The organism is Pseudomonas sp. FME51 (assembly GCF_014897305.1).
This window is the reverse complement of record NZ_JABUYN010000007.1, coordinates 1-55964: the sequence shown is the minus strand read 5'-3', so window position 1 is coordinate 55964 and position 55964 is coordinate 1. Positions and strand designations below refer to the sequence as shown.

Sequence of the window (55964 nt, the reverse complement as noted above, 5' to 3'; positions counted from 1 at the left end):
TCGGTACATAATATTAATATGTCCCGCTTTGGCTGGTTCGGCGTCATTGATCGGCAGCCACTGACACCCTTTGACACCTCAGGAGATTATATGGAAATCGCGTCCTACAGCAATAACTGGAGCTACCCCACCAATGTTCGTGTTGGTGCCGGCCGGCTGCGCGAACTCGCCAAGTGCTGCATGCAGCTGGGCATGAAGGCGCCGCTGCTGATCACCGATCCGGGTCTGGCGGCATTGCCGATCGTCGAGCAGGCCATGCAGGTCTGTCGTGACGCCGGATTGGACGTTGGCTTGTTCAGTGCGGTCAAGGGCAATCCCACCGGCAACAATGTGGCGGATGGCGTTGCGGCGCTCAAGGCAGGTAACCATGATGGTGTAATCGCCTTTGGTGGTGGTTCGGCAATTGATGCGGCCAAGGCTGTTGCGCTGGTTGCCAACCAGAGTTGTTCATTGTGGGAAGCGCGTAATCCGGCCAACGTGGATGCGAGCAAGATGCTGCCGGTTGTGGCAGTGCCGACAACGGCGGGTACCGGTTCCGAGGTGGGGCAGGCGTCGGTCATCACCGATGAGGAAAATCACACCAAGCGCATTATCTTCCATCCCAATATGATGCCGGCGATCGTGATTCTCGATCCGGAACTGACCCTGGGATTGCCGCCGAAGCTGACCGCTGCCACCGGGATGGATGCGCTGGCGCACAACCTCGAGGCGTTTCTGGCGCCGACTTTCCATCCAATGGCCGAAGGCATAGCGCTGGAAGGTATGCGGTTGGTCAAGGAATACCTGCCACGCGCGGTACGGAATGGCAATGATGTGGAAGCCCGCTTACAGATGCTGGTGGCCTCCAGCATGGGCGCAACAGCTTTCCAGCGCGGTCTGGGAGCGATTCATGCGGTATCCCACAGCATCGGTGCCTTGTATGACTCGCATCATGGTCTGCTCAACGCCATCATGATGCCTTACGTCATGCAGGCCAACCGTTCGGTGATCGAGCCGGAAATGGCCCGCGCGGCGCGTTATCTGGGTCTGGCCCACGCGGACTTCAACGGCATGCTGGATTGGGTGCTGGATCTCCGTGCGGAACTGGAATTGCCGCATACCCTGGCGGAGATCGGCGTGGATGATTCCAAAGCCGCGCTGATCGGTGAGATGTCGACCAAGGACGTGACTGCTCGTACCAACGCGCGTCAGCTGGATGCCGCGGAGTACCAACAGCTATTCCTCAATGCGTTGACCGGCAAGCTCTGATCTCGTCTGTTGTAAGGTGCCGGTAGCGTATTCGTTCGCTCCGGCGCCCATGGCTGGGTTTTTGCCATTACCCTGGGGTAAGCTGTGGCGATAACCGACAGAGAGAATCCCATGGCGAGTGTGTCCGTCCTGGTTGTGGATGACGCGCCGTTTATCCGTGACCTGATCAAGAAAGCGTTGCGCAGTCATTTCCCGGGTCTGCAAATTGAAGAGGCGGTGAATGGCAACAAGGCGCGACAGTTGCTTGGTCGAACTTCTTTCGATCTGATTCTGTGCGATTGGGAAATGCCCGAGCTGAGCGGCCTTGAATTGCTGCAATGGTTCCGTGAACAGCCCGATCAGGAAAAGACGCCTTTCATCATGGTTACCAGCCGCGGCGACCGTGACAATGTGGTGGAAGCCATCCAGGCGGGTGTCAGTGACTATGTCGGTAAACCCTTCAGCAATGAGCAGTTGATATCCAAGGTCAGCAAGGCGCTGCAGCGCGCCGGCAAATTGCAGCAGCTGCGTGGCCGCACAGTGCAGACCAGCCAAAGTCATGCCCAGGAATCGGTTGCCAGTCTGCTCGGTAGCCGCCAGGCGAAATCCCCCTTTGCGGCGATGACGAAGGTGGCGCCAAAGCAAGGCGTTGCAACGGAATCCGATCATCGTTCGTCAGCCCGTTCCGCTGCCCGTGCGCAGTTGCGGGTGGCGGGGCAGCAGTTTGCCTGTGTCATCCGTAGTTTGAGCCTGCGGGATGCGCGCATGGTGGTGCGTCGTGGCGAGCATCTGCCGGGGGTGTTTGATAGCGCAGTTCTGGATCTGGAACAAGAAGGCGACAAGGATGTGGCGCGTATCAATGGCTACGTGCACACCGTGGCTGCGCTGGAAGATCGAATGGACTGCGAGTGGGTACTGGTAACGCTGAAATTCGTCGACCAGGATCCGGCGAAGCTGGAATGGCTGTCGCGGCTGATTGCCGAGGGCGGCCACTAGAGCGCCGCCTCCGGTAAGCGGCTTAGATCAGCCGCTCCGGTGGGAAAACGCATGTGAAGGTGCTGCCCTTGCCAACCGCGCTGGTGATCTGTAATTCACCTTGGTGGCGCATCAGCACGTGCTTGACGATAGCCAATCCGAGTCCAGTGCCGCCGGTGGTGCTGTTGCGGCTGGAGTCGACGCGGTAGAAGCGTTCGGTAAGCCGATGCAGATGCTCTTGAGAGATCCCCGGGCCATTATCCCTTACGCTCAATCTCGCGCCGCGGTCATCCTGTGACCAGCTGATCTGAATGCTGCCGCCATCCTGAGTGTATTTCACCGCGTTGTAGACCAGATTGGAAATGGCACTGCGCAGTTCTGTCTCCAGTCCCATGAGCCGTGCCTGGGCGGTGTTTTGAATGATGATCTCATGCTGCCGCTCACCGGAAAGCGCCAAGGCGTCCTTGCGAATGCCGGGCAGCATCAGAGCAATATCCACGGGTTTCTCTTCGGCGGTGGCTTCGGTGGTCTCCAGGCGCGACAGCATAAGCAGGTCATTCAGCAGACTCTGCATGCGGCGCGCCTGTTGTTGCATCTGGTGCAACGGGCGCTGCCAGCGCGAGTTGCTGCCATCGTCACTGTCGATCATGGTTTCCAGATAGCCGACCACCACGGTCAGCGGCGTGCGCAACTCATGGGAGACGTTGGCAACGAAGTCCTTGCGCATCTGTTCGAGGTTATGCAACCGCGTGACATCCCGTATCAGCAGCAGGCGCTCACCGTCGCCATAGCGGGTGATGTTGTACTGCAGCCAGGTATTGATACTTGCCGGCGAGGGTATGTTCAGCGGCTCGCGGTAATGACCCTGGTCAAAATAGTCGATAAAGCGCGGGTCGCGGAGCAAGTTGTGTACGTGTTGCCCGCTGTCATCCGGCGCGCGTAGGCCTAGCAGACCCTCGGCAGCATGGTTCCACCATTCCAGATGACCGTCCTTGTCGACCATGACGACGCCGTCACTCAGAGCGGCCGTTGACGACTGGATGCGCTCGATGACGGATTGCATGCGCGCGCGCAGGCGTTTGTCGCGGCGCTGCATACGGTAGATGCCATCGAAGATTTCGCCCCAGAGGCCCGGGGCTTCCGGGGGCGGATCGCCAGGGTGAACCCGTAGCCAATACTGGAAGCGGCGCAGTTGGAGCAACATCCACATCATGCAACCGCCCAGCCCGATGACCAGGGCCCAGGCGGGCTGCCCGACGGCAAAACCTATCAGAAGGCAGATCAGCAGCAGCCAGAACAGCTTGCTGGTGATCGCCCGGAACCAGTTTTTTTCCACCCGAATTATCCTGGATCTGTTGAGTGGGCGCTGCATTGCTGCAGCGCGTCAGCCTTTTGTGGAAAAGCGGTAGCCGGTGCCGCGCACGGTCTGCACCAGTCCATCGTAGTTGGACCCCAATGCCTTGCGCAGGCGACGAATATGCACGTCTACAGTGCGCTCCTCTACATACACATTGCCGCCCCAGACCTGATCCAGCAGCTGGCCTCGAGTATAGGCACGTTCCTGATGAGTCATGAAGAATTGCAGCAAGCGATATTCGGTCGGGCCGATTTCGGCCGGTGTGCCGTCAATGGTGACACGGTGGCTGACCGGATCAAGGTGCAGGCCGTTCACCTCGATGGATGCTTCTTCGTCTACCGGGCCGGCGCGGCGCAGTACGGCCTTGAGTCGAGCGACCAGTTCCCTGGGCGAGAAGGGCTTGGTGATGTAATCATCTGCGCCGACTTCCAGACCCTGGATCTTGTTGTCCTCTTCACCTTTGGCGGTGAGCATGATGATCGGAATGTCACTGGTCAACTCGTCGCGCTTGAGGCGGCGGGCCAATTCGATGCCGGTGGTGCCCGGCAGCATCCAGTCCAGCAAAATCAGATCCGGCTTGGCATCGATGATGGCGGCATGTGCCTGCTGGGTATTTTCTGCTTCAAGGCAGCGGTATCCAGCCATCTCCAACGCAACGGCAATCATTTCCCGAATGGGGGCTTCGTCGTCTACGATCAGTATGGTCTTGTCTGCCATGGTACTCCGTCCAGTTGCAGTTGCTGACATACGCCGATTAGATAACACTTTTATTGCAGTTGTATGACTCCGCCGCTTTCAACCGAAGCGGTAAGCCAACACCAGGCCGGCAAACAACCACAACCCACTCCAGTGATTGGATAGAAACGCTGCCAGACAGGCTTGCGGCTCGCGCTCTCGGATCAGCCAGTGTTGCCAGCCAAAACTCAGCAGCATCGCCATCAACCCCACGTAATAAAACACACCCAGCTCGAAGCGGCTGCCGACCAATACCAGACACAGCAGGGTCAGCCCCTGCAGCAGTGCGATGATCAATTTGTCGGACTCGCCGAACAGTATGGCGGTGGATTTGACGCCAATGACCAGATCATCAGGGCGGTCGCACATGGCGTATTCGGTGTCGTAGGCAACAGTCCACAGCAGGTTGGCGATATACAGGAGCCAGAGCGCTACAGGCAACTCCCCGGTCTGTGCGGCAAAGGCCATCGGGATGGCCATGGAGTAAGCCGCGCCCAATACCACCTGAGGGTAGAAGGTGAACCGCTTGCAGAATGGATAGACTGTTGCCAGCGCCACGGCTACCAGCGATAGCTGAAAGGTGAGGAGGTTGGTGAATAACAATAGCGATGCACTGAGTGCTACCAGAATGGCGAATACCACCAGCGTTTCCCGGGCGGTGACTTTGCCGGTGGCAAGGGGCCGGTTGCGGGTGCGGCTGACATGGCCATCAACCTTGCGGTCAGCAAAGTCGTTGATCGCGCAGCCGGCGGCGCGCATCAGCACCACGCCAGCGATGAACACTGCCAGCAGCACCGGGTCCGGAAAGCCGCCTGCCGCCAGCCACAATGCACAGAGTGTCGGCCACAACAACAGATATGCGCCAATGGGGCGATCCAGTCGCACCAATTGAATGAAATCGATGGCGCGGGGGTGAATGCGGGATAGGGGTTTGATCAGCAAGCCGGACACGGTGATCTCCGAAGCAGTGAATGGGTCAGGCGGCCGGAGGCCAGCCGGGAAGAAACACTTCGCAGACCAGCAATTGCAATCGGTCGCTGACAAACAGAGAGCGCCGTGCCCAGCAGCCGTCGTGTTGACGGTCGGCGGGTAGCCACTGCGCCGGATAGCGGCTGATCTCGATAGGCTTGCGGTGAATTCGTGGGTCGTTGAACAGCAGCTCTCCGAGACTGCGACTGCCCAGGTTCTCCAGATGCACACCGGCGGCGTTGAAAGCCTGCAGATCGGCGACTGTGCGGGCAAATACCCGGGGCGCACCGGCGGTATGCAGCAGCACCTCGCGAATCCATACCGGTTGTCCTTCGGTCAATCCAAGCGCTGCGGCCTCGTCGGCACGTGCCGACTGCTGTTGCTCGTCCAGTACTTCCACCCGAAAATCATCGCAGCCCGCCGCCTTCAGTCGTTGGGTCAACGAGCCGGTGCCACGGAGCCAGTCGAGCAACACGATGTCGGAAATATCGGAGGACGCTGTAGCGGGGTGCCAATCGGGAATACTCACGGGTCTCTCTGTCGCTGTCTGAATGTGTCGAAGTGCAAAGGGTAGCATGACTGAATGGCTTTTATTGCCTGTGCTGCGTGCCGGTATGCTTGCAGTTGGCCGCAGAAACAGCTTTCCGGTACGCTCAGACGTAGATCTTTTTCCATTTGTGACGCACTTATCAGGAACAACCGATGAAGAAGTGGCAATGCATTGTATGTGGGTTTATCTATGACGAAGCTGAGGGGTGGCCGGATGACGGTATCCCGGCCGGTACTCGCTGGGAAGACGTACCGGCCGATTGGCAATGTCCTGATTGTGGGGTCGGCAAGGAAGACTTTGAAATGATTTCCATCGGTTGAGACATGACCGGGCGGAATGAGACAGTTTTGTCTTTTCTCATTAAATCGGCGATAACTGTGTTTGACAGCCCGGTTTTTGGCTGGCGCTTGCTTTCAAGTCGTGCCATGCTGAGCAGGCTTTGACAGTCTTGGGGCCAGGTAAGGCGGGCTATCATGGAGCGTCGTTGCGGTAAGCAGCGAAAAACAAAAACAACACATAGTGAGGCTTTATATGCGTAAACCGGAACTCGCAGCGGCTATTGCCGACAAGGCTGATTTGAGCAAGGACCAAGCCAGCCGCGCGCTCAACGCGATTCTTGATGAAATCACTCAGGCTCTGAGCCGTAAGGATACGGTTACCCTCGTTGGGTTCGGTACCTTTTTGCAGCGGCATCGTGGGGCCCGGACCGGCAAAAACCCGCAAACCGGTGAGCCTGTTCAGATCAAGGCCAGCAATACCGTCTCCTTCAAGCCCGGCAAGGGATTGAAAGACTCTGTCAATTGAACCGACCAGCCGGGGGCGATCAGCCCCCGGCAGCCATGCTCAGCGATCCCAGCCGAGCTGATATTCGTTCACCAGCTTACGCAGCGCATCCCGCGCATTCAGTACTTTGTCTACCGCCTGCTCCGCCGCTTCGCGGGTCAACCCCAGACGTTCCAGAAGATCATCAGCGATCACCATTGGCGGCCCATCGCCCAGATCCCGTTCCCGCAGTAACGCCAGGCTGAGATAGGTCAGGTTGGCATACAGATGATGTTCGCCTACATAGTGCGGGTCGTGCTGATGGCGGATGGCGCTGGATATTTCCGTCGGCATGTCCCAATAGCGCATCAACCAGCTACCGATCTGATCCCGATTCACCCCAAGCAAATGTTGATCCACCAGATGCGCCGGGACATGCGGGTTGGCTTCCATGTGGCGGCAGATCAGCTTGAAATAGGGCGGAAAGATATACGCCAGCAGCAGATAACCGAAGTTGTGCAGCAGCCCGGCCAGGTAATTCAGACCCAATTCCGGTCGCCGGTCGCGCGGCATCACCTTGGCCAACCCTTCGATGGTCGCGGCCGTATAGATGGCCTGCTCCCAATAAGAGGTGGTGTGTTCGGGAGCATCCTTGGGCAAGCTGAAGGTCTTGCCCAGTGACAGCCCCACCGCGAGATTGATCACCAGATCGAAGCCCAGTACCCGGGTAATGGCGTCCTCCACCGAGCGGATCTTTCCGGGCGCAGCGTAGAATGAGGAGGAAGCCCAGCTGACGACCTGTGCCGCCAGACTGGGGTCGGTCTCGACGACGTCGGTCAGCTGTTCGACGGTGGAGTCCGGATTGACTCGCAGTTTCATGATTCGCTGCGCGGTATTGGGCAGCGGTGGAACCTCGATGGTTTCCTCCAGCCGCTGGCGCATGCGCAAAGCGGTGAAATTCTGCACCGCAGTGTTGATATCCTGGCGGTCCTGCTCGGCACCTTCGGCAGTGCAGTCAATGTTGCTCAGGGGCATGGCAAAGGCGCTGACGGTGGCTGTTTCTGCCAGCTTGACCAGCGCATCCTGTTCCAGCTCCAGACGCCAGCCGGGCAGGCCGCTGGGCATCCATACACGGGGGTGAGACAGCAATTGCTGCTCGATCAGGCAAAGCGCGTCCACCAGTACCGGCAGACCGGGCAGGTGACTCAATTGATAGCGGCCGAGGAGTTCTTGCAGTTGCTGATCGCGTACCGGTTGCAGCTCTCGGCCGGTGATCCGGGCCAGTTCTTTCAGATCCAGCAGATGATCGGCGGGGATCAATGTCAGCAACATACCTTCGCCATCATTCAGCAGGCAGACCTGTACTTGCTGCGCAAGCTGGCCGCAGGCACTCTGAGGGCGTAGCTGATAGGCAATCTCATTTTGCTGCAGCTGCGTTTCCAGTAGGTCAGGCAGGCTGGGGCTGGCTGACGGCGTTGCCGCTTGATCGGGCATCAGAGGGGTTCCTTGTCCGGGCATAAAAACAGTGCAATTGAGACGATCTTAGCATGGGCGTTTGGGGGTTGCTCGGGCTCATACCTGAGCGAATTGCTGCCCTTCTGCCAGCCAGCGATCGATTATCTGACCGACCCGTTGCGGGTGTTGTCGGGCAAAGACGGCTGCGGCTTCCTGCACTTGCGGCAGCAGGTCGGCATCCCGTACCAGGTCGGCTACGCGAAACTGCACCAGCCCGGTCTGCCGGGTACCCAGCACCTCACCGGGACCGCGCAATTCCAGATCCTTTTCGGCAATGACGAAGCCATCCGAGCTTTCCCGCATGATGCCCAGCCGTTCGCGTCCGAGCGCCGACAAGGGCGCGTGATACAGCAACACGCAGTGACTGGCGGTGCTGCCCCGGCCGACCCGGCCGCGTAATTGGTGCAGCTGCGCCAGACCGAGACGTTCGGGGTTCTCGATGATCATCAGGCTGGCATTGGGCACATCCACGCCAACCTCGATTACCGTGGTAGCGACCAGCAGGTGCAGATCACCTCCCTTGAATGCCGCCATGATCTCGGCCTTTTCGGTGGCCTTCATGCGTCCGTGGATCAAGCCGATGGACAGCTCCGGTAGATATTCGCAGAGCGTCTGCCAGGTGACTTCGGCGGCCTGTGCCTGCAACTGCTCGGATTCTTCGATCAAGGTGCACACCCAGTACGCCTGGCGCCCTTCGGCGCACCCGGCACGGACTCGTTCGATCACTTCATCGCGGCGGCTGTCGGATACCAGTACGGTATTGATCGGCGTGCGGCCAGGCGGCAGTTCATCCAGTACCGAGGTATCCAGGTCGGCGTAGGCGCTCATCGCCAGGGTGCGCGGAATCGGGGTGGCTGTCATGATCAGCTGGTGCGGTGAAAACTGCCCGGCGGCACCTTTATCGCGCAGAGCCAGCCGCTGTTGCACACCGAAGCGGTGCTGCTCATCAATGATCGCCAGGCCGAGATTGTGAAACTGCACCTCGGGTTGAAACAAGGCATGGGTGCCGACCACCATGGCGGCCTCGCCCGTGGCGATCATCTGCAACTGATTGGCACGGGTCTTACCCTTGAGCTTGCCAGCCATCCAGGCGACGGAAATGCCCAGTGGCGTGAACCAGCGCTGGAAGTTGTTGAAATGCTGTTCGGCAAGAATTTCGGTCGGGGCCATCAATGCCACCTGCCAACCGGCCTCCAGTGCCTGGAGTGCGGCCAATGCCGCGACGACTGTCTTGCCGGCACCCACATCGCCCTGCACCAGTCGCAGCATGGGTCTGGGCTGCTGCAGGTCGACGCGGATCTCGTCTGCCACCCGTTGTTGCGCCCCAGTGAGAGGGAAGCCCAGCTGCTGGACGTAGGTGTGAGCCAGCTCACCGGAAGCCTGCATCACAGGCGCACGGTGCGCTCGTACCTGTGCACGCAGCCTGAGCATGGTCAGCTGGTGCGCCAGCAGCTCCTCGAACGCGAGTCGATGCTGTGCCCAGTGGCGGCCATCTTCCAGTGCCTGCAGATCGACGTCGGGTGGTGGACGGTGCAGGGTGCGAATGGCTTCACGCAGCGATGGCAGTTGGTATTGTTCGGTGAGTTCCGGCGCCAGCAGGTCCGGCAGGCTGTTGCCCTGGTCCAGCCAGGTCAGCGCGGCTTCGCTAAGGCTGCGCAGCCGTTGCTGCGACAACCCTTCCGTCGCCGGATAGATTGGCGTCAGCGTAGTAGCGACTGACGCCGCCTGTTGAGTATCGAGGTTCTGCATTTCCGGGTGATAGATTTCCAGTCCGGAAGCGCCGGACCTGACCTCGCCGTAGCAGCGCCAGTGGCTGCCACGTTGCAGGTTGGCCTTCAACGCCGCAGAGAAATAGTAGAAGCGCAGGCTGAGGGTGCCGCTGCCATCCTGAATACGGCACAGCAGACTGCGTCGCCGGCCCATGACCACATCCGCACCCAGCATCACGCCTTCGATAACTGCATCCATTCCTGGGCGCAACGCGCCGATGGGTGTGATGCGGGTGCGGTCCTGATAGCGCGACGGCAGATGGAAGAGCACATCCTGCACGCTGTTCAAGCCGAGGCGGCCGAGCTTGTCTGCCACCGCCGGGCCAACGCCCTTGAATACCGTCAACGGCGTGCGCTCAAGCTGAAGTGGCATGCCCAGAACCTAGCGCTTGCCGGCGGAGTCGCCGACCGAACACAAACGAATCGAGTCGCTGAGAATTTCCACCGCGCGCGGCCGTGGGAAACTGGCGCGCCAGGCAATGGCCACGGTGCGGAAGGGCACCGGCGATTCGAACTGCTTGGTCAGCAGCAGATCGGAGCTGTAATAGCGATCATCCGCGGCGGACATCGGCAGCACCGTCATGCCCATGCCGGAGGCAACCATGTGCCGGATGGTTTCCAGGGAGCTGGACTCGATGGTGGTATGTTTGGCTGGTTCGGCGTTGCGCCGGGTGGTGGGGCATGCCTCCAGTACCTGATCGCGGAAGCAGTGGCCTTCGCCGAGCAGCAGCAGGCGGTCGTCATCCAGATCCTCGAGACTGACGGTGGTACGCTCGGCCCAGGCATGGTCTGCCGGGATCAACAAGCTGAATGGTTCATCGTACAGCGGCTTGGTCAGTACATCCGGCTCGCTGAAAGGCAATGCGATGATGATGGCATCCAGTTCGCCGTTGCGCAGCTTGTCGCGCAGGATATGGGTGTAGTTCTCTTCGATATACAGCGGCATCTCCGGAGCGACCCGGTGCAGCTGAGGGATAAGGTGCGGAAACAGGTACGGCCCGATGGTATAGATGGCGCCGACCTTGAGCGGAGCGGACAGCTGGTTCTTGCCAGCGCTGGCCAGTTCACGGATGGTCATGGCTTCTTCCAGCACCCGCTGGGCCTGGGCAACAATCTTCTCGCCAACCGGGGTGACCCGCACGGCGCTCTTGGTACGCTCGAAGAGCATGATACCCAGCTCTTCCTCAAGCTTCTTCACGCCGACACTGAGGGTAGGCTGGGAAACGTGACAACGTTCGGCGGCATGGCCGAAGTGTTGTTCCTGGGCCAGGGTGACGATGTAACGGAGTTCGGTGAGGGTCATGTCGTATACTGCTCGCAGAGATTTTCAGCAAGCATAGCGGGTTGATCGATAGAGGAAAACAATCAGCATGAAACATGTAGTTATTGCCGGCTGCGGCGACGTAGGAAGAGCGCTTGCCGAGCGTTTATTGCAGCGCGGTTGGCAGGTCAGCGGCCTGCGCCGGGATCCATCCACCCTGCCGGAAGGCATTGGCCGCATCGCTGCCGATCTGACTGACCCCCAAAAGCCGGCGGACTGGCCGGACAAGGTAGATTATCTGGTGTATTGCCCTGCTGCCGGCCGTCGCGATCCTGAGCTGTACCAGAGCCTCTATGTCGAAGGTTTGCAGCATGTGCTGAACTGGTTGAAAGACAGCCGTCACAGGTTGCGTCATCTGCTGCAGGTATCCAGCACCGCCGTCTACGCTCAGAGCGCAGGCGAGTGGGTGACCGAGAACAGTGCGGCGCTGGCAGCGTCAGCAACGGCGCCGTTATTGATCCAGGCAGAAGACGTGGCGCTGCGCAGTGGCGTACCGGCATCGGTAGTGCGCTTGGGTGGTATTTACGGTCCGGGGCGCAATCGCCTGATAGAACAGGTTCGCAACGGTCTGCATGTGCCGGACATTCCGGTGCAATACACCAACCGCATCCATCGGGATGACGCTGCCAGCCTCTTGGAATTTCTGTTGCTGGAAGCGGATCAGGGAGAACTGCTGGCGCCCTGTTACCTGGGCGTGGACGACGAGCCGGCACCCCTGCGTGAAGTGGCAGGTTGGTTGGCAGAACAGCTGGGAGTGGAGTTGCTGGGAGAAGGGCCGACCGCCAATCGGGTTGGCAGCAAGCGTTGCAGCAATGAGCTGGCGCGCGAAATGGGTTGGGAGCCGCAATATCCGAGTTATCGGGAAGGCTACTCAAGCATGCTTGAGTAGCTGCGGTAGGTATCTGCCTGAAAAGCCTCGCGGCCAAGGCCGTCCCCGCAGAAAAGCCGTGTGTCGATGGCTTTCTGCAGGGGCGGCCTCTGCCGCGATGGGCGTTGGCTTAGCCGACGACCAGAATACCGTCCATTTCCACCGGCACACCCTTGGGCAGGGCGGCGACGCCGATGGCGGCACGGGCGGGATAAGGCTGCTCGAAATAGCGGCCCATGATTTCGTTGACGGTGGCAAAGTTGTTCAGGTCGGTCAGGAAGATGTTCAACTTGACGATGTCCTGCAGCTTGCCACCGGCCGCTTCGGCGACCAGTGCCAGGTTGTCGAATACACGGCAAACCTGAGCTTCAAAGCCTTCAACCACGTCCATGGTCTTGGGGTCCAGTGGGATCTGGCCTGACAGGTACACGGTATTGCCGACCTTGATCGCCTGGGAGTAAGGACCGATGGCGGCCGGCGCGTGTTCGCTGGTGATGACTTGCTTGTTCATGAATGTCTCCATTGGGGTCAATTTTTGAGGCGCGTTATCCGCATAACACCTTGCAGTACACGGATACGCTTGATCAATTGGGAAAGGTGCAGTCGGCCGCGCACGCGCAGCACCAACTGCACTACGCTAACCCGGCCGTCGCGTTCATCCACACTGATCTTGTCGATACTGGCGTCAGCCACGGTGATACTGGTGGCCAGCTGGGCAATGATGCCGCGCTGATGTTCCAGTTCCACACGTAGCTCCACGGTAAACTCGCCAGCGACGTCCTTGTCCCAGGTTAATTGCAGGATATTTTCATTATTGTCGTGGTGTTCCGCCAGGTTTTTGCAGTTTTCCTGGTGAATGACCATGCCCTTGCCGGTGGTGAGGAAGCCGACAATGGGATCGCCCGGAATAGGGTTGCAGCAACGTGCAAAGCTGACCACCAGCCCTTCGGTACCGCGAATGGCCAGGGGTTTCTCTTCACTGCTGGGCTGTTGGATAACCGCATCGCTGCGGGTTGCCTCGGCCGTAGTATCGCCCGCCAGCAGGCGGCGCGCGGTGACATAGGCCATGCGATTACCCAGCCCGATATCCGCCAGCAGGTCTTCCAGCGTCTCCATGCGGCAATCGGCCAGAACGCGCTTGATCTGCCGCTCGGGGATCTGCTCCAGACTGCTGTCGAAGCTGACCAGAACCTTGTCCAGTAGACGCTCGCCGAGGGCGATGGATTCGGAGTGGCGTTGATGTTTGAGCAGGTGGCGGATATTGCTGCGCGCCTTGCCGGTTATCACGAAGTTCAGCCATGCGGGGTTCGGGCGGGCGCCGGGAGCGGTGATGATTTCCACGGTCTGACCGCTTTCCAGTGGCTCGGACAGCGGCGCCAACCGGCGATTGATGCGGCAGGCGATGCAGCTGTTGCCCACGTCGGTGTGTACCGCATAGGCGAAATCCACGGGTGTGGAGCCCTTGGCGAGCTCCATGATGCGGCCTTTCGGGGTGAAAATGTAGACTTCATCGGGAAACAGGTCGATCTTGACGTTCTCGATGAACTCCAGCGAGTTGCCAGCCCGTTGTTGCAACTCGAGTACACCCTTGAGCCACTGGCGGGTGCGCGCATGATTGCCGTTGATTACCTCGTCCTTGGACTTGTACACCCAATGCGCAGCGATACCGTTGTTGGCCAGCTCTTCCATTTCCTGCGTGCGAATCTGAATCTCGATCGGTACGCCATGCATGCCGAACAGCGTGGTATGCAGGGATTGGTAGCCGTTGGCTTTGGGGATCGCGATATAGTCCTTGAACCGCCCGGGAAAGGGCTTGTACAGGCTGTGCACGGCGCCCAGCACGCGATAGCAGGTGTCGGCCTTGTCGACGATGATACGGAACGCATAGACGTCCATGATCTCGTTGAATGCCTTGCGCTTTTCGCGCATTTTCTCGTAGATGCCATACAGGTGCTTTTCGCGGCCCAGCACCTTGCCCGGCAACCCTTCACGTTCGAGACAGGCTTCCAGTGATTCGAGAATCCGGTTCAGCAGCTCCTTGCGATTGCCGCGGGCATCACGCACAGCCTGGGCAATCATCCGCGAGCGCATCGGATACATGGCTTGAAAGCCCAGATCCTCGAACTCGGTGCTCAGGCTATGCATACCCAGACGATTGGCGATGGGGGCGTAGATTTCCAGGGTTTCGCGGGCGATACGTCGGCGTTTTTCCGGCTTCAATGCGCCCAGAGTGCGCATGTTGTGCAGGCGGTCGGCAAGCTTGACCAGGATTACCCGGATATCCCGGGCCATGGCCAGAGCCATTTTCTGAAAGTTCTCGGCCTGCGCCTCGGCCTTGGTTTCGAAGGTCATCTGGGTCAGTTTGCTGACCCCGTCGACCAGGTCCGCCACTGTGTCGCCAAACTGGGTGACCAAGGCTTCCTTGGGGATGCCGGTATCCTCGATCACGTCATGCAGCATGGCGGCCATCAGGCTCTGATGGTCCATGTGCATGTCGGCAAGGATATTGGCTACCGCCAGCGGGTGAGTGACGTAGGGTTCGCCGCTGCGGCGGGTCTGGCCGTCATGGGCCTGCTCCGCGTAGAAGTAGGCACGCCGTACCAGATTGACCTGATCGGGCTCGAGATAGTTATCCAGCCGATCGGCAAAAACCTCTATTCCGGACATGCAAACCTCCTGCACCCTGATGTATGGGCAGTTTGGACGAGGTTGCATGGCCATCGCAATGGCTTATTCCGGCAGTTCGGTTTCCAGCGAGTACAGCGGTTCCTGCTGATCTTGCAGGGCTTCTTCCGCCATGATCTCGTAGGAGATCAAGCCTTCAGCGATTTCGCGCAGGGCGACGACGGTGGGCTTGTCGTTTTCCCATGCAACTTTAGGTTCCTTGCCGCCAGTGGCAATCTGACGCGAACGTTTGGTGGCCAACATGACCAGCTCAAAGCGGTTGTCTACATTTTCCAGGCAGTCTTCAACAGTGACGCGGGCCATGGTGTACTCCGAACGGCAGATAAAATGGGTAAAAACGCAGGACCGAACAGTTTACCTGTTAGCGACTCACTCTGACAACAGCGCGGTGAGCAGCTGCGTATTGAGATTCTGCTGATGTGCCAGGGTCAGACGACCGCAGCGCAGTATGGATTTCATGTCATCCAGAGCCGTATGGAAGTCGTCATTGATGACAATGTAGTCGTATTCCACGTAATGGCTCATTTCATCGATGGCCTGGGTCATGCGTCCGGCAATGACTTCGTCGCTGTCCTGTCCGCGGTTGCTCAGGCGGTCCTGCAGTGCCGCGCTGCTTGGCGGAAGGATGAAGATGGAGCGGGCCTGGGGCAGGGCGCGGCGCACCTGTTGGGCACCTTGCCAGTCGATCTCCAGAATCAGGTCATGGCCTGCCGCCAGGGTGCGTTCCACGGTGCTCTGGGAAGTGCCGTAGAGATTGCCGAAGACTTCCGCATGCTCGAGGAAATCGCCTTTGCCGACCTGTTCGAGGAAGTCTTCGCGGCGGGTGAAATGGTAGTTGACCCCGTCCGTCTCGCCGGGGCGCATCGCCCGCGTGGTGTGGGATACCGACACCCGCAGCGTATCGATCTGCTCGATCAGCGCCTTGACCAGGCTGGTCTTGCCCGCACCGGACGGGGCGGAAACGATATAAAGAGTACCGGTGGCTTGGGTCATGGGTGATATTCCTGATGGGGTCGTCGGCGTGGCGGGATTATAAAGACATTGGGCGGCGGCGTCATTTCATCGGGTGTCCGGCTGGCGCTCGGGCGATGCGTCCTCGAAGCGGTCAACCTGACGCAGCGGACGGAATGCAGCGGTCCAGCCGGCCACGACGCCCAGGGTACAGAGTGCGCCAATCAGCGCCGCAGGTACCGCACCGAACCAGGCCGCGCTGGTGCCTGCGCGGAAATTGCCCAGTTCATTCGAGGAGCCGATAAACAGCATGTTGACCGCATTGACCCGGCCGCGCATGGAATCCGGCGTGGAAAACTGGATCAGTGCCGAGCGGATGTACACGCTGACCATATCGGCGGCACCGGCAACCAGCAGCGCCGCAAAGGACAGCCAGAACAGCGTCGACAGCGCGAATACCAGATTGGCCACGCCGAATATCGCTACAGCGATGAACATGGTGCTGCCGACATTGCGGTTGAATGGTTTGGTGCTCAGGTACAAGCCAACGCAGATTTCCCCGACCGCCATGGCGCTGCGCAGAATGCCCAGCCCTTCGGGACCGACATGCAGCACATCGCTGGCATAGATCGGCAGCAGTGCAATCACCCCGCCGAGCAACACGGCGAACAGATCCAGGGAAATGGTACCGAGAATGATCGGGCGTGAGCGGATGAAATGCAGCCCGGCGGTGAAGCGTTTCCAGCCGGAGCTCTCGGTCATCTGCATGGCTTCGGCATAAAGCACCGGCACTTGGCTGAGCAGGACCAGCCCGCCGGCAAAGCACAGCATGCAAATGGTATAGGTCAGTTCGCCGCCACCGATGGCGTAGAGCACGCCGCCCAGCACCGGGCCGAGGATGGTCGCGGTGCGCATGATGGTGCTGTTGGCAGCGATCGCCTGGGCCAGTTGGTCACGCGGCACGATCTGCGGCAATAGACTCTGCAGTGCCGGCCCGATGAACGCCCGTGAACAACCGTACAGCACCAGCGCGCCGTAGAACCAGGCAAGATTGGGCTCATCGAGCGTCGACAACCACAGCAGAATACCGCTGCACAGCGCCGCGCCCAACCATGACAGGCTGAGAATCAGCTTGCGATTGTAACGATCGATCAGGTCGCCCGCGGGCATCAGCAGGAACAGCATCGGCAGGAACTGCGCCAGCCCGACCCAGGCCAGCGATAATGGGTCGCCAGTGACTTCATAGATCTGCCAAGCCACGACGATGGCCTGGATCTGCATGGCGAACACCGCCAGCAGGCGGGCGATGACAAAGGGCATGAAGCCGGGCTGACGGTAAACGGTCAAGCGAGTAGCTGATGGAGACAAGATAGTGGCTTCAGTGCGGGGTGAATGAACCGCACATGATAACAGTCGGCACTTGCGACGTCAGGATGGGCAGGGGGCGTAGATTCCCAATCTTCTGACTTTGAGGTAGCTTGCTGGGCTGGCTTTTCGTGGGCATAGAGGGCAACACATGAGCATCAACTGGATCATGCTGATCATCGGCGGGCTGTTCGAAACCGGCTTTGCCATCAGCCTCGGCAAGGCGCAGCAGGCCAGCGGGAAGCCGCTGGCGCTCTGGCTGGTGGTGTTTGCGGTGTGCGTCACGATCAGCATGTACCTGCTATTCAAGGCCATGGGCGGTGACAAAGCCATTCCGGTGGGCACTGCCTACGCAGTCTGGGGCGCGATCGGCGCCTTCGGTACGGTGGTCGCCGGCGTTTTGCTGTTCGACGAGCCGGTGACCTTCTGGCGCCTGTTTTTTCTCACCAGTCTGGTGTTGTCGGTGGTGGGGTTGCAGATGGTGAGCAGTTCATAGCGCCAGCCGGCTATACCCGACAGCGTCACTCGATATTCTGCACCTGCTCGCGCATCTGCTCGATGTACACCTTCAGATCCACCGCCGCCTGGGTGCTGCGCGCATCGATGGCCTTGGAGCCGAGGGTGTTGGCTTCGCGGTTGAATTCCTGCATCAGGAAGTCCAGGCGGCGGCCCATGGCGACTTTGCCATTCAGCACGTGGCGGGTTTCGGTGATGTGGGTGTCGATGCGATCGAGTTCCTCGGCGACGTCGATCTTCTGCGCCAGCATCACCAGTTCCTGTTCGATGCGCGTGACGTCGAGCTCCAGTTGAGCTTCGTTGAATCGATCGATGAGTTTCTGCCGGTGAGTGGCGAGCAGAGTGGGCATCATCTCGCGCAGGGTGATGACGCGTTCGGCCATGCTGTCCAGACGCTCTGCGATCAATGCGCGCAGTTCGGCGCCCTCCCGTGCACGGTGTTGCTTGAGTTCATCCAGTGCCTGGTTGAACAGGGTGTCTGCCTGTTTCAGCAGGTCGGGCTGGTCCTGCTCACTGCCACCGAGCACGCCGGGCCAGGCCAGCAGTTCCAGTGGGTTGATCGGTGCGGGATTGTCCAGTTGGCTGCGGATTCGTCCAGCGGCCTCGATGAGCTGGTTGAGCAAGGGCTGGTTGAGGCTTAAATCCGGATGGGCGTCGGTGACGGGATTGAAGCGCAGGGTGCATTCCACCTTGCCGCGCGCCAGCTGCTTGCGCAGACGCTCACGCAGCGGGCCTTCCAGATCACGGAAGGCGTCGGGCAGGCGCAGGGTGGCCTCCAGGTAACGATGGTTGACCGAGCGCAACTCCCACGCCAGGTTGCCCTGATCGGTGCTGATTTCGCTGCGGGCAAAGGCCGTCATGCTGAATACCATGGGTCCACTCCTGATTGTTTTGCTGTTTGCCGGAGCGGCATTGTACTCCGCCAGTCGGGATGGGGGTACAGCCCGCTGTTGTACCCTTGGACAGGCCCCGTATAATCGCCGCACATACATGCAGTACAAGGAATTGGATAGATGATACGACCCAGCGGCCGCGCAGCAGACCAGATGCGTCAGGTAACCCTGACCCGCCAATACACCAAGCATGCCGAGGGTTCGGTGCTGGTCGAGTTCGGTGATACCAAGGTGATCTGTACTGCCAGTGTGGAAGGTGGCGTTCCGCGTTTTCTGCGCGGTACCGGGCAGGGTTGGATCACCGCCGAATACGGCATGCTGCCGCGGGCGACCGGTGAGCGCATGCAGCGCGAAGCCAGCAAGGGCAAGCAGGGCGGTCGTACATTGGAGATTCAGCGGCTGATCGGCCGTTCGCTGCGTGCAGCGGTGGATCTCAAGACGCTGGGCGAGAACACCATCTATATCGACTGCGATGTGATTCAGGCCGACGGCGGCACTCGTACTGCGTCCATTACAGGCGCCTGCGTGGCATTGGTCGATGCGCTGCGTTCGATGAAAAAGCGCGGTGCCATCAAGCGGGTGCCGACAGTGCAGATGATCGCAGCGATCTCGGTGGGTATCTATCAGGGCGTGCCGGTGCTGGATCTGGATTACCCGGAAGACTCCGCCGCTGACACCGACCTGAACGTGGTGATGACCGACAAGGGCGGCTTCATCGAGGTGCAGGGGACTGCCGAGGCCGCGCCGTTCTCGCCCGAAGAGCTCACCGCCATGCTGGAGCTGGCCAGAGCGGGCATCACCGATCTGTTTGCCTGCCAGCTGTCTGCGCTGGAAGACTGAGCCGGCGGACCTGCGGAGTTCGGCTATCCTGACGTTAAGCAGGTTATCCATCGATAACACAAGGAGCAGCGAACATGATTGATGAAGAGTCGCGCATTGAAGCGCTGGAGCCCGGTTCGGATGCGCGCCTGTGGGCAATGATTGCGCATCTGGCGGGTTTTCTGGGGTATTTCATTCCGGTGATCGGTAGTCTGATCGGTCCATTGATCGTCTGGCAGCTGAAGAAGGATTTGCATCCCTTTGTCGATGACCAGGGCAAGGAAGCACTCAATTTCCAGATCACCGTGGCTATCGCGGTGGCAGTATGTCTGCTGCTGATGATCGTGGCGATCGGCTTTCTGCTGATCTGGGTGGTGGGGATCGGCGCTATCGTGCTGATGATCATTGCTGCGATCAAGGCCAATGAAGGCACTGCCTACCGTTATCCGTTCTGTCTGCGTCTCATCAAGTGACGCCGGCCGGCCACCTCCCGGTGGCCGGCTTTTTTCCTTTCCCAATTCATTCTGCGTTTCGTGTCCGTGTCTGGCCAGATGATGAAAGTCGGCGATTCGAATTGACGCTGTCGTAAGTAGCGATTACCTTCTCCTATAGTTAATGTTAATGGTTCTCATTTGTAGTTGAGTGAGGGCTACAGGGGGGTGTCATGCTCTGCTTCGATGATTCATCCAATGATTCGAGCCTCGGTTCGCATCTGAGTACGGTATGCCAGCGGCAGGCTGGCCTGGCTGCGCTGGGTTGTGATGGGGAACAGCACAATTACGGGTGGCTGGCAGCCCGCGCCGCCTACATGGCTGACCAATTGACCGAGCACGGGATTCGTTCCGGAGATCGGGTGGGCGTATGTCTGGAACGTTCGGCTGAGTTGGTGGTGATGTTGCTGGCCTGCATCCGGCTCGGGGTCTGCTTCGTGCCGCTGGAACCCCGGTTGCCGTTGCCTCGCCTGCAGTCCATGGCGCGCCGAGTGAATGTCCAACTGGTGGTGATGGGCACGCCCCTGAGGGGCGCGTTCCCGGTGCCAGTGCTCGGTCTGCGTCCGGGGCTGGGGAGCGGTGACGCCTGGCCTGAACAGGATAAGCAACGGGTTGCCTGCCTGTTGCCGGCGGAGGTTACCGGGCGGGGCGATCTGCAGCTCAGTCACCAGGAATTGGCTGGCTATCTGCAGCGCATCACCGAACGCGCCCAGGCCTGTGCCGGTACCCGCTGGCTGGCTGCCAGCGAGTTGATTGATGAGGCGGCGATACTGGAGATACTCGGACCGCTGTGGGTGGGCGGTTTTATTGAAATCACGCCGACGGCGTTGCACAACCGGCCGGGTGAACTGGCCGCGCTACTGCGGCGGCGGCAGGATATCAATACGCTGCAGGGCGACGTGAGCTTCTGGGAACGGCTGCTGAAGACCGGCTGGCGTGGTCATTGCGGGTTCCAGGCGTTGTGCGCGGGTGCGGAGCTGGGCCGGCGTCGGTTGGAACGGCTGTGGTTGCCGCCGGCTCGGTCTTCCTGAGCGAGCCGGGTATGGCAGGGGTCAGCGGTTAGCGGCGACGGCGGTGGCGTTCTCTTCACTCTCCAGAATCATGGTTTCGATATCCTCGACCACCTGAAGCGCCGCCAGCGGCCCGCCGGTGGAGGTCCATACGGAGCCATCGACGGCGCTGTAATGATCGGCTTTGGTCGCTTCCAGGTGCTGGAACATGGGCGTTTGCTCCGCCTGGCGCATGGCATCCACCGCGTCGCCGGTGGTAGCCAGAGTACCGATGACCAGCCAATCTGCATCCAGCATAGCCAGTGATTCCAGGCTCAGGGACATGGAGTGGGTAGTGCCGGGCTCCTGCTGATGGGCCGGGCGTACCAGTCCCAGGTCATGGGCAACGGTGCTGGCGAAGGAATCCTTGAGCATGTAGGCCGGTCCCTTGGGATTCCAGCGGGTGATGCTGATCGTTTCGCCCTGGTGCTCGCTCAACTTTTCACGACCTTCGGCGGCGCGCGTTTTATAGCGTTCCAACAACGCCTGGCCTTCAGCTTCGCGGTTGAGGATATTGGCGACGCGCAGCGTGGCGTCCATCCAGTATTCGCCCAGCGCGTAGGACACCGCAGTCGGGGCGATTTCATTGAGAATCGCCAACTGCTCGGGCTTCTGCGGACCGGTAAGAATCAGGTCCGGCTGCAGTTCCAGCAGAGCTTCCAGATTGGGATTGTTGAGGATGCCGACCGAGCGGGTCTGCGCCGGCACGCGGCCTTCAAGGTAGCGCGGCGGTGCAGCCTGGCCGCGACCGTCGGTGGTACCCACCGGTTCAATACCGAGGGCCAGTGCGACGTCCAGATCCAGCTCACTGAGGGTCACGATGCGCTTCGGCTCGGCGGGCACGGTCAATTGGTTACCCTGAGCATCTTCGATCTGGCGGGTGTCGGCCAGCGCACCGAGGCTGGTCAGGCCTGTCAGCAGAAGCAAGATGGCATTGCGATAGATTGATTTGGTCATGGGGATCCTGTGTAAGTAGGAAGGTGGGATGATGACAACATTTATTGCTAACGATTCTCATGAGTGGGCGATTTGTCACAGGTTTGCAGCGGTATCACGGATACGCCGGCGTGGCACTATTACCGGCGCCCCGTCATCCGGCGCCGCGAGAATATCCACATTGGTGTGGTACAACCGGTCTACCAGCGCCTTGGTGATGACGTCGCGTGCTGGGCCCATGGCGGCGATACGTCCTTCATCCAACTCGTCACAGTAGCGAGCCGCCATGCCCAGATCGTGGATGACGATCAAAACTGTGCGGTCTTCGGTGGTGATCTGACGAATGGACTCCATCACCTCGGTCTGCAGGCCAATATCCAGTGCGCTGGTGGGCTCGTCGAGCAGAATCAGGCCGGTATTCTGCGCCAGTATCATCCCCAACCAGGCGCGTTGAGCCTGGCCGCCGGATAGCGAAGAGGCGATGCGCTGCCAGATCGGGCCGAGCTGCATGATGTCGCGGGCGCGCGCCACTTCACGGGCGTCTTCCGCGCTCCATTGATTGAGCCAGCCCTGATGTGGATGGCGGCCATACTGCACGAGTTGTTCGACCCGGATGCCTTCAGCCATGACCGGGCGCTGCGGCAGGAAGGCCAGTTGCCGGGCCAGTGCCTTGGTCGAGAAGCTACCCAGCGCCTGGCCATGAATATCCACCTCGCCCTGCTGAAGAGGCAACTGCCGGGCCAGAAGCTTGAGCAAGGTGGATTTGCCACTGCCGTTCGGGCCGACGATGCCGATCAGCTTGCCCCGTGGCAGGCTGAAGGAGACATCCTGCAGAACCGGTTTGTCGTGATAGCCAAATTGCAGATTGCGTGCGTGCAGAACTGTCATCAGTCGGACCATTGTCTGTCTTTGATCAGAAGGAAGAGCAACAAGAAACCGCCCAGGATGCGGGTCATGATGCCGGTCGGTATTTCATTGGGCTGGGCCAGCACCCGCACCAGGATGTCGCTGGCCAGCAGCATGACTGCTCCGCACAACGCCGCCAGCCAGATGGGCGCCAGATTGTCACGAGTCAGCCAGGACGCCAGGATCGGCGCAGTCATCGCCACGAAAATCACCGGCCCGCCGATGGCCGTGCCCAGCGAGGCCACCAGGATCGCCAGCCCGAGTATGCCCAGCTGCACCAGCGGCACATTGACGCCCAGACTGCGCGCCGTGGCATCCCCGAACCGCAGCAGCGCCAGCGGCCGATTGATCAGCGCCATCAGCGGGCAGAGGGCCAGAAGGATCAGGGTGATGGGATGGATGGTCTGGTAGCTGACATGGGCGAAGTGGCCCATGGTCCACAGGTAGATGCTACCCAGGTGGGTCAACGGCTGGGTGGACATGGCGAACTGGCCGAGGGCATTGAACAGCTCGGAAATCGCGATGCCGATGATGATGAACAGATAACCCTGCTCCCCCGGCCGACGGCACAGCACAAACAGAGCCACCGCCGCCAGCGCTGCGCCCAGCGGTGACGCCCACCACGGCCAGCTGCCGAGGGTGAGATAGATGGCGAACACGATTACCGCCAGCGAGGCGCCCTCATTGACGCCGACCATGTCCGGAGTCGCCAATCGGTTGCGCACCAGCGTCTGGATCAGGCAGCCGGCCATGCCCATGGCCAATCCCGCCACCACCACGCCGGTGACGCGCGGCAGCCGGATCTTGTACACCATGATTTCATGCAGCTTGCTGCCCTCGCCGGCGAAGGTGGCGATGACCTCGCGCATACCCATGCTGGCCGAGCCGAGACTCACCGACAGCACGAACAGCACCAGCAGGATCACCAACATCGCCAGCGTCATCAGCCAGGTGCGCCGGTGCAGCAGCAGGGTGGCGCTGCCGAGCTGCAGGCGCCAGACACCGGAAGGAATACTCGTATTCATCATCACTTCACCGTCAGCAGCGAGCGGAAGCCGCCGCGCAGCACGATGGCAATCAGCGCTGGCGCGCCGATCACCGCCAGCAGCGTACCTACCGGCATCTCGAAGGGTTGGATCGCCCAGCGAGCCAGGATGTCGGCGGCCAACAGGAACAGCATGCCGAACAGGGCGGAGAACAGCATCTGCGGCATCAGCTTCACCGGTTCTACCAACCGAGCGCAGTAGGCGGCGAGAAAGCCGACAAAACCGATCGGACCGGCCAGGGAGATGGCGCAGGCGGTGAATAGCGTGGAAGCGATCAGTACACCGATGCGTACCCGCGTGGTATGAATGCCCAGCGACTTGGCCTGAGCATCACCCATCTGCATCAGGGTCAGCTGCCGGCACAACATGACTGCCAGCGCCAGGGCGACCAGCACCACCGGGGTGATCAGGCGCACGGCATCCAGTTCCGAGGCGGACAGCGAGCCCAGGTTCCAGAAGCGGAACTGTTCCAGCGCTGTCTGGTTGGCCAGCAGCAGGTAGTTCGACAGGCCGCCAAACACTGCGCTGAGCGCGACCCCGGCGAGAATCAGTTTCAGTGGGCTGGCCTGGCCCAGCATCAGACCGATGCCCAGCACGATCAGATTGCCGAGCAGGGCGCCGGCGCTCGACCACAGCAGATAGCCCTGAGTCGATTCGATACCGAAATAGATCAGGCCGACGACCAGTCCCATCACCGCCCCGGCATTGACGCCCAGCAAACCCGGTTCGGCCAGCGGATTGCGGGTGGCGCTCTGCAGCAGGCTGGCGGCGATCGCGAGACTGGCCCCCACCACCAGGGCCGCGAGTGTGCGTGGCAGGCGCAGGGTATTGATGATCATGGCCAGCTTGTCATCGGCCAGCAGCAGCGCATCACCGCGGAAATAGCCCAGAACTTCCGACGCGCCGTAGACACCCGCGCCGGTAGCCAGCGACAACATCAGCAGCGCTGTCAAAAGCGCCGCGCCGGATGCCAGCACGGCCCATTGCTGGGCGGGGAGAGGGGGGGCGAATTTTGCTATTGCTTTGATAGGTGAATCCTCAGCTGTACCGGCGCAGCCGGCGGAGGCTGTAATACGGGTTATAACTGCGGCCGCCCATGACTCATGATTGGCTACAAATAAAAGCGGCATCTTTTCACTTGGCTGCCATAATTTTGCAGCTGTCGGTGATCACCTTTATGGTAATGGGAATCAATACCAGTCGGATAATACGCCTCTTGGCAGCGATTGTCGCCCCGCGGCGCCCGATGGCCGGGTGACAATCTGTCGCGCCCGGCTCAGGGATCAGAGGGCTCAGCGCAGGCGCAGTGGCAGATTGGCGTAGCCGCTGGAAGGATAAGTGGCGAGGATAGCGGGTCGCTCGGCGATCAATTGCAGGTTGCTGCTGCGCTGCAGCAGGCTGCGCATGATGGTCACCAATTCCATGCGTGCCAGGGGCGCCCCCGGACAGACATGCACGCCCGCGCCGTACAGGAGGTTCAGCGCAGGGTCACGCTCCAGGAAAAAGCGCTCGGGGTCGGAAAACACCTCAGGGTCGCGGTTGGCGGAGATCCAGTTGATGGTAATGCGCTGCTCGGCGTCGATCTGCTGCCCGCCCAGTTCCACCGGGCAGGTGGTGCGCCGGCGGTTATCGACCAGTGGGCCATGGATGCGCAGGATTTCATCGTTGGCCTGCCACAACAGCTCGGGGTTGGCGCGCAGGTGTTGCTGTACTGCGGGGTTGGCCGCCAGAAATTCCGCCAGGATGCCAACCGAGGCGGCGATGGTGCCCACTTCCCCGACCGTCCAGTTGCGCAGGATGCTGGCGATTTCCTGATCGCTCAGCGGCCGGCCATTGATCTGTTCCTGCATCAGCGCTGTGGTGACATCGTCCTCAGCGTTGGCGCCGGCCTGGCGGCGCGTATCCAGCTGATCCGCGATCAGCGCGTCGAACTCCTCGGCCAGCTCGGCGAGCGCGGCCCGGTCTCGGGACAGAGTCGCCTGGGCGTTCTTTGTGGTCCAGCTCAACAAGGTGTCCTGCAGGCTCAAGGGCCAGCCCATGAAAGCGCATTGGATGCGCAGGGCGAAGGGTTGCGCGAAATCAGCCATCAACTCGACACGATCGTAGTGCAAGGTGCTGGTGGCCAGATCTTCAGCTATTTCCCGGCAGATCGGCTCGAACTCGGCCATGCGCTCGGCGCTGAAGTAGGGCTCGATAATCTGTCGATAGGATGTATGTTCCGGTGGGTCCATACCGTTGGGAACGGAGATGTGCCGGGATACCTTATTGCTGAAGGTCTCATGGTCAAGCAGGACGCGGCTGACATCCGCATGACGAAACAGGTTCCATCCGCCGTATTCGCTATGGGCAACGGGGCAGCGTTTGCGCATGACGTCATAGGCGGTGCGCTGATCACGCAGAATGGTTTCGGATCGGGGGTCCCAATCCTGTGGCAGCTGTTTGGACATAGGGCGACACCAGACAAACGTGCATCCGCTTGCCAGGCGGCCACGGAATAGCGTTTGTATAAGAGAAAGTGGTAATAAGTGATGTTGAGTTTAACAGGGGGAGGGTCGATCAATAATTGATCAACATCAAAACGGAAGGCTAAAAACAGAAGAAAGAGAAAGCGGACGCGCCTGATGGCAGCGCCCGCGAGCGATCAGATGCTCAGCACCCAGTCATAATCGATGATGACCGGCGCATGCTCCGAGAAACGCACCTTGCGCGGAATGGTCGCGTGTTTTGCGAAACGGCGTAGGCCGGGCGTAAGGATCTGATAGTCCAGGCGCAGACCCAGATTGAGGTCCTGAGCTTGCTCGCTGTCCGGCCACCAGCTATAGAGGTCGGACTCGCGGGTCACTTCGCGTAGCGCGTCCACATAGCCCAAAGTACCGAAGATCTCATCCATCCAGGCCCGTTCCGGCGCCATGAAGCCAGGTTGATGCTGGCAATCGCGCCAGTTCTTCACGTCCAGCTTCAGATGGGCAGTGTGCAGCGAGCCGCAATAGATGAACTCGCGGCGTTTGCGGCGCTGCTTGGTCAGGTAGGTGGTGAAGTCATTCATGAACTTGAATTTCTGGTTCAGGCTCGCATCACCGTCGCGACCCGAAGGCAGCAGCAGGCAGCCAATGCTGACCTTGTCGAAATCCGCCTGGATATAGCGCCCGTAACGATCCGCCAACTCGAAGCCGAGTCCCATGATGATCGCTTTGGGTGCGGTCTTGGTATAAATGGCTACGCCGCCCTGGCTGGGCACTTCTGCCTCGAAACAATACTGCCAGTAACCCTCAAGCCAATAAGGATCCTGTTCCAGCTCGGGAGCGGTGACGCGTATGTCCTGAAGGCAGATAACGTCCGCATCCTGCGTGCGCAGCCAGTCAAACAGACCCCGGGCCGCCGCGGCCTCGACACCGTTGACATTAAGACTGATGATTCGCATACATGGCTCCCTCAAAATCGTGCGTGTATGATACCCGAGCTAAAGCGATTTTTGTTAATGACGAGGGTAATAGATGCACGAATATCAATGGGAATTCATTCGTTTTGCGCTGGACCGGGATGTTTTGCGCTTCGGCGAGTTCACCCTCAAGTCAGGCCGCAAGAGTCCATACTTCTTCAATGCCGGTTTATTCAATACCGGCAGCGCTCTGGCTCGCTTGGGTCGCTACTATGCACAGGCACTGATTCACAGTGGTCCGAAGGATGTCGACATGATCTTCGGGCCGGCCTACAAAGGTATTCCGCTGGCGGCGGTAACCTCCGTTTCCCTTGCTGAAAGCTTTGATATTGATCTGCCATACTGTTTTAATCGCAAGGAAGCCAAGGATCACGGCGAGGGCGGCTCTCTGGTGGGTGCGCCGTTGCAGGGTCGTGTATTGATCATTGATGATGTCATTACTGCCGGTACTGCCATCCGTGAGGTCATGCAGATCATCCGCGCCGCCGACGCTGAGCCGGCTGCCGTGATGGTGGCGCTGGATCGGCAGGAGCGCGGTAAGGGTGAGCTGTCGGCCATTCAGGAGGTCGAGCGTGATTTCGGCATCCCGGTGGTGAGTATCGTATCGCTGACCCAGATTCTGGCGTTTCTGGAGGACGATGCGCAGTTGCGCAAATACCTGCCTGCAGTGCAGGCATATCGCGAGCAATACGGCATCTGATCGCAAGGCCGTATACGAGTCAGGACAGGGTGGTCCCGTTATGCAGAGAAGGATCGGATATCAGGCATTGGCAATGCTGCTTGGTAGTGTGGCCGTTGGCGCCGAGGCGAGCGATCTGTATCGCTACATCAATGACAAGGGCATAACGGTACTCGACAGAAGTGTGCCGCCGCAGTATGTCAGTCGTGGTTATGAGGTGCTGGACGTTGATGGTCGGGTAAAGCTGGTGGTGCCGGCAGCGCCCACTCGTGAAGAGAGGGAGGCCGCGCGCGCCGCCGAGCAGGAGCAGCAGCGCCGCGTTACCGCTGACGGAACGCTGTTGCGCTTGTATTCGGGGGTCAAGGACCTGGATCGTGCCCATGAGCGGCAGATTCAGCAGATCGAAAACCTGATCGCCACTACCGAAGCGGGTCTGCTCACCTTGAAGGCCCAGCGGGATGATCTGCAGAGCCGCGCTGCCGCACAGGAACGCGCGGGTCGCAAGGTCGATCCGCAGATCCTGCGGGAGTTGTCAGAGGTTGAGGCGGAGCAGGGTCGCCTGCAGCGTTTGATCGCCAGCAACCGCAGGGAAGTCGGCGCAGTCAACGACGCCTTTGCCAGCCGTCGGCAGCGACTGCAACAGTTGCTTGCCGACTGAGGCCTGACTCTCCCCAGGCGGCAAGCGTGCTTATGCTTACAGCGTGCCGCTGATTTCCTCGAAGGTGCTGACGGCGTCACGGAAAGCCTGCCCGATGGTCTTGGGCCGCCGGGTTTCCATGTCCGCATGCACATAGACAATCTCACCGGTAACCAACAGTTCCTGCTCGCGATAGATGCCAATGGCGAACTGCATGCTGGTATTGCCCAGCCGGGCGATGCGCACATGAATATCCAATAGATCGTCGAAGCAGGCCGGAGCCTGATACTCCAGCAGGGTTCGCACGGCAAAGAAGTCGCTGCCGGTGATGCCGGTATCCGGATGAGCCGTTTTCAAGGCGCGGAAATACTCGGTGATGCCGACGTCCGCATAGGTCAGATAATGCCCATTGAAGACTATCCCCTGTGGGTCGGCCTCGGCCCAGCGCACGCGCAGTGGGCAGCTGAACCGGAAGTCGTTCGGCTGCATAGCGCTCACTCCTGAGGTTGGTTGGTGATCAGGGTGCCGACGCCGGTATCGGTGAAAATTTCCAGCAACACCGCGTTGGGTACCCGGCCATCGACGATGATGGCGCTGCCCACGCCGCCTTGTACCGCATCCAGTGCACAGCGGATCTTCGGCAGCATGCCGCCATAGATGGTGCCGTCAGCGATCAGCTCATCGACCTGTGTGGTGGTCAGGCCGGTCAGCACCTTGCCTTCCTTGTTCATCAGGCCGGCGATATTGGTCAGCAGCATCAATTTCTCGGCGCCCAGTGCTTCGGCCACCTTGCCCGCCACCAGGTCGGCGTTGATGTTGTAGGAGGTACCGTCTTCACCGACGCCGATGGGCGCGATCACCGGAATGTAGTCGTCGGAAATCAATCGGTTGATCAACTTTACGTTGACCTCGGTCACTTCGCCGACATGGCCGATATCGATGATCTCCGGCTTGTCCATGCCGGGTGTGCGGCGGGTGACTTTGAGTTTGCGGGCGCGGATCAGGTTGGCATCTTTACCGGTCAGGCCGAGGGCGCTGCCGCCGTGCTGGTTGATCAGATTGACGATGTTCTTGTTGACCTGGCCGCCGAGCACCATTTCCACCACGTCCATGGTTGCACTGTCAGTGACGCGCATGCCTTCGATGAACTCGCTGGCGATGTTCAGGCGCTTGAGCAGATCACCGATCTGCGGGCCGCCGCCATGTACCACCACCGGATTGATGCCGACGGTTTTCATCAACACGATATCCTTGGCAAAACCGGCCTGCAGCTCTTCGCTTTCCATGGCGTTACCACCGTACTTGATGACGATGGTCTTGCCGGTAAAACGTTGAATATAAGGCAGCGCTTCGGTCAGGATTTTGGATACCTGGGTAGCGGCGTCACGGCTCAGCATGATGATTTTATTCTCCTGGTCATAAATTGGTCAGATCAAGGTCGGGGGCCACGGCGGCCAGCTGGCTGCGGAACAATTGGCGAATGCGCTCCAGTGCAGCGACGGTATCGGCCTCGAAACGCAGTACCAATACCGGTGTGGTATTGGAGGCACGCACCAGACCCCAGCCATCAGGGTAGTCGACGCGGATGCCGTCAATGGTGCCGATGCGCGCCTGCTCGCCCCAATCGGCTGCGCTGGCCAGCGCTTCCATCAAGCTGAACTTGCGCTCTTCGCCCACGGTCAGGTTCAGTTCGGGCGTATTGATACCGGTTGGGTAGCGGTCGAACAGGGAATTGATCTCGTCGCGATCCTGAGTCAGCATCGAGATCAATTCCAGCAGGCGACAAGCGCTGTAGAGTCCGTCATCAAAGCCGTACCAGCGTTCCTTGAAGAACACATGGCCACTCATTTCGCCGCCGAGCAGCGCATTGGTCTGCTGCATCTTGGCCTTGATCATCGAATGGCCGGACTTCCACATCACCGGACGCCCGCCCAGGCGGCTGATCAGCTGCGGCAGCTGGCGGGTGCATTTCACATCAAATACGATGTCGGCGCCGGGGTTGCGAGTCACTATATCTTCGGCAAACAGCATCAGCAGACGGTCGGCGCAGATGATCTCACCGTTGGCGGTCACCACGCCGAGGCGGTCGGCATCGCCATCAAAGGCCAGGCCCAGATCGGCGTTGTGTTGTTTGACGATCAGCAGCAAATCCTGCAGGTTCTCGGGTTTGCCGGGGTCCGGGTGATGGTTGGGGAATGCACCATCCACCTCGCAGTACAGCGCCACCACCTCGCAGCCGAGTTTTTCCAGCAGCGTCTGGGCGATCACTCCGCCCACGCCATTGCCGCAATCCACTACTACCTTGAGCGGGCGAGCCAGCAGCACGTCATCAACGATGCGGTCGCAATAATGCTCGAGGATTTCCATCGGTGCGCAGCTGCCGTTGCCCTCATGCAGTCTGTTCTGCTCCAGGCGTTGGCGCAGGGCGCTGATGCGCTCGCCGGCCAGGGTCTGGCCGGCGATGACGACTTTCAGACCGTTGTAATCCGGTGGGTTGTGGCTGCCGGTCAGCATCACCCCCGATGTGGCCTCGGTGATATGGGTGGCGTAGTACAGCACCGGGGTCGGCACCATGCCCAGATCGATTACCTGACAACCGCTGTCGGTCAGGCCGCGTATCAATTGGCTGCTCAGCTCGGGGCCGGATAACCGGCCATCACGCGCCACTGCAACCTTGGGTTGACCGGCATCGATCGACTCGCTGCCAATCGCTCGGCCCAGCCAGTAGACATGGTCTGCGGTGAGGGTGCGCCCAACCACGCCGCGGATATCATAGGCGCGGAAGATTTCCGCCGGCAGGGGTGGCGGGCTGCCTGTGGCGAGCGTATCCGGCAGGTCATCCAGAATGTCGATATCCAGCACCTCTTCCAGCGCTGGCAGCTGCGGTTCAGTGGTGACGGGTTTGGCTGACGGCATCGCGGTTTTGGGTTTGGCTATCGGCATGGTCGGAGCCTGTGCTGCGCGGCTGGCCAGCTGCATGATGTTCTGGGCCAGTGGTTCAAGTGGACCCAGGCGCAGGCCGGCGGCCTTGTGTCCCTTGGTCAGCTGTTCCAGCGTTTCGGCATCGGTGGTCAACGCCTTGTTCCAGCGGCGCTGCAGAAGCATCAGGCTGGCCAGTGCGCCTGCCAGCACCAGCAGAACAGCCGCGAACAGGACCAGCGGGTTGGGTGCCCCGGCGCCCATGGCAGTACCGCCTTGAAACGCCAGCTTCCAGGCCGGGTTGTCGGTAGGCAGGCTGAGCACCTCGCCATGCCCGCTGCCGCTTTGGTACAGCGGCTGTGTCGGGCTGGCGGGGAATTGCTGAATCAGTGAGACCTTGCCTGCGCCGTCTGGCAGTTGCGGCAATCCAGCGGTCAGGCGCTGCAGCTCGAATACCGCCAGCAAGCTGCCACCGACCGGTGATTTGGGTGAGGCGCGCAGCGGCTTGACCATATATAGCCGCCAGTGATCGCCGACCTTGTGTGCTTCTGCCGGTACCGTCAAGCCGCGCTCGGCGCGTCGGATCATGTCCAGAGCAGCGAAGCTCAATGGCGCCTGGTCGTGGTCGATGCTGCGTGCTGCGCCGGGCAGGTGTGTATAGACCGCCAGGTTATCGGCGAACTGGTAATGCAGCAGGCGATCCAGTGTCGCGTTGCCGCCTTGCTGCAGGGTTGCCTGTAGTTGCGGGTTGGCGGCGACCCGGGTCAGGTCGGCATCAAGCTGCGCCAGAGTCTGGTTGAAAGCGCTTTGCTGTTGGCTGGCGTAGGCGCTGCTCAGGTCCTTGCGGTAGTGCTCGGCTGTCGGACCAAACAGCAGCGCCCATAACAGGACGCCTGCAGCAGCCAGGCCTGCGAGGATCAACAGCAGTGGCGCCAGGGTGCCCGGTACGGCGCTGGGTTGTCGGTTCATGGATGGTTTTTTCAGCTTCATTTCTTATTGCCTCCCTGCAAATCAAAGAAATCAGTGGCTGCCGGTATGTCCGAAGCCACCCGCGCCACGCTGGCTGTTATCGAACTCGCTGACAATCTCCAGTTGTGCCTGTACCACAGGTACCAGTACCAGTTGCGCGATACGTTCGCCCGGCTCGATGGTGAAGGTCTGTTGCCCGCGGTTCCAGCAGGAGACCATCAGCTCGCCCTGGTAATCAGAGTCGATCAGGCCGACCAGATTGCCCAGCACTATGCCATGTTTATGGCCCAGTCCCGAACGTGGCAGGATCATCGCAGCCAGGCCTGGATCGGCAATGTAAATCGCCATTCCGGTGGACAGCAGTGTGGTCTGACCCGGCTCCAGCGTCAGGGGAGCGTCGAGCATGGCGCGCAGATCCAGTCCGGCGGAGCCGTCGGTGGCGTAGGCCGGAAGGGGCCATTGCTGGCCGAGGCGGGGGTCAAGGATGCGGGCTTGCAGGGCGTGCATGGTATTTCCTCAGGCTGGGGTATTCAGGCGAGCGGCGATGAAGGCAATGAGCTGACGGGCCAGCTTGTGTTTGCTGGCGCGCGGCAGGGGGTGCTGGGTCAGGCTGCGGTCGATCAGGGTGACGGCATTGTCATCACTGTTGAAGCCGATATCCGGCTGGCTGACGTCATTGGCAATGATCAAATCGAGATTCTTGCGTGTCAGCTTGTCGCTGGCATAGGTGAGCACATCATCGGTTTCGGCGGCGAAGCCGACACAGAAAGCGGGGCGCTGATTGTGACTGGCCAACGTCGCGAGAATGTCCGGGTTGCGCACCATGGTCAGCGTCATGCCGTCGTCGCTGGCGGTATCCTTTTTCAGTTTGCCGGGTGCACAGCTGGCGGGGCGGTAATCCGCTACCGCCGCCGAGGCGATGAACAGATCCGCCGGCAGCGCAGTTTCGCAGGCCGCCAGCATGTCGGCAGCACTGATCACGTCGACGCGATTGACTCTGGGCGGGGTGGGCAGAGTCACCGGGCCGGCCACCAGGGTGACCTGAGCACCGGCCTCGGCAGCCGCTTCGGCCAGGGCAAACCCCATCTTGCCGGAGCTGTGGTTGGAAATGTAGCGCACCGGGTCGATGGCCTCGCGGGTCGGCCCGGCATTGATCAGCACATGCCGGCCACTGAGCAGGCCGCGCTCGAAGCACTCAGCGCAACGGGCAGCGATGTCCGTGGCCTCGAGCATGCGACCGGGACCGATATCGCCACAGGCCTGCTCGCCGGCAGCCGGGCCGAATACCTTGACCTCACGCTGCAGCAGCGTGGCCAGGTTGGCCTGAGTAGCCGCATCACGCCACATGGCCTGATTCATCGCCGGGGCCAGCGCTATGGGGGCATCGGTGGCCAGCACCAGCGTCGTCAGCAGGTCGTCTCCGCGGCCATTGGCCAGGCGGGCCATCAGATCGGCGGTAGCCGGCGCGATCAATACCAGATCGGCCCAGCGTGCCAGCTCGATGTGGCCCATGGCGGCCTCGGCAGCCGGATCCAGCAGGTCGCCATGCACCGGGTTGCCGGACAACGCCTGCAGGGTCAAGGGGGTGATGAATTCATGGGCCGCGCGGGTCATCACCACACGCACCTCGGCGCCGGCATCCTTCAGTCGACGCACCAGTTCGGCACTTTTATAGGCAGCGATCCCGCCGCTGATTCCGAGTACCACCTGCTTGTTCAACAACCGCTGCATCATCGACTCCAGCATGCCTGGCAAATGGCGCTAACGATACCATATGGCGACCACGTCACGCGCGCTCCATGCGCTGCTCGACCCGTGATGCGGCGCGTGCCTATACTCCAGTTTTGCCAGCACGAAAAGGGAAGTACGTGTCTGCCTGACTGCAAGGAGCACATGCCATGCCCATTACCGACTGGCCGGCGGCGGAACGCCCCCGGGAGAAACTATTGTTGCAGGGCGCTGCGGCGCTATCCGATGCCGAGCTGCTGGCGATCTTTCTGCGTACCGGCTTGCCGGGGCGTAGCGCGGTGGATCTGGCGCGCGATCTGTTGCACGGCTTCGGCAGTCTGCGCGCACTGCTGCAGGCTGATCAGGCAGACTTCTGCAGCCACGCGGGGCTGGGACCGGCCAAGTTCGCACAGTTGCAGGCGGTCATGGAAATGGGGCGGCGGCATTTGTTCGAAGATATCAAGCGTGGCGACGCGCTGACGTCACCGGGTGCGGTGCGCAACTTCCTGCGTAGCAAGCTGATGACATTGCCCCATGAAGTCTTTGCCTGCCTGTACCTGGATAACCAGCATCGGGTAATCGCCTTTGAGGAACTGTTTCGCGGCACGCTGGACAGCGCCAGCGTCTATCCGCGTGAGGTGATCAAACGCGCGCTGTCGCACAATGCTGCCGCGCTGATTCTGACCCACAACCACCCGTCGGGTGTGGCTGAGCCGAGCCAGGCCGATCTGCTGTTGACCCGGCGTCTCAAGGAGTCGCTGGCAATGGTGGATATACGGGTCCTGGATCATCTGGTGGTGGGAGATGGTGAGCCGGTTTCCTTTGCCGAACGCGGGCTTTTATGAGAGGTTTTCATGAAAAACCATTGCCTGGTCGAGCGTATTTTGATATAAAGCTCCGCTCTTCTCGGGGCTGTTCCTATAATCCGCGTTTTACAGTGAAGCGTGAGCGGTTGCCCCGACTGGACAACAGATTCTTTTTATGACTTCCAACCAGTTCGGGTTGGGCAAGTGGTTGGAGAGGGTTAACCATGTCTCGAGTATGTCAAGTGACCGGCAAGCGTCCGGTGACTGGGAACAATGTTTCCCACGCTAACAACAGAAGCAAACGTCGTTTTCTGCCTAACCTGCAGCATCACCGCTTCTGGTTAGAATCCGAAAAACGTTTTGTCCGTCTGCGCACATCCGCCAAGGGCATGCGCATCATCGACAAGCGTGGCCTTGAAGTCGTTCTGGCTGAAATGCGCGCTCGCGGCGAAAAAATCTAAGGAGAAGGTTCATGCGTGAATTGATTCGTTTGATCTCCTCTGCCGGTACTGGTCATTTCTACACTACCGACAAGAACAAGCGTACTACTCCCGACAAGATCGAAATCAAGAAATTCGATCCGGTTGTACGCAAGCACGTGATGTACAAGGAAGGCAAGATCAAATAAGATCTGCCTGACTGACAAAAAACCCGCCTAGGCGGGTTTTTTGTTGTCTGTTACAACAAAACCTGCACGCCTACCGTTCCCCACCCACCGCAAAATTGGGCATGCTGTCCACCGGCTGGGCGAACTCGAAAGGGATGGAGACGGTGTGCAGGCCGACGTTCTTCTGAACCACGAAATGCAGATGCGGCCCGGTGCTGTTGCCGGTATTGCCGGATAACGCAAGTAGACTCCCCGCCGGTACCCGCTGACCTTCGCGCACGCTCACCGAGCCGTGTTTCAGGTGCAGGTAGACGCCCATGGTGCCGTCATCATGCAGCATCCGGACAAAATTGCCGGCCGGGTTGGTGCCGCGACCGTTTTGCTGATTCTCGGTTTTGATTACCAGCCCACTGCGGGCAGCAACGATGGGCGTACCCACCGGCATCGCGATATCCACCGCATAACGCCCTTTCGGCCCGGTATGACTGTAGCGTCCGCCCGGCCCCTGGGTCATGCGGAAGGGGCCGCCGCGCCAGGGCAGCGGATAGGCTTGCGGGTTATGTTCGGCACGGGGATCGCCCAGGGCGTAGCGCAACTTGTGCTGGTAGCGTGGCGTGCCCTTGCCATCCGGAGCCAGTGTCAGCAGGCGGATATTGCCACGTGGCGGCAACACCCAGCGTACCGGTTTGGATGGTGCGCCCAATACATGTTCAGCAGAGGTGACCGCCAGTTCGATTTCGACTGGAACGTAGAGGTCATTGTTGACGATCAGGGTGTCGCCGCTGGGATGTTTACGCGTGGTGACATACACCTGACGGTCATTGTTCTCGACCATGTTGTCACGGAACAGGAACACCTTGGCGCCCTGCACACGCTGGTCGGTGTAGGTGACGACGCCATTCTCGTCGGTGTACTTGTAAATTGTGGAGCCAAGCAGGGCCGGACTGGCCATCAGCAGGGCGGCTCCCAGGAAGTAGGTACGCATCCGTTGCAACCATCAGAGTCGTGACTGAGCGCCAAGGATAAACCGTGGCGCCCACGAAAGCGACCTGCGCAAAAGGGTTGCTCGGTACGTTTGTCCGAAACCCTGATGCGCTGTCCATTACTGCGCCGGTGTTACCCGCCAGATGGTATTGGCCAGATCGTCGGCGACGATCAGCGCGCCGCGTGGATCCACGGTGACGCCAACTGGCCGGCCGCGGGTCTTGCCGTCCTCGCCACGGAAGTCATAGACGAAATCAACCGGTGGGCCCGAAGGTCTGCCATCGCTGAAAGGAACGAATATCACTTTGTAGCCAACCGGATTGGTGCGGTTCCAGCTGCCGTGTTCACCAACGAATACACCGTCGGCAAATTCAGCACCCATGGCCGGAGTGGAGAAGTCGACCCCGAGGGCGGCAACATGCGAGCCCAGGGAATAGTCTGGGGTGATTGCCGAGGCGACCTTCTCCGGATTCTCCGGTTTGACGCGAGGGTCCACATTCTGGCCCCAGTAGCTATAGGGCCAGCCATAGAACCCGCCTTCCTGAACCGAGGTCAGATAGTCCGGCACCAGATCAGGACCCAGCTCGTCGCGCTCGTTGACTACCGCCCAGAGCACGTCGGTACCGGGCTGCATGGCCAGGGCGGTGGGGTTGCGCAGGCCGGTCGCGTAGGGCTTGTGCAAGCCGGTCTCGGCATCGATCTGCCAGACTTCGGCACGGTTGACCTCCGCGTCCATACCCCGCTCGGTGATATTGCTGTTGGAGCCGATACCGACATACAGGAAGCGGCCATCCTCACTGGCGGTGAGAGCCTTGGTCCAGTGGTGATTGATTGCCGATGGCAGGTCGGTGATCTTCTCCGGCGGGCCGCTGGCCTGGGTCTGGCCTTCTTCGTAATCGAAGCGCACCAGGGCATCCTGGTTGGCGACGTACAGATTGTCATCGACCAGCGCGAGCCCGTAGGGCGCGTTCAGATCCTCGGCGAACACGGTCTGTTCTTCGTAGGTGCCATCGCCATCAGCATCCCGCAGCAGGGTCAGACGGTTGCCGCTCTTGACCTGAGTATTGCCCTGGGACTTGATGTAGCCTGCAATCACGTCCTTGGGCTTCAGTGCTTTGGCGCTCCCGCCCCGGCCTTCGGCGACCAGGATATCGCCGTTGGGCAATACCAGTGTCTGGCGCGGGATCTTGAGGTCGGTGGCGATGGCGGTAATGGTGTAGCCTTCCGGCACAGCCGGGACTCGATCGCCCCATTGCGCCGGTTTGGCGATGACCATGTCAGGAAGCAACCCACGTTGCGCCTCGGGTAATTGGTCAATGGTGCCGTAGGCTTGCTCCTCGGCACCTTCGTTACCGCCGCAGGCGCTTAGCACAACCGCTACAGCGGAGATGTAAAAGACATTGGAAAATCTCATTCCCGACCTCCTGTATTTTTGGTGGAGAGGCCGAACCAGGCGGCGACGCATGCCAGCACGGTGACTATGACCGACAGCACAGGCGCGCTGGGCATGATCGCCCAGGCGTCTTTGGCGTGAATCAGCGCATTGATGAAGCCGATGATCCAGGTGGCCACCAGTAGCAGCAGGGAAAGCAGTGCGCATCCACCACGGTGGTTGGCTCGGAACAGCCCGATCAGCCCACAGAGAACGGCCAGTCCGGTAAAGACCAGTCCGCCGGCAATCAACCAGGAAGCAAAGTTGCTCCACTGAATCTGGTAGCTGGATGAATAGGCGAAATCGCTCAGCATGGCGCCGATGAAAAGCGGAATGGGGCCAGCGAGCAAGATGGCATGAAGCGGATGCAGCGCGCTTCGACTGGGGCGTTCAGCAGTAGCCATGGGGTGGGTTCCTCTATGTGGGTCGAGCGGAGTCGGGGAGTCGGGCTGATATAGCGCGGCCTGAGTCCCGCTCTTGGAATCGGATAACGGGTCGTGCCGCCGGAGTATAGCCCACCTGGGGCACCTTGGCCGTTGCTGGTGCCTCAGAAGACTGAAGGAGCGTGGCGGAAACGGCTCAGGCAGCCGCCGGCGACGGTTGCAGCGAATAGGTGCGCAGGTGTGCAGCAAAGTCTTCCAGCGCCTTGATCCGGGTAGCTTCGGCCTGCGCGCACCAGTCGCTCAGTGCCTGCAGCATGTCATGCCCATTGCTGCTGGTGCGCGTCCAGATCTGCTGCAGGGCCAGGCGTTTTTCATAGATGATACGCAGTGACTGGCTCTGTTCCAGGATGGTCTGGATCTTTGCTTCCTGCTGCGGCGCCAGCAGGCTGGGCTCCCGTCCCAGCAGACGTTTGGCGCGGCGAAAGAGGTGGCGTACCGACTCGTCAACCCGGTGAATCTCCTGTTGTGCCAGAGGCTTGATGACCTCCTTGCGATACTGCGCCATGATCTGGAAACGGTTGTTCAGAATGGCCATGGCGGTATCCATATCCAGGGTCTGCTTGCCCTCGATGCGGTGGGCGATCGGCGTGGTGCGACGTACCTTGGCCAGGCCCAGGGCGCTGAACAGGCGAATCCACATCCAGCCCATGTCGAACTCCCATTTCTTCACCGACAGCTTGGCCGAGTTGGGATAGGTGTGGTGATTGTTATGCAGCTCTTCGCCACCGATCAGAATGCCCCAGGGCAGGATATTGGTGGCGGCGTCGCGGCATTCGAAGTTGCGATAGCCTACGGCGTGACCCAGGCCATTGACCACGCCGGCCGCCAAGAGCGGAATCCACATCATCTGTACCGCCCACACGGTCAGACCGAGCACGCCGAACAGTGCCAGATCAATCAGCAGTAAGCTGACGATGCCGGCATTGCGAAAGCGGCCGTAGAGATTGCGTTCAATCCAGTCATCCGGGCAGTTCTTGCCGTAGATACGCAGCGTATCTTCGTTCTTTGCCTCTTCCATGTAGAGCTCGGCACCCTTGCGCAGCACCGTTGACAAGCCTTTCTGTACCGGGCTGTGCGGATCATCCGGCGTCTCGCATTTGGCGTGGTGCTTGCGATGAATCGCGGTCCACTCGCGGGTATTCATGCTGGTGGTGAACCACAGCCAGAAACGGAAAAAATGTTTCAGCGCCGGATGCAACTCCAGCGAGCGGTGTGCCGAATAGCGATGCAGATAGACGGTCACACTGACGATGGTGATATGCGTCAATACCAGAATGATCGCCAGCAATTGCCAGCCGGAAGGATCAAGTAAGCCGTTGTACCACATGAACCGGAACCTCTTTGGAGACGGATGGAAAACGGGTTTCCATGGCCTGAGTATGCATGAGCTGCATCAAACTGACATGACCGCAGGGCGATTGGAAGAGGCTGGCGGGAGGGTAATTGCTACGGGATATTTTCCGCTTCGCTCGAGAGAGAACAATCCCAGCCAGCAGATATGAAACGTTGACAGTTTTTTGATCTGTCTATATGTTTGGACGCATGGAAATAATTGATGCTGTTGCCAGTTTCGCTGCGCTTTCTCAGGAAACCCGCCTGGAAGCCTTTCGGCTGCTCGTGCGCCATGAGCCGGAGGGGCTCGCGGCTGGTGAGATAGCGCGCCAACTGTCGGTGCCCCACAACACCATGTCGGCGCATCTTGCCGTCCTGTTGCGGGCAGGCTGGGTTGCTTCTCGCCGGCAGAGCCGTTCGATCATCTATCGCGCGAACCTTGCCCATATGAACGACACCGTCCAGTTCCTGGTGCGCGATTGCTGTGCAGGCCACCCGGAAGTCTGCGATCCACTCAGTACTTCACCCGTTACATGCGCCAAGAGCCAGGAGTAAATTCATGAAACCGCTGATCTATCACAACCCTGCCTGTGGAACGTCGCGCAATACACTGGCGATGATCGAGGCTTCTGGCGAAACGCCGGAAGTGATTGAATACCTCATTTCTCCGCCGACGCGGGAGCGTCTGCTGGAACTGCTGGCCTTGATGGAGCTGCCTCCACGGGAATTGCTGCGGCGCAAGGGCACACCTTACGACGAGCTCAATCTGGATGACCCTGCCCTTGGTGATGATCAACTGGTGGATGCCATGATCGCCCATCCGATTCTGATCAACCGTCCTATCGTGGTCACCGATAAAGGTGCCCGGCTATGCCGTCCTTCGGAGCGGGTACTGGATCTATTGGACAATCCGGTAGCGATCTTCATCAAGGAAGACGGCGAGACCATCCAGTATTCGGGAGCAGAGTAATGAGCGCGCCCGCTACCCTGGACGATCTACCCAATATCGATCCGGAGCACTTGCAGCTGATCGATGTGGCGGCTCTGGCCGGTCCGGATGCGCCACAGCACCCACCCCGAATCCTGATTCTGTACGGATCATTGCGCGAGCGCTCCTTTTCACGTCTGGCGTCGGAAGAGGCGGCACGACTGCTGCGCTGGTATGGCTGTGAGGTACGCACCTTCAATCCCTCCGGTTTGCCGTTGCCGGACGATGCCGATGCGGAGCATCCCAAGGTGCAGGAATTGCGCGAGTTGGCCGAATGGTCAGAAGGCATGCTCTGGGTCAGTCCGGAGCGTCATGGTGCGATGACCGGGATAATGAAGACGCAGATCGACTGGATTCCACTGGCGCTGGGCGGTGTCCGTCCTACCCAGGGCAAGACCCTGGCGGTGATGGAAGTCTCCGGCGGAAGCCAGAGTTTCAATGCTGTTAACCAGATGCGCATCCTCGGGCGCTGGATGCGGATGGTCACCATCCCCAATCAATCGTCGGTTCCCAAGGCTTTTGCCGAGTTCGATGAAGCGGGGCGCATGCGACCTTCGCCCCTGTACCTGCGGGTGGTCGATATCTGTGAAGAGCTGGTGAAATTCACCTGGCTGACCCGTGGGCGCTCCGGCTATCTCACCGATCGTTATTCGGAGCGGGTTGAGAGCGCCGAAGCGGTATCCCGACGCGTCAACCAAAATACCCACTGAACTCAAGGGCACTTGATGCTGGCACTGGCAATTTTCGTCGTCACCCTGATATTGGTGATCTGGCAGCCCAAGGGGCTGGGTATTGGATGGAGCGCATTGGGCGGTGCTTTGGTGGCGCTGCTGGTGGGGGTAGTGCACTGGTCAGATGTCGGGGTGGTGTGGGATATCGTCTGGGATGCCACCTTCACCTTCGTTGCGCTGATCATCATCTCATTGATTCTGGATGAGGCCGGCTTCTTCACCTGGGCAGCGCTGCATGTAGCCCGTTGGGGCAACGGCCGCGGGCACCTGCTGTTTCCGTTGATCGTGGTGCTCGGCGCGGTGATCGCTGCCTTCTTTGCCAATGACGGCGCGGCGCTGCTGCTGACGCCCATCGTGGTCGCCATCCTGCTGCGGCTGAACTTCTCGCCGCCGGCGGCCCTGGCCTTCATCATCGCCACCGGCTTCGTCGCCGATACCACCAGTCTGCCGTTGGTGATCTCCAACCTGGTCAATATCGTCAGTGCCAATTATTTCGGTATCAGCTTCGATCGTTATGCGGCGGTCATGGTTCCGGTCAGCATGGTCTCCCTGGCGGCAACGCTGATCGTGTTATGGGTGGTATTTGGACGCCAGATTCCGTCGCGTTATTCGGTCGCGGTGCTTGATGCGCCTCCATCGGCGATTCGAGACCTGATGGTGTTTCGCGCGGCGTTTCCTTTACTGACTTTGTTGCTCATCGCCTATTTCGTCACCGCGCCGTTTGGCGTGCCCATCGCCCTGGTAACCGGGACGGGGGCTGTCTTGCTGATGGCCATTGCCGGGCGCTGGTGGTGGCTGGGGCAGGGCGCTGTGGTCTCGGTGACAGTCGCACTCAGGGGCGCACCCTGGCAGATCGTACTGTTCTCGATCGGCATGTATCTGGTGGTCTATGGGTTGGGCAACGCTGGGCTGACCGACTACGGCGCGCGGGCGCTGGAATGGCTGGCGCAGCAGGGCGATCTCACCGCCACCATCGGCACCGGCTTCCTCTCGGCGGTGGTCGCATCGGTGATGAATAACCTGCCTTCGACCCTGGTTGGTGCGTTGGCCATCGACCAGGCCCAGGTACCTGCAGCCACCCGGGAGCTGATGATCTATGCCAACGTCATCGGCAACGATCTGGGCCCCAAATTCACCCCGATCGGCAGTCTGGCGACACTGCTTTGGCTGCATGTGCTGGCCGGCAAGGGCTACCGGATCGGCTGGGGGCAATATATGAAAATCGGTTTGTTGATCACCCCGCCGGTGCTGTTGGCTGCGTTGGTGGCATTGGCGCTGTGGTTGCCGATGTTGCCCGTTGGGCATTGATGGAGGGTAAATGCTTGCTGGACGCATCAACGCAGCGCCATAACCTCCGTGGCTTTCGTCGCGCTAGGAAAACGTTTCAGAATATGGATAATGCGTGACCATCCCGTTACAGAGTTATTGGCTGGTAATGGGGTCCAACACTAATTACAACAGCATCTATGGCATCCAAATGACTAAATACAAACTGAGCGCCATTGCACTGGCTCTGATGACCTCCGCTCCCGTACTGGCTGCCAGCCAGGCGGATTCCAATGGTTTTGTCGAAGACAGCAGTCTTGATCTGTTTTTGCGCAATGCCTATATCAGCCGTGACTACAAGAATCGCACACAGGACAAGGCCGAGTGGGGCCAGGGCGCGGTATTGACCTTCAACTCCGGCTTTACCCAAGGCACCGTAGGTTTTGGTGTGGATGCCTTCGGTATGTACGGCTATCGCCTGGATAGTGGTAATGGTCGCGCTGGCGCCGGTGGCATCGATTTCTTCGTCATCGATAATAATCAAGATGTTGAACGTGACATGGCCCATGCCGGTGCAGCGGTCAAAGCGCGTTTCTCCAAGACAGTGCTGAGCTACGGTGATCAGCGCCCGGTACTGCCGGTGCTGAGCCATGACGACAGCCGTCTGCTGCCGGAAACCTATACCGGCACCATGATCACCTCCAACGAAATCGATGGTCTGACCGTGCATGCTGGTCGTTTCCATGCGCAGCATCGCAAGAGCGATGAAGGTCGTGACAGCGGCGGTCTGAATTCCATCGAGGTGCTGGGTGGTAGCTACCAGTTCAACGATAATATCCGCACTGCTCTGTATGCCTCGGATGTTGAAGACGTGCTCAAGCGTCAGTATGCCAACCTGAACTACATTCGTCCCCTGAACGGCGGCGATACCCTGACCATGGACTTCAGCGGCTACCGCACCAAGCAGGACAAGAAATGGGATGGTACGGGTGATCGCAACAATCTGTGGAGCTTGTCCGCCAACTACGCCACCGGCCCGCACGATTTTACTCTGGCCTACCAGCGCAGCAGCGGTGACACCGGCTACAACTATGGCTTCTACCAGAATGAAGGGGCTGTAGGTGATGGCGGCACCAGCATCTGGGTAGCCAACTCCTTCTGGTCTGACTTTAATGCCAAGGATGAGCGTTCGTGGCAGGCAGCTTATGGCGTGGACTTCACCGAGTACGGCATCCCGGGTCTTAGCTACAAAGTCGCTTATGTTCGTGGCACTGATATCGACGCCGGCAATGTCAGTCGGGGTAAGGAACGTGAGCTCTTCAACCAGCTGCAGTATGTGGTCCAGAGCGGTGCGGCCAAAGATCTGAGCGTGCGCCTGCGTAGCTCGGCGCTGCGTGTCTCCAGCGATGCTCGAGGCCCTGATAGCTACAGCAGTGAAGGCAACGAAGTCCGCGTCTTCATCGACTTCCCGATGAATATCTTCTAAGCAGCTTTGCCCCTCCCGGCGCGGTACAGAGGCCAGATCGTCTCTCTATCGCGCCACCCTCTCTCAATCCAGATCAGACGCCGCTGGTGGCAGATGCTTGAACGCCGCCAATGCCCGCGCTCGGCTGTCAGCCAGGTCGATGATCGGCGCAGGGTAGCCGCATATCGCCCGGGAAATGGGCGAGGGGTCATGAATGTCACGCCGATCCAGCTCACCTAATTCCGGCAGCCAATGTTTGATAAAGCGCCGCTGCGGGTCAAAGCGCTGGGATTGAGTGATTGGGTTGAACAGGCGGAACCATGGCACCGCATCGGTTCCGGTCGACGCACTCCACTGCCAGCCGCCGTTATTTGCCGCCAGATCCCCATCAATCAGATGCTGCATGAAGAAGCGCTCACCCTGACGCCAGTCAATCAACAGATTCTTGCTGAGGAACATGGCCACTACCATGCGCAGCCGGTTATGCATCCAACCGGTAGCCAGCAGTTGGCGCATGGCGGCATCGATCAGCGGAAAGCCGGTGCGCCCTTGCTGCCAGGCAAGCAGCTCTTCCGGTGCATCGCGCCAGGGGACTGCCTCGGTATGCGGGCGGAACGCCCGGTGGCGCGATACGCGCGGATAGGCGACCAGAATATGCTTGTAGAACTCCCGCCATAGCAGCTCATTGATCCAGGTCGTTACACCGGTATTTCCGCTGTCCAGCTCGCCCTGATTGATCATCAGCGCGGCATGCAGGCATTGGCGCGGCGAGAGCACACCACTGGTCAGGTAGGGCGACAGCTGGCTGGTGCCGGGTTCGGCGGGCAGGTCGCGTTGTTTGTCATACTCATGCAGGTGATTATCGGCAAACAGCTGCAAACGTTGCCGGGCGGCTTGCTCGCCTGCCGGCCAATACGAGCGCAGTGTTTCGTCGGGGGTGACAAAACCCGCCACGCTGGAGGGTATCGGATCGCTGTGGATACCCATAGACGTTTGCGGCTGCGGCAGAGGCAGACAGCGGGGCGGCGTCATGCGCAGCCGCTGCAGGCAGGCCTTGCGAAACTGGCCGAACACCTTGAAGTAACTGCCCGAGCGCGTCAGCAGGGTGCCAGGGCGGAACAGCAACTGGTCAAGGTAGAGACTGAAACCGATATCCTGATCTGCCAGTTGTTCAGCCACGACCCGGTCCCGGTTGGCCTCGTTGACACCATATTCCTCGTTGGCATGCACGTGGCGGAGGCGATGTTCGCGGCAGACCTGGGCGAGGACGAGCGGCGCTGCACTCCAGCTGTCTGCCATGCGCACCAACAGCGGAATATTCAATTGCCGGAGTTCATCAGCCAGCGCCTGAAGGTTGCGCAGCTGAAAGTCGGTCTTGGCCGGGGCCTCATCATGGGCGCGCCACTGGGTCGGGCTGAGCAGAAACAGCGCAACGGTGGGGCCTGCTTCCAGCGCGGCGGTCAAGGCGGTGTTGTCGTGCACGCGCAGGTCGTTGCGAAACCAGATCAGTTGCATTGCGTTATTCCAGAGAAATTAGGAGCCACAGGTTCAGGTGTGAGTACGTAGATAAACCTGTTTGGACAGATAGGGATCAGGATGTTTGCTCAGGTGGTACCGGAGCAGAGGATTGCTGAATGGGTTGGGTCGCCAGAATGACAGGAGAAGCGGGGATCGACAATCCATTCACCGGTGTGCATTGTATGTTCTTCACGGAGCCTGAGCCGCAGTGCGGTGGTTCGGTTTTTCATCTATGCCGGGGGGTGGCATGTCTATCGGGGTAATCCTGTCGGTCCTGGCATCGGTGCTGTTTGGCGGGCTGTACTATTTCTCGACGCTGCTGGCACCGCTCGATGGTGAGCAGATCTTCGGTTGGCGTATGCTGCTGACCTTTCCCTTCGTCACGCTCTTCATGCTGTGGTTCGGTTACTGGCCGCTGGCGCGGGAGATTGCTGGCCGGTTGTGGCGGCGACCCACCTTGCTACCGTTGCAGTTGCTGAGTACGGCATTGATGGGGCTGCAGTTGTGGCTGTTCATGTGGGCGCCACTCAACGGGCGGGCGCTGGAGGTATCGCTGGGCTACTTTCTGATGCCGCTGAGCATGGTCCTGGTGGGCTTTCTGGTCTATCGGGAACATCCGTCGCGCTTGCAGAAGTTGGCGATCGCCTTTGCCATGTTCGGTGTTGGCCATGCGCTGATCCAGGCGGGTACCTTCGCCTGGGAAACCATGTTGGTGGCGACCGGCTATCCGCTGTATTTCATTCTGCGTCGCTCACGCGGCACCAATCACCTGGGCGGCTTCTGGTTTGACATGTTATTTCTGCTGCCCTTTGCTGGCTGGTTCGCCTGGGATGGCGGAGCGGCACCGGACACCTTCGAACAGGTGCCGCGGCTCTATCTGCTGGTGCTGTTACTGGGCCTGTTCAGCGCCGCCGCACTGATCTGTTTCATCGTCGCCAGCCGTCTGCTGACCTTCACCCTGTTTGGCCTGCTGGGCTATGTGGAACCCGTGTTGCTGGTGCTGGTGGCATTGCTGCTGGGCGAAAGCATCGCGCCTGATGAATGGCTGACCTACATCCCGATCTGGCTGGCGGTGGTGGTCTTGATGTTCGAGGGGCTGCGCCATGTGCAGCGCAACCGGACAGGGTTGACGCTGCCGGCGGAGCAGAGCGAGTCGCCGCCGGCGCCCTGATCTCCCTTGCCGCTGCGAAACCTGACCTATACTGCCTGACAAGCGCGCCTGCGCTGTCGCAGCCGCCCTACCCGGGCGGCGCTGCGGACGGTTGACCACAAGTCGGTCGTCCCCCCTTGGTCAGGAGGATAGCAATGTCTTTATCCGTGCAGATTCCCTATACCCGTTATCTTGATGATCACGGCCAGCCGTTGACTGAGTTACCCGGCTGGGTCGATGACCCGCAACTGCTCCTCGATTTTTATCGCCAGATGGCACTGGTCCGCGCCTTTGACCAGAAGTGCGTGGCCTTGCAGCGCACCGGCCAGATCGGTACCTACGCCTCCACGCTGGGTCAGGAAGCCATCGGCACTGCCCTGGGCCGGGCAATGACGGACGCCGATGTGCTGATTCCCTATTACCGCGACACTGCCGTGCAGCTGCAGCGCGGCGTCGCCATGCAGGACATTCTGCTGTACTGGGGCGGTGACGAGCGCGGCAGTGCCTGGACGGCGCCCACCGCGGCGGAGGATTTCCCCATCTGCGTGCCCATCGCCACCCAGGCCTGCCATGCCTGCGGTGTCGCTTCGGCGTTCCGCATCCGTCAGCAGCCGCGGGTGGCGGTCACCACCTGCGGTGACGGCGCCACCAGCAAGGGCGATTTTCTGGAAAGCCTGAACCTCGCCGGGGTCTGGCAACTGCCCATGGTGTTCGTGGTGAACAACAACCAGTGGGCTATCTCGGTGCCGCGCAGCCTGCAGTCTGCCGCGCCGACGCTGGCGCACAAGGCATTGGCGGCGGGTATTCCCGGTGAGCAAGTGGATGGCAATGATGTGCTGGCAGTGTACGACCGCATCAGTATCGCCATCGAGCGCGCCCGAGCGGGCAAAGGGCCGACGCTGGTGGAGTGCGTAACCTACCGGCTGGGCGACCACACCACCTCGGACGATGCCAGCCGCTACCGCGATGCCGATGAACTGAGCGAGGCCTGGAAGCATGAGCCGATCGGGCGCTTGCAGCGGTTTCTGCATGGCCAGGGTCTGTGGGACGAGGAGAAGGAACAGCAATTGCAGCGTGAACTCGGCGAGCGGATCAATACTGCAGTGGAGCAGTTCCGCAGTCTGCCCGAGGCCGACCCGGGCGCCGCTTTCGACCACCTGTTTGCCGAGCTGCCGGCCGGCTACCAGCAGCAGCGGAATGAGTTGCTGATCCGGGCGGCAGCCCAGGGAGGGTCGGGCCATGACTGAACGAAAAACCATCTGCATGGTGGAGGCCATCAATCTGGCGCTGCACCGGGCCATGGCCGATGACCCGGACGTGGTGGTACTGGGTGAAGACGTCGGCCCCAATGGGGGCGTGTTCCGCGCCACGGTTGGTCTGCATGAGCGCTTCGGCTTTCGTCGGGTGATGGACACGCCGCTGGCCGAGACGCTGATCACCGGGATCGCCGTGGGCATGGCCGCTCAGGGCCTGAAGCCGGTGGCGGAAATCCAGTTCATGGGTTTCATCTATGCCGGCATGGAGCATCTGATCTCTCACGCCAGTCGCCTGCGCAGCCGTACCCGCGGCCGGCTGAGCTGCCCCATGGTCATGCGCACGCCCCATGGCGGCGGCATCCACGCGCCGGAACACCACGGCGAAAGCACCGAGGCTCTGCTGGCGCACATACCCGGTCTGCGGGTGGTGGTGCCATCCTCCCCCCGGCGCGCCTATGGGCTGCTGCTGGCGGCCATCGCCGATCCTGATCCGGTGATTTTTCTCGAACCGTCGCGGTTGTACCGCTCGGTGCAGCAGCAGGTCGAGGATGATGGTCAGCCATTGCCATTGGATACCTGCTTTACCCTGCGCGAGGGCGCCGACCTGACGCTGGTCAGCTGGGGCGCGGCATTGAAGGAGACCCTGGAAACCGCCAACCGGCTGGCCGAGGAGGGCATCAGCTGCGAGGTCATCGATGTCGCCACGCTCAAGCCGTTGGACAGCGCCACCATCCTTGCCTCGGTCGGCAAGACCGGCCGCTGCGTTATCGTCCACGAGGCCGCACGCAGTTACGGTCCCGGCGCAGAGATTGCCGCGCTGGTGCAGGAACAGCTGTTCTACAGCCTGCATGCGCCGGTGCAGCGGGTCACTGGATTCGACTGCGTGATTCCCTACGCCCGGCAGGAGATGGCCTGGTTGCCGGATGTGGAGAGTATCTATCAGGCCTGTCAGCAGGTCATGCGGGGGAACGACCAATGAAACAGTTCAAATTACCTGACCTGGGAGAGGGGCTGCAGGAAGCGGAAATCGTTGAATGGCATGTCACTGCAGGTGAGGCGGTGGAGGTGGACCAGCTGCTGGTCTCGGTGGAAACCGCCAAAGCCATCGTCGAGGTACCCTCGCCGAGGGCGGGCGTGGTCAGTCGCTGCTTTGGCGCGCCGGGCGATCTGCTGCATGTGGGTGAACCTCTGGTGGAGTTTGAAGGCGAGGGCGAAGACAGCGGTACCGTGGTGGGTGATCTGGGGCGTGCCAGCGGCAGCAGCGATCTGGCTGCCGACGATTTCATCATCGGCGCTGCGTCTTCCAGCCGTGAGGCTCAGCCGCAAGCGGTGATGCCCGCAGCGCGCAAACTGGCTGAGCGCGAGGGTGTGGAGCTGGCTCAGCTCAAGGGCAGCGGCCCCGGCGGTCTGGTGACTACCGCCGATGTGCAGCACGCCGCCGATGCCTTGTCGACCACGGGCGAGGCGCTGCGCAGTGTGCGCCGCACTATGGCCAAGAACATGGCACGCGCCCATGCCGAGGTGGCGCCGGTGACTATCGTCGAGGATGCCGATCTGCATCAATGGGCTGACGGTGCGCGCGACCCCATGGTGCGCCTGGCGCGGGCCATTGCCCGGGCCTGCGCAGCGCAGCCGGCGCTGAACGTGGCCTTCGACGGCAAACGGCTGAGCGTCACGCAGCATGAGAATGTGGACCTGGGCGTGGCGGTGGATACGCCGGATGGCTTGTTCGTTCCGGTATTGCGCGATGTCGCCAACCGTGAGGCAGAGGATCTGCGCGAGGGGCTGGCGCGGCTGCGTGCTGACGTCAGCAACCGCTCGATACCGCCGAGCGAGCTGATGGGCGCGACCATCACCCTGTCCAACTACGGCACCCTGTTCGGACGCTATGCCAGCCCGGTGATCATGCCGCCTCAGGTGGCGATCATCGGTGCTGGGGTGATTCGGGATCAGGTGGTGGCGCACCAGGGGCAGGTGGCGGTGCACCCGATATTGCCGCTGTCATTGACCGTGGACCATCGCGCGGTCACCGGCGGTGAGGCAGCGCGTTTTCTCAAGGTGCTGGTGGAGGACCTGCAGACAGCGGAGTAGCCTGCCGTAGCGGAAAATTGATCTGGGCCAAGAAACGCAACGCATTAATCCTCTACACTGCTTCTGTTCGGCGGCGGCAGGTGCGCGCTGCCGGCTGAAATTCATCCTCCACACGAGATCTGCTGGTGCATAAACGGCTATCGACATTGAGTACCCGGCTTGGCCTGTTCGCCATGCTGATGATCCATGTCGGCCCGTTGTATTCCGCGCTGCAAATGGCATCGGCCACGGCCGGCGCATCCGGCGAACATCATCAGCATGTCGAGCATGGCCCGGCGCCCACCGCGCACGACCACCATGCTCAGGCATCTGCCAGCGAGCCGGCCTGGCTGGCGGCGCTGGAACTCTGCGGCTATTGTGATCTGCTGACGCTCAACCCACCGCTGGCGCTGTCCCTTCGGCTCATCGTGCCCCGGCATCAGCTGGAGCAATTTCTGTCCTTGCCCGACGCACCGCTGCTGTTGGCCGTGCGGCACAGCGGGGGCCATGCCCGCGCGCCTCCTTTTATCACCTGATCCATCGCCTGTTATTTCCATCCGTCTGGCTCGGCCAGCGCGGTGTATCTGATCGATCTCGAGATAATTGCCCATGTCGCAACCTGTTTTCGTGCGTACCTTTCTGTCCCTGGCTGTACTCGGCCTGCCCATCACGGTTCTGGCTGAAGCCGATCACAGCCATCATCAATATGCGGATTCGCTGGCGCTGCCGCCACGTGTCATCACGGCGGTCCAGCAGGATTCTCCGCTGACCATCATTACCAATCCGAAGCAGGCGCGGCAGCCGATTCCGGCCAGTGATGCAGCGGATTACCTGAAGACCATTCCCGGTTTTTCCGCCGTTCGCGGTGGCGGCAGCAACAGTGACCCGGTATTGCGAGGCATGTTTGGCTCACGGCTGAAACTGCTGACCAATGGCGGTGAAATGCTCGGCGCCTGCCCGTCGCGCATGGACGCTCCGTCTTCCTATATCGCGCCGCAGAACTTCGACCAACTGACGGTTATCAAGGGCCCGCAAAGTGTCGCCTGGGGGCCGGGTGCCTCGGCTGGTACTATCCGGTTCGACCGTCTGCCCGAGAGCTTTGACGAGCCGGGTAGCCGGTTGGATGCCACCGTTGTGGCTGGCTCCAATACCCGCCGAGATATGCAGATGGACGGGGCCATCGGTAGTCGTGACGGCTATCTGCGTCTGAGCGGTAACCGCTCCCGCTCCGGTGATTACCGGGACGGTAACGGTGACCGCGTGCCCTCACGCTGGAACAAGTGGAATACCGATCTGGCCCTGGGCTGGACTCCGGACGACGACACCCTGCTGGAATTGAGCGTTGGTGCCGGTGACGGCGAGGCACGTTATGCCGGACGCGGCATGGATGGCTCGCAGTTCGAGCGGGAAAGCCTGGGCCTGCGCTTTGAGAAGCAGTTCCAGGGCAGCGCTCTGCAGGAGCTGGAGGCGCAGGTGTATTACAACTATGCCGACCATGTGATGGATGACTACAGTCTACGAGTACCTACCGGTATGGGCGCAGTCAACGTCGATCGGCGCACCCTGGGCGCCCGGCTTGCCTCAACCTGGGTCTGGGATGATCTGGAACTGCTGGCCGGCGCCGATGCTCAGCGCAATACCCATCGCACTCGCAACGATCATATGGGAATGAATACCTATCAACATCAACCCTGGCTCAAGGATGCCAGTTTCAGCCAGATCGGCCTGTTCTCCGAGCTGACCTGGTCCCGGCAGGACAATCAGCAACTGATCGGCGGCATGCGGCTGGATCAGCATCATGTTGAGGATTTTCGAGCCAGTGTCAGCGGTGGCATGCATGGCGGTGGGCACGCGATGCCCAACCCCACCGCCGGCGATACTCGCCGGGAAACTCTGCCGGCGGCCTTTGTGCGGCTGGAACAGGATCTCGCCAGCCTGCCAGCCACCGCTTATATCGGCATTGGTCATGTGCAACGCTTCCCGGATTACTGGGAGCTGTTCTCGCCCAAGCAGGCGGTCAGTGCAGTGAATGCTTTCGATGGCATCGATCCGGAGCGCACCACCCAGCTGGATGTTGGTCTGCAGTACAAGCGCGACGGTATGGAAGCCTGGGTGTCCGGCTATGCGGGCATGGTCGATGACTTCATCCTGTTCGACTACACCGGCATGGGTGGTATCAGCAGCGCGGAGAATATCGATGCTCACATCATGGGTGCCGAAGCCGGTATTGCGCTGGATGTGGCCGATAACTGGCAGACGGAAACCAGCTTGGCCTGGGCATGGGGACGCAACCGTAGCGACGGCGAGGCGTTGCCACAGATGCCGCCATTGGAGGCGCGCTTCAATCTGACCTATGCGCGGGATAACTGGAGTGCCGGTGCCCTGTGGCGGGTGGTGGCAGCGCAAAGCCGAACCGCTGATGGCAAGGGTAACGTCACCAGCAGGGATTTCGGTGATGCGGCGGGGTTCGGGGTGTTGTCGCTCAACGCGGCCTACCGCTTCAGTACCGAAGTGACGGGCAGTGTTGGGGTAGATAACCTGCTGGACAAGGCCTACGCCGAACATCTCAACCTGGCCGGTAACGGCAGTTTCGGCTTCCCCGCCGATACCCGGATCAACGAGCCGGGTCGGACGTTGTGGGCGAAGCTGGATCTGAGTTTCTGATCTGCTGGCAGGAAAGCTCGGATGGTTCCCGCGCGGAGCACCTGATCGTTCCCATGCTCCGCGTGGGAATGACTGCCGGGACGCTCTGCGTCCCAATTCCGCCGCCGTGCAGGCTGTCAGTTCGGACGCTGGAGCGTCCACGGCGCAGGTTCCCACGCGGAGCATGGGAACCATCAGGAATTAAGGGCATCTCCGCAAAGCGAGACCGGGGCAATCTTCCTCAGTAGAACACCACCAACAACGCCGCACCCAGGATCAGCCGGTAGATCACGAACGGTTGCATGCCGATGCGTTTGATGAACACCAGGAAGTAGTGGATACAGAGGAAAGCGCTGATTGCCGAGAACAGGACGCCCAGGGCCATGGCCCCCCATTCCACCGGTACCTCTGCTTCGACCAGATCCTTGGTCTTGAGCAGGCAGGCCAGCAGGATCACCGGAATCGACAGCAGAAAGGAAAAGCGCGAAGCCGCTTCCCGATTAAGCCCCAGCATCAAGGCTGCGGTAATGGTGATGCCGGCCCGCGAGGTGCCCGGAAACAGTGCCAGCGCCTGGGCGCAGCCGATGATCAGTACATCCTTCCAGGTCATCTGGCTCTCGGTGCGGTTGCCCCGGAAACGCCAGTCGGCCCACCCCAGCAGCAGCCCGAAGAACACCAATCCGATGGCCAGATAGAAGGGAGAGCGCAGGTACAACTCGATTTCATCCTTGAACGCCAGCCCAGCCAGTCCCACCGGGATGGTGGCGAACAGGACACCCCAGGCCAGACGCGCATCATCATCCGGTTTGCGGGTGACCAGTGACTGCGTCCAGCTGGTGGTCATACCGATCAGGTCGCGGCGAAAGTACAGCAACACGGCGAACAGGCTGCCGAAGTGCAGCGCCACGTCGAACGCCAGCCCCTGATCTGGCCAGCCGGTGAGGGCCGGTACCAGGATCAGGTGGGCCGAGCTGGAGACCGGAAGAAATTCGGTCAGGCCCTGGAGCAGGGCCAGAATCACTACTTGCAACCAATCCATCTGTACTGCGCTCCGTGGTCAGGGAGAAAGTGAGGCTGAATAAGCGCGCAAGTAAACCATGAACTGACCGACTGAGCGAATATTTACATACCCTGTTCAGCGTTCTGTCAGGTGGCCGGCAGGTAACGCAGAAGTAGAGCTTTATCCACATCGATACCGTCCGGCCTGGGAATGCGCACTACATGCCCGGTACCCGGCGCGACATCGGTCGGTTGCCCGTGGCGATCCAGCAGTGAATTCAAAGCGAAACTGTGATTGCCCGAGGGTGTCATTAGTTCCAGTTGGTCGCCCACGCAGAAGCGATTTTTGACCTCAATGCTGAGCCACTCCCCCAGATCTTCCAGCACTTCCCCGACAAACTGATGACGCAGCATACGTGAATTGCCCTGCTCGTAGTTCTGATAGACCCCCGGTGGGTGGCGACGGTAGAAGCCCTCGGTGTAGCCACGATTGGCCAGGCTTTCCAGGTCGTCCATCAGCGTCATGTCGAAGGGGCGACCGGCGACGGCATCATCAATTGCCTGGCGGTAGGTCTGCGCGGTACGGGCGACATAGAAATGCGACTTGGTGCGGCCCTCGATCTTCAGTGAGTGCATGCCCATATCGACGAAGCGCTGCACATGCTGCACCGCACGCAGGTCCTTGGAGTTCATGATGTAGGTGCCGTGCTCGTCTTCCTCGATCGCCATCAGCTCGTCCGGCTTGTCGCTCTGGCTGAGCAAATGAACCTTCTGGGCAGGGACTTCTCGTGCTACTGGCTCGACATTGCCTTCGGCAGTCTCCTGGGCCGGTTGCAGGTCGTATTTCCAGCGGCAGGAGTTGGTGCAGGCACCCTGGTTGGCATCGCGGTGATTGAAGTAACCAGATAGCAGGCAGCGCCCGGAATAGGCGATGCACAGCGCGCCATGCACGAACACCTCGAGTTCCATGTCGGGACACTGGTGACGAATCTCCTCCAGTTCGTCCAGCGACAGCTCACGGGACAGGATTATCCGCTCAAGCCCCTGCTGCTGCCAGAACTTCACGGTTGCCCAGTTGGTGGCATTGGCCTGGACCGACAGGTGCACCGGCATATGGGGCCAGCGTTCGCGTACCAGCATGATCAGACCGGGGTCGGACATGATCAGCGCATCGGGCCCCATGGCGACGATCTCTTCCAGATCCCGGGAATAGGTCGCTACCTTGCTGTTGTGTGCGGCGATATTGCTCGCCAGATAGAATTTTTTGCCCAGCGCATGTGCCTCGGCAATTCCTTCGGCGAGTACCGCGGGGTTATGAAAATCATTTTCGCGTACACGCAGGCTGTAGCGCGGCTGACCGGCATACACTGCATCGGCGCCGTAGGCGAAGGCGTAGCGCATGGCTTTGAGGGTGCCGGCGGGGGCCAGCAGTTCGGGGGCTTGGGGCATGGGTGATCCTGTTTACAAGACAAGAAGGGGGGAGAATACCCATATGGCTTGCGGTGGACATTGATCAGGATCAGGAATGAGGCGGTGGTGTGAGATTTGTGTGGGGAGAGGGGGAGCAACACCCAAAAAACAAAACCCCCAACTCTCGCAAGCCGGGGGTTTTGTTGTTCTGGCAATCAGGCTTTACAGCTTGCCTTCCAGCTCAGGTACCGCTTCAAACAGATCCGCTACCAGACCGTAGTCTGCCACCTGGAAGATCGGCGCTTCTTCGTCCTTGTTGATCGCAACGATCACCTTGGAGTCCTTCATGCCGGCCAGATGCTGGATCGCGCCGGAGATACCGACCGCGATGTACAGGCCGGGAGCAACGATCTTGCCGGTCTGACCGACCTGCATGTCGTTGGGTACGAAGCCAGCGTCCACCGCCGCGCGGGAGGCGCCCACTGCGGCACCCAGCTTGTCAGCCAGGCTGTACAGCAGTTTGAAGTTGTCACCGTTCTGCATGCCGCGGCCGCCGGAAACGACGATCTTGGCACCGGCCAGTTCAGGACGGTCGGACTTGGCCAGTTCTTCGCCAACGAAGCTGGACAGACCCGCGTCCTGGGCAGAAGCAACCGCTTCCACGGCAGCACTGCCACCTTCGGCAGCCACGGCGTCAAAGCCGGTGCCACGCACGGTGATGACCTTGATCGCTGCGTCGGATTTGACGGTGGCGATGGCGTTACCGGCGTAGATCGGACGCTTGAAGG

57 protein-coding genes are annotated in these 55964 nt (G+C 60.5%); 25 read left to right on the top strand and 32 right to left on the bottom strand.

The genetic code is table 11. The features are described from left to right. Positions 1-90 precede the first annotated feature (90 nt). Both INT39_RS13415 and INT39_RS13410 read left to right on the top strand, forming a co-directional pair. Positions 91-1248 (top strand): iron-containing alcohol dehydrogenase, encoded by a 1158-nt coding sequence (locus tag INT39_RS13415; RefSeq protein ID WP_193074476.1) that lies wholly within the window; start codon positions 91-93, stop codon positions 1246-1248. Between the two features lie 111 nt (positions 1249-1359). Continuing rightward, entirely contained in the window at positions 1360-2223 is an 864-nt protein-coding gene (locus INT39_RS13410) for a response regulator (protein ID WP_193074475.1), read from the top strand. Between the two features lie 22 nt (positions 2224-2245). On the opposite strand, the gene phoR is transcribed toward INT39_RS13410, so the two are convergent. The 4 genes from phoR to INT39_RS13390 all read right to left on the bottom strand — a co-directional run bounded on the left by phoR (position 2246) and on the right by INT39_RS13390 (position 5792). Continuing rightward, a complete protein-coding gene (phoR, locus tag INT39_RS13405; protein ID WP_319021361.1) occupies positions 2246-3538 on the bottom strand; it encodes a phosphate regulon sensor histidine kinase PhoR in 1293 nt (430 codons plus the stop codon). Between the two features lie 48 nt (positions 3539-3586). Beyond that, positions 3587-4276 carry a phosphate regulon transcriptional regulator PhoB gene (gene phoB / locus INT39_RS13400; RefSeq protein ID WP_193074471.1) on the bottom strand — a complete coding sequence of 230 codons (690 nt, stop codon included), beginning with the start codon at positions 4274-4276 and terminating at the stop codon, positions 3587-3589. A gap of 78 nt (positions 4277-4354) precedes the next feature. Beyond that, a complete protein-coding gene (gene ubiA / locus INT39_RS13395; protein ID WP_193074470.1) occupies positions 4355-5245 on the bottom strand; it encodes a 4-hydroxybenzoate octaprenyltransferase in 891 nt (296 codons plus the stop codon). Between the two features lie 25 nt (positions 5246-5270). Continuing rightward, positions 5271-5792 (bottom strand): chorismate--pyruvate lyase family protein, encoded by a 522-nt coding sequence (locus INT39_RS13390; protein ID WP_193074469.1) that lies wholly within the window; start codon positions 5790-5792, stop codon positions 5271-5273. A gap of 173 nt (positions 5793-5965) precedes the next feature. Between INT39_RS13390 and INT39_RS13385 the strand changes: the two genes are divergently transcribed. Both INT39_RS13385 and INT39_RS13380 read left to right on the top strand, forming a co-directional pair. Then, complete coding sequence (locus INT39_RS13385; protein WP_193074468.1) at positions 5966-6133, top strand: rubredoxin; 168 nt, start codon at positions 5966-5968, stop codon at positions 6131-6133. A gap of 211 nt (positions 6134-6344) precedes the next feature. Continuing rightward, the gene (locus tag INT39_RS13380) at positions 6345-6617 is read left to right on the top strand and encodes an HU family DNA-binding protein (protein WP_193074467.1); all 273 of its coding nucleotides are present in this window, start codon (positions 6345-6347) and stop codon (positions 6615-6617) included. Positions 6618-6656: 39 nt separating this feature from the next. Here INT39_RS13380 and INT39_RS13375 read toward each other — a convergent pair whose 3' ends face one another. The 3 genes from INT39_RS13375 to INT39_RS13365 form a co-directional block, all read right to left on the bottom strand. Next, positions 6657-8069 carry an aminoacyl-tRNA deacylase and HDOD domain-containing protein gene (locus tag INT39_RS13375; protein WP_193074466.1) on the bottom strand — a complete coding sequence of 471 codons (1413 nt, stop codon included), beginning with the start codon at positions 8067-8069 and terminating at the stop codon, positions 6657-6659. 78 nt (positions 8070-8147) lie between these two features. Further along, on the bottom strand, positions 8148-10232 hold the full coding sequence (gene recG, locus INT39_RS13370) for an ATP-dependent DNA helicase RecG (RefSeq protein WP_193074465.1): 2085 nt from the start codon (positions 10230-10232) through the stop codon (positions 8148-8150). 9 nt (positions 10233-10241) lie between these two features. Continuing rightward, positions 10242-11162: a hydrogen peroxide-inducible genes activator gene (locus tag INT39_RS13365; RefSeq protein ID WP_193074463.1), complete on the bottom strand. Its 921-nt coding sequence runs from the start codon at positions 11160-11162 to the stop codon at positions 10242-10244. Positions 11163-11223: 61 nt separating this feature from the next. Here INT39_RS13365 and INT39_RS13360 point away from each other — a divergent pair, with 61 nt between their 5' ends. After that, entirely contained in the window at positions 11224-12069 is an 846-nt protein-coding gene (locus INT39_RS13360) for an SDR family oxidoreductase (RefSeq protein ID WP_193074661.1), read from the top strand. Positions 12070-12178: 109 nt separating this feature from the next. Here the strand turns inward: INT39_RS13360 and INT39_RS13355 are convergent, their stop codons facing one another. The 5 genes from INT39_RS13355 to INT39_RS13335 form a co-directional block, all read right to left on the bottom strand. Further along, complete coding sequence (locus INT39_RS13355) at positions 12179-12559, bottom strand: RidA family protein (protein WP_193074461.1); 381 nt, start codon at positions 12557-12559, stop codon at positions 12179-12181. A 17-nt stretch (positions 12560-12576) separates the two neighbouring features. Continuing rightward, a complete protein-coding gene (spoT, locus tag INT39_RS13350; RefSeq protein WP_193074459.1) occupies positions 12577-14715 on the bottom strand; it encodes a bifunctional GTP diphosphokinase/guanosine-3',5'-bis pyrophosphate 3'-pyrophosphohydrolase in 2139 nt (712 codons plus the stop codon). Positions 14716-14778: 63 nt separating this feature from the next. Beyond that, positions 14779-15036 carry a DNA-directed RNA polymerase subunit omega gene (gene rpoZ, locus INT39_RS13345; RefSeq protein WP_193074457.1) on the bottom strand — a complete coding sequence of 86 codons (258 nt, stop codon included), beginning with the start codon at positions 15034-15036 and terminating at the stop codon, positions 14779-14781. Between the two features lie 66 nt (positions 15037-15102). Then, a complete protein-coding gene (gmk, locus tag INT39_RS13340; protein WP_193074455.1) occupies positions 15103-15726 on the bottom strand; it encodes a guanylate kinase in 624 nt (207 codons plus the stop codon). A 66-nt stretch (positions 15727-15792) separates the two neighbouring features. Next, positions 15793-17052 (bottom strand): MFS transporter, encoded by a 1260-nt coding sequence (locus tag INT39_RS13335; protein ID WP_226944778.1) that lies wholly within the window; start codon positions 17050-17052, stop codon positions 15793-15795. A gap of 148 nt (positions 17053-17200) precedes the next feature. On the opposite strand from INT39_RS13335, the gene INT39_RS13330 reads away from it, so the two are divergent. After that, positions 17201-17545, top strand: a complete 345-nt coding sequence (locus INT39_RS13330; RefSeq protein ID WP_226944777.1) for a DMT family transporter — start codon at positions 17201-17203, stop codon at positions 17543-17545. Between the two features lie 25 nt (positions 17546-17570). On the opposite strand, the gene INT39_RS13325 is transcribed toward INT39_RS13330, so the two are convergent. Beyond that, entirely contained in the window at positions 17571-18437 is an 867-nt protein-coding gene (locus tag INT39_RS13325; protein ID WP_193074453.1) for a YicC/YloC family endoribonuclease, read from the bottom strand. A 141-nt stretch (positions 18438-18578) separates the two neighbouring features. Between INT39_RS13325 and rph the strand changes: the two genes are divergently transcribed. From rph to INT39_RS13310, 3 genes are all read left to right on the top strand, one after another. After that, positions 18579-19298 (top strand): ribonuclease PH, encoded by a 720-nt coding sequence (gene rph, locus INT39_RS13320; RefSeq protein ID WP_193074451.1) that lies wholly within the window; start codon positions 18579-18581, stop codon positions 19296-19298. Between the two features lie 77 nt (positions 19299-19375). After that, a complete protein-coding gene (locus INT39_RS13315) occupies positions 19376-19750 on the top strand; it encodes a DUF4870 domain-containing protein (protein ID WP_413468927.1) in 375 nt (124 codons plus the stop codon). Between the two features lie 191 nt (positions 19751-19941). Next, the gene (locus INT39_RS13310; RefSeq protein WP_193074447.1) at positions 19942-20799 is read left to right on the top strand and encodes an AMP-binding protein; all 858 of its coding nucleotides are present in this window, start codon (positions 19942-19944) and stop codon (positions 20797-20799) included. Between the two features lie 21 nt (positions 20800-20820). Here the strand turns inward: INT39_RS13310 and INT39_RS13305 are convergent, their stop codons facing one another. From INT39_RS13305 to INT39_RS13280, 6 genes are all read right to left on the bottom strand, one after another. Beyond that, on the bottom strand, positions 20821-21774 hold the full coding sequence (locus INT39_RS13305; RefSeq protein ID WP_193074445.1) for an iron-siderophore ABC transporter substrate-binding protein: 954 nt from the start codon (positions 21772-21774) through the stop codon (positions 20821-20823). Positions 21775-21849: 75 nt separating this feature from the next. After that, on the bottom strand, positions 21850-22641 hold the full coding sequence (locus INT39_RS13300; protein WP_193074443.1) for an ABC transporter ATP-binding protein: 792 nt from the start codon (positions 22639-22641) through the stop codon (positions 21850-21852). Continuing rightward, a complete protein-coding gene (locus tag INT39_RS13295; protein ID WP_193074442.1) occupies positions 22641-23684 on the bottom strand; it encodes a FecCD family ABC transporter permease in 1044 nt (347 codons plus the stop codon). Before INT39_RS13295 ends, INT39_RS13300 begins: the two co-directional genes overlap by 1 nt. 2 nt (positions 23685-23686) lie before the next feature. Beyond that, complete coding sequence (locus tag INT39_RS13290) at positions 23687-24682, bottom strand: iron ABC transporter permease (RefSeq protein WP_319021360.1); 996 nt, start codon at positions 24680-24682, stop codon at positions 23687-23689. Positions 24683-24997: 315 nt separating this feature from the next. After that, positions 24998-26152, bottom strand: coding sequence for a cytochrome P450 (locus INT39_RS13285; protein ID WP_193074440.1), 1155 nt, complete (start codon positions 26150-26152; stop codon positions 24998-25000). A gap of 194 nt (positions 26153-26346) precedes the next feature. Continuing rightward, positions 26347-27126, bottom strand: coding sequence for an exodeoxyribonuclease III (locus INT39_RS13280; RefSeq protein WP_193074439.1), 780 nt, complete (start codon positions 27124-27126; stop codon positions 26347-26349). A gap of 73 nt (positions 27127-27199) precedes the next feature. Here INT39_RS13280 and pyrE point away from each other — a divergent pair, with 73 nt between their 5' ends. Both pyrE and INT39_RS13270 read left to right on the top strand, forming a co-directional pair. Beyond that, on the top strand, positions 27200-27844 hold the full coding sequence (gene pyrE / locus INT39_RS13275) for an orotate phosphoribosyltransferase (RefSeq protein ID WP_193074438.1): 645 nt from the start codon (positions 27200-27202) through the stop codon (positions 27842-27844). Between the two features lie 40 nt (positions 27845-27884). Continuing rightward, complete coding sequence (locus INT39_RS13270) at positions 27885-28481, top strand: DUF4124 domain-containing protein (RefSeq protein ID WP_193074437.1); 597 nt, start codon at positions 27885-27887, stop codon at positions 28479-28481. Positions 28482-28517: 36 nt separating this feature from the next. Here the strand turns inward: INT39_RS13270 and INT39_RS13265 are convergent, their stop codons facing one another. Genes INT39_RS13265 through coaBC form a run of 5 tightly spaced genes read right to left on the bottom strand, consistent with a single transcriptional unit; the run spans position 28518 to position 34079 of the window. Next, a complete protein-coding gene (locus tag INT39_RS13265; RefSeq protein ID WP_193074436.1) occupies positions 28518-28949 on the bottom strand; it encodes an acyl-CoA thioesterase in 432 nt (143 codons plus the stop codon). 5 nt (positions 28950-28954) lie between these two features. Next, entirely contained in the window at positions 28955-29860 is a 906-nt protein-coding gene (gene argB / locus INT39_RS13260) for an acetylglutamate kinase (protein WP_193074658.1), read from the bottom strand. Positions 29861-29876: 16 nt separating this feature from the next. Beyond that, positions 29877-32369 (bottom strand): phosphomannomutase/phosphoglucomutase, encoded by a 2493-nt coding sequence (locus tag INT39_RS22835; protein WP_193074434.1) that lies wholly within the window; start codon positions 32367-32369, stop codon positions 29877-29879. A gap of 30 nt (positions 32370-32399) precedes the next feature. After that, complete coding sequence (gene dut / locus INT39_RS13250) at positions 32400-32855, bottom strand: dUTP diphosphatase (RefSeq protein WP_193074433.1); 456 nt, start codon at positions 32853-32855, stop codon at positions 32400-32402. Between the two features lie 9 nt (positions 32856-32864). Then, a complete protein-coding gene (gene coaBC / locus INT39_RS13245; protein WP_193074432.1) occupies positions 32865-34079 on the bottom strand; it encodes a bifunctional phosphopantothenoylcysteine decarboxylase/phosphopantothenate--cysteine ligase CoaBC in 1215 nt (404 codons plus the stop codon). A gap of 167 nt (positions 34080-34246) precedes the next feature. On the opposite strand from coaBC, the gene radC reads away from it, so the two are divergent. From radC to rpmG, 3 genes are all read left to right on the top strand, one after another. Further along, on the top strand, positions 34247-34921 hold the full coding sequence (radC, locus tag INT39_RS13240) for a RadC family protein (protein ID WP_193074431.1): 675 nt from the start codon (positions 34247-34249) through the stop codon (positions 34919-34921). 185 nt (positions 34922-35106) lie between these two features. Beyond that, a complete protein-coding gene (rpmB, locus tag INT39_RS13235) occupies positions 35107-35343 on the top strand; it encodes a 50S ribosomal protein L28 (RefSeq protein ID WP_193074430.1) in 237 nt (78 codons plus the stop codon). A gap of 11 nt (positions 35344-35354) precedes the next feature. Continuing rightward, positions 35355-35510: a 50S ribosomal protein L33 gene (gene rpmG, locus INT39_RS13230; protein ID WP_022960960.1), complete on the top strand. Its 156-nt coding sequence runs from the start codon at positions 35355-35357 to the stop codon at positions 35508-35510. A 70-nt stretch (positions 35511-35580) separates the two neighbouring features. Here rpmG and INT39_RS13225 read toward each other — a convergent pair whose 3' ends face one another. The 4 genes from INT39_RS13225 to desA form a co-directional block, all read right to left on the bottom strand. Further along, positions 35581-36474, bottom strand: a complete 894-nt coding sequence (locus INT39_RS13225) for a peptidoglycan DD-metalloendopeptidase family protein (RefSeq protein WP_193074429.1) — start codon at positions 36472-36474, stop codon at positions 35581-35583. A 117-nt stretch (positions 36475-36591) separates the two neighbouring features. Further along, positions 36592-37887 (bottom strand): PQQ-dependent sugar dehydrogenase, encoded by a 1296-nt coding sequence (locus tag INT39_RS13220; RefSeq protein ID WP_193074428.1) that lies wholly within the window; start codon positions 37885-37887, stop codon positions 36592-36594. After that, positions 37884-38309, bottom strand: coding sequence for a DUF2231 domain-containing protein (locus tag INT39_RS13215; RefSeq protein WP_193074427.1), 426 nt, complete (start codon positions 38307-38309; stop codon positions 37884-37886). The genes INT39_RS13220 and INT39_RS13215 overlap by 4 nt, the downstream gene beginning before the upstream one ends. 175 nt (positions 38310-38484) lie before the next feature. Then, positions 38485-39675, bottom strand: a complete 1191-nt coding sequence (gene desA, locus INT39_RS13210) for a delta-9 fatty acid desaturase DesA (protein WP_193074425.1) — start codon at positions 39673-39675, stop codon at positions 38485-38487. 215 nt (positions 39676-39890) lie between these two features. Here desA and INT39_RS13205 point away from each other — a divergent pair, with 215 nt between their 5' ends. The 5 genes from INT39_RS13205 to INT39_RS13185 all read left to right on the top strand — a co-directional run bounded on the left by INT39_RS13205 (position 39891) and on the right by INT39_RS13185 (position 44151). Then, positions 39891-40235, top strand: coding sequence for an ArsR/SmtB family transcription factor (locus INT39_RS13205; protein ID WP_193074422.1), 345 nt, complete (start codon positions 39891-39893; stop codon positions 40233-40235). A gap of 4 nt (positions 40236-40239) precedes the next feature. Beyond that, positions 40240-40650 (top strand): arsenate reductase (glutaredoxin), encoded by a 411-nt coding sequence (gene arsC / locus INT39_RS13200; protein WP_193074420.1) that lies wholly within the window; start codon positions 40240-40242, stop codon positions 40648-40650. Then, the gene (gene arsH, locus INT39_RS13195) at positions 40650-41378 is read left to right on the top strand and encodes an arsenical resistance protein ArsH (protein WP_193074418.1); all 729 of its coding nucleotides are present in this window, start codon (positions 40650-40652) and stop codon (positions 41376-41378) included. The genes arsC and arsH overlap by 1 nt, the downstream gene beginning before the upstream one ends. Before the next feature lie 12 nt (positions 41379-41390). Beyond that, positions 41391-42707 carry an arsenic transporter gene (locus tag INT39_RS13190; protein WP_193074416.1) on the top strand — a complete coding sequence of 439 codons (1317 nt, stop codon included), beginning with the start codon at positions 41391-41393 and terminating at the stop codon, positions 42705-42707. Positions 42708-42876: 169 nt separating this feature from the next. Then, positions 42877-44151 (top strand): OprD family porin, encoded by a 1275-nt coding sequence (locus INT39_RS13185; protein WP_193074414.1) that lies wholly within the window; start codon positions 42877-42879, stop codon positions 44149-44151. A gap of 63 nt (positions 44152-44214) precedes the next feature. Here the strand turns inward: INT39_RS13185 and phrB are convergent, their stop codons facing one another. After that, positions 44215-45645, bottom strand: a complete 1431-nt coding sequence (gene phrB / locus INT39_RS13180; protein WP_193074412.1) for a deoxyribodipyrimidine photo-lyase — start codon at positions 45643-45645, stop codon at positions 44215-44217. A 250-nt stretch (positions 45646-45895) separates the two neighbouring features. Between phrB and rarD the strand changes: the two genes are divergently transcribed. The 6 genes from rarD to INT39_RS13150 all read left to right on the top strand — a co-directional run bounded on the left by rarD (position 45896) and on the right by INT39_RS13150 (position 52788). Next, the gene (gene rarD / locus INT39_RS13175; protein WP_193074411.1) at positions 45896-46819 is read left to right on the top strand and encodes an EamA family transporter RarD; all 924 of its coding nucleotides are present in this window, start codon (positions 45896-45898) and stop codon (positions 46817-46819) included. Between the two features lie 134 nt (positions 46820-46953). Continuing rightward, a complete protein-coding gene (gene pdhA, locus INT39_RS13170) occupies positions 46954-48045 on the top strand; it encodes a pyruvate dehydrogenase (acetyl-transferring) E1 component subunit alpha (protein ID WP_193074410.1) in 1092 nt (363 codons plus the stop codon). Beyond that, entirely contained in the window at positions 48038-49033 is a 996-nt protein-coding gene (locus INT39_RS13165) for an alpha-ketoacid dehydrogenase subunit beta (protein ID WP_193074409.1), read from the top strand. Before pdhA ends, INT39_RS13165 begins: the two co-directional genes overlap by 8 nt. Next, positions 49030-50145 (top strand): dihydrolipoamide acetyltransferase family protein, encoded by a 1116-nt coding sequence (locus tag INT39_RS13160; RefSeq protein ID WP_193074408.1) that lies wholly within the window; start codon positions 49030-49032, stop codon positions 50143-50145. The genes INT39_RS13165 and INT39_RS13160 overlap by 4 nt, the downstream gene beginning before the upstream one ends. Positions 50146-50291: 146 nt before the next feature. Beyond that, entirely contained in the window at positions 50292-50660 is a 369-nt protein-coding gene (locus tag INT39_RS13155; RefSeq protein WP_193074657.1) for a DUF2946 domain-containing protein, read from the top strand. Between the two features lie 73 nt (positions 50661-50733). After that, on the top strand, positions 50734-52788 hold the full coding sequence (locus tag INT39_RS13150) for a TonB-dependent copper receptor (RefSeq protein ID WP_193074407.1): 2055 nt from the start codon (positions 50734-50736) through the stop codon (positions 52786-52788). 220 nt (positions 52789-53008) lie between these two features. On the opposite strand, the gene INT39_RS13145 is transcribed toward INT39_RS13150, so the two are convergent. The 3 genes from INT39_RS13145 to INT39_RS13135 all read right to left on the bottom strand — a co-directional run. Further along, positions 53009-53806, bottom strand: a complete 798-nt coding sequence (locus INT39_RS13145) for an undecaprenyl-diphosphate phosphatase (protein WP_193074405.1) — start codon at positions 53804-53806, stop codon at positions 53009-53011. Between the two features lie 107 nt (positions 53807-53913). Further along, the gene (gene yegQ, locus INT39_RS13140; RefSeq protein WP_193074403.1) at positions 53914-55215 is read right to left on the bottom strand and encodes a tRNA 5-hydroxyuridine modification protein YegQ; all 1302 of its coding nucleotides are present in this window, start codon (positions 55213-55215) and stop codon (positions 53914-53916) included. 183 nt (positions 55216-55398) lie between these two features. Next, a partial coding sequence (locus tag INT39_RS13135; RefSeq protein WP_226944775.1) for an electron transfer flavoprotein subunit alpha/FixB family protein occupies positions 55399-55964 on the bottom strand: 566 nt, incomplete at its 5' end.

What these genes read in the sequence shown, in the direction of transcription:
- INT39_RS13385 (WP_193074468.1), top strand. Translation starts at nt 5,966, where the DNA reads ATGAAGAAGTGGCAATGCATTGTATGTGGGTTTATCTATGACGAAGCT.
- INT39_RS22835 (WP_193074434.1), bottom strand. Translation starts at nt 32,369, where the DNA reads ATGAAGCTGAAAAAACCATCCATGAACCGACAACCCAGCGCCGTACCG.
- desA (WP_193074425.1), bottom strand. Translation starts at nt 39,675, where the DNA reads ATGTGGTACAACGGCTTACTTGATCCTTCCGGCTGGCAATTGCTGGCG.
- INT39_RS13160 (WP_193074408.1), top strand. Translation starts at nt 49,030, where the DNA reads ATGAAACAGTTCAAATTACCTGACCTGGGAGAGGGGCTGCAGGAAGCG.
- INT39_RS13415 (WP_193074476.1), top strand. Translation starts at nt 91, where the DNA reads ATGGAAATCGCGTCCTACAGCAATAACTGGAGCTACCCCACCAATGTT.
- INT39_RS13330 (WP_226944777.1), top strand. Translation starts at nt 17,201, where the DNA reads ATGAGCATCAACTGGATCATGCTGATCATCGGCGGGCTGTTCGAAACC.
- spoT (WP_193074459.1), bottom strand. Translation starts at nt 14,715, where the DNA reads ATGTCCGGAATAGAGGTTTTTGCCGATCGGCTGGATAACTATCTCGAG.
- INT39_RS13325 (WP_193074453.1), bottom strand. Translation starts at nt 18,437, where the DNA reads ATGGTATTCAGCATGACGGCCTTTGCCCGCAGCGAAATCAGCACCGAT.
- INT39_RS13270 (WP_193074437.1), top strand. Translation starts at nt 27,885, where the DNA reads ATGCAGAGAAGGATCGGATATCAGGCATTGGCAATGCTGCTTGGTAGT.
- INT39_RS13365 (WP_193074463.1), bottom strand. Translation starts at nt 11,162, where the DNA reads ATGACCCTCACCGAACTCCGTTACATCGTCACCCTGGCCCAGGAACAA.
- INT39_RS13375 (WP_193074466.1), bottom strand. Translation starts at nt 8,069, where the DNA reads ATGCCCGATCAAGCGGCAACGCCGTCAGCCAGCCCCAGCCTGCCTGAC.
- INT39_RS13380 (WP_193074467.1), top strand. Translation starts at nt 6,345, where the DNA reads ATGCGTAAACCGGAACTCGCAGCGGCTATTGCCGACAAGGCTGATTTG.
- INT39_RS13295 (WP_193074442.1), bottom strand. Translation starts at nt 23,684, where the DNA reads ATGAATACGAGTATTCCTTCCGGTGTCTGGCGCCTGCAGCTCGGCAGC.
- dut (WP_193074433.1), bottom strand. Translation starts at nt 32,855, where the DNA reads ATGCACGCCCTGCAAGCCCGCATCCTTGACCCCCGCCTCGGCCAGCAA.
- INT39_RS13220 (WP_193074428.1), bottom strand. Translation starts at nt 37,887, where the DNA reads ATGAGATTTTCCAATGTCTTTTACATCTCCGCTGTAGCGGTTGTGCTA.
- INT39_RS13225 (WP_193074429.1), bottom strand. Translation starts at nt 36,474, where the DNA reads ATGCGTACCTACTTCCTGGGAGCCGCCCTGCTGATGGCCAGTCCGGCC.
- phrB (WP_193074412.1), bottom strand. Translation starts at nt 45,645, where the DNA reads ATGCAACTGATCTGGTTTCGCAACGACCTGCGCGTGCACGACAACACC.
- INT39_RS13310 (WP_193074447.1), top strand. Translation starts at nt 19,942, where the DNA reads ATGCTCTGCTTCGATGATTCATCCAATGATTCGAGCCTCGGTTCGCAT.
- phoB (WP_193074471.1), bottom strand. Translation starts at nt 4,276, where the DNA reads ATGGCAGACAAGACCATACTGATCGTAGACGACGAAGCCCCCATTCGG.
- INT39_RS13355 (WP_193074461.1), bottom strand. Translation starts at nt 12,559, where the DNA reads ATGAACAAGCAAGTCATCACCAGCGAACACGCGCCGGCCGCCATCGGT.
- INT39_RS13305 (WP_193074445.1), bottom strand. Translation starts at nt 21,774, where the DNA reads ATGACCAAATCAATCTATCGCAATGCCATCTTGCTTCTGCTGACAGGC.
- INT39_RS13285 (WP_193074440.1), bottom strand. Translation starts at nt 26,152, where the DNA reads ATGTCCAAACAGCTGCCACAGGATTGGGACCCCCGATCCGAAACCATT.
- INT39_RS13165 (WP_193074409.1), top strand. Translation starts at nt 48,038, where the DNA reads ATGACTGAACGAAAAACCATCTGCATGGTGGAGGCCATCAATCTGGCG.
- INT39_RS13280 (WP_193074439.1), bottom strand. Translation starts at nt 27,126, where the DNA reads ATGCGAATCATCAGTCTTAATGTCAACGGTGTCGAGGCCGCGGCGGCC.
- INT39_RS13215 (WP_193074427.1), bottom strand. Translation starts at nt 38,309, where the DNA reads ATGGCTACTGCTGAACGCCCCAGTCGAAGCGCGCTGCATCCGCTTCAT.
- yegQ (WP_193074403.1), bottom strand. Translation starts at nt 55,215, where the DNA reads ATGCCCCAAGCCCCCGAACTGCTGGCCCCCGCCGGCACCCTCAAAGCC.
- arsH (WP_193074418.1), top strand. Translation starts at nt 40,650, where the DNA reads ATGAGCGCGCCCGCTACCCTGGACGATCTACCCAATATCGATCCGGAG.
- recG (WP_193074465.1), bottom strand. Translation starts at nt 10,232, where the DNA reads ATGCCACTTCAGCTTGAGCGCACGCCGTTGACGGTATTCAAGGGCGTT.
- rpmB (WP_193074430.1), top strand. Translation starts at nt 35,107, where the DNA reads ATGTCTCGAGTATGTCAAGTGACCGGCAAGCGTCCGGTGACTGGGAAC.
- radC (WP_193074431.1), top strand. Translation starts at nt 34,247, where the DNA reads ATGCCCATTACCGACTGGCCGGCGGCGGAACGCCCCCGGGAGAAACTA.
- pyrE (WP_193074438.1), top strand. Translation starts at nt 27,200, where the DNA reads ATGCACGAATATCAATGGGAATTCATTCGTTTTGCGCTGGACCGGGAT.
- gmk (WP_193074455.1), bottom strand. Translation starts at nt 15,726, where the DNA reads ATGACCCAAGCCACCGGTACTCTTTATATCGTTTCCGCCCCGTCCGGT.
- rarD (WP_193074411.1), top strand. Translation starts at nt 45,896, where the DNA reads ATGTCTATCGGGGTAATCCTGTCGGTCCTGGCATCGGTGCTGTTTGGC.
- INT39_RS13150 (WP_193074407.1), top strand. Translation starts at nt 50,734, where the DNA reads ATGTCGCAACCTGTTTTCGTGCGTACCTTTCTGTCCCTGGCTGTACTC.
- INT39_RS13185 (WP_193074414.1), top strand. Translation starts at nt 42,877, where the DNA reads ATGACTAAATACAAACTGAGCGCCATTGCACTGGCTCTGATGACCTCC.
- INT39_RS13205 (WP_193074422.1), top strand. Translation starts at nt 39,891, where the DNA reads ATGGAAATAATTGATGCTGTTGCCAGTTTCGCTGCGCTTTCTCAGGAA.
- pdhA (WP_193074410.1), top strand. Translation starts at nt 46,954, where the DNA reads ATGTCTTTATCCGTGCAGATTCCCTATACCCGTTATCTTGATGATCAC.
- rpoZ (WP_193074457.1), bottom strand. Translation starts at nt 15,036, where the DNA reads ATGGCCCGCGTCACTGTTGAAGACTGCCTGGAAAATGTAGACAACCGC.
- INT39_RS13145 (WP_193074405.1), bottom strand. Translation starts at nt 53,806, where the DNA reads ATGGATTGGTTGCAAGTAGTGATTCTGGCCCTGCTCCAGGGCCTGACC.
- rph (WP_193074451.1), top strand. Translation starts at nt 18,579, where the DNA reads ATGATACGACCCAGCGGCCGCGCAGCAGACCAGATGCGTCAGGTAACC.
- coaBC (WP_193074432.1), bottom strand. Translation starts at nt 34,079, where the DNA reads ATGCAGCGGTTGTTGAACAAGCAGGTGGTACTCGGAATCAGCGGCGGG.
- rpmG (WP_022960960.1), top strand. Translation starts at nt 35,355, where the DNA reads ATGCGTGAATTGATTCGTTTGATCTCCTCTGCCGGTACTGGTCATTTC.
- arsC (WP_193074420.1), top strand. Translation starts at nt 40,240, where the DNA reads ATGAAACCGCTGATCTATCACAACCCTGCCTGTGGAACGTCGCGCAAT.
- INT39_RS13265 (WP_193074436.1), bottom strand. Translation starts at nt 28,949, where the DNA reads ATGCAGCCGAACGACTTCCGGTTCAGCTGCCCACTGCGCGTGCGCTGG.
- INT39_RS13410 (WP_193074475.1), top strand. Translation starts at nt 1,360, where the DNA reads ATGGCGAGTGTGTCCGTCCTGGTTGTGGATGACGCGCCGTTTATCCGT.
- INT39_RS13300 (WP_193074443.1), bottom strand. Translation starts at nt 22,641, where the DNA reads ATGACAGTTCTGCACGCACGCAATCTGCAATTTGGCTATCACGACAAA.